The organism is Cytobacillus sp. GQ23, assembly GCF_059758675.1.
The window spans coordinates 1-54,040 of the sequence record NZ_JCAXER010000035.1 but is presented as its reverse complement, the minus strand read 5'-3'; the positions used below and the strand labels follow the sequence as shown (position 1 = coordinate 54,040).

Below are 54,040 nucleotides of genomic sequence, written 5' to 3'. Positions count from 1 at the left end.
ATAGTTATAAATAGTAAAACGAAACTAGGTTTCGTCTTTTTTTTATGCTTTTTTAACCTAAGTGTATAGGGGTATTAATATTGAAAATAGCTTACTTTGCCCATTGCTGCAAAATAAGGTAAACTACATATAGACTATTCTCCTTAGGATTTATCCTAAGGTTTTTTTGTAATCTCAGAATTCAAATCGAGAATATCTAGGCTTATCCCCAGCTGCTCCTCAGACACAGTGGGTGATAAGGCGTTTGTGCTTTTTCTTTTCAATTGGCTTTTTTCGTAAAGTTTGTTGCTTTTTTATAACTAGTTAATTTGCTGAGTTGATCTTCGCTGTGGGCACTTGACCCTCGAAAATGCTGACGCATTTCCTCTATGTGAGCATACTCGAGGAAGCTTATCAATGTTCTCCCGCGGGAGGAGTGGGAAGTGCGAGACCCCGCAGGCCGAGGAGGCTCGCATTCTCCCCGCGTACCGCTGCGTGCCTTTCGCTGCAATCAACGGACAGAATTCACAAACCAAAACAACAATCTTTTAGAAAAGATCCTTTCAATTTATAGATTAGACCATAAAAGGTGATGAATATATGAGTCAGTTTGAGTTTATCTCAAAGAAGCCAGAGGATACGATGGGGTTTTCCGAAAAGCTTGGCAGTCTGCTTCAGCCGGGCGATGTCCTTGCTCTGGAAGGAGATTTGGGTGCAGGGAAAACGACATTCACCAAGGGGCTTGCCAAAGGGCTTGATATAAAACGGAATGTAAATAGCCCAACCTTTACGATTATTAAGGAATACCACGGAAGATTGCCCCTTTATCACATGGATGTATATAGAGTGGAAGATTCCTTTGAGGATTTGGGGTTTGATGAATATTTTGATGGCAATGGGGTCACAGTTGTAGAATGGGCTCACCTTGTTAAGGAACAGCTGCCGGAAGAGTTATTAACGATATATTTATATCTTGATGATCATGATTCAAGAAGGCTGGTTCTGGATCCAAAGGGAAAAAGATATGAGGAATTGTGTAAGGAGATTATGTCATGAAGGTTTTAGCCATTGATACATCCAATTACCCTCTGGGAGTAGCTCTTCTGGATGGTGATCAGGTTTTAGGCGAGTATATTACAAATGTAAAAAAGAATCATTCTGTCCGCGTTATGCCAGCTATTGATATATTAATGAAAGATTGCGGTGTTAAGCCGGCTGAAGTAGATAAGATTGTTGTTGCGAAAGGGCCTGGTTCTTATACAGGCGTGCGTATTGGAGTAACCATTGCAAAAACACTGGCATGGACTTTAAATAAGCCGCTCGTAGGGGTATCAAGCCTTGAAATATATGCAGCCTCGTCAGGCAGATATTTTAATGGCGTCATATCGCCTTTGTTTGATGCAAGGAGAGGGCAAATATATACCGGCCTGTATCAATATAGGGAAGGACAGTTAGTATCGCTGATCAAAGACCAGCTCCTTCCTTCAAAAGATTGGGCAGACAGGCTTTCAGAGCAGCAGGAAAACGTCCTTTTTATCGGGAATGATTTGCCCCTGCATAAAGAGGTATTTACAGACGTCCTGAAAGAGCGGGCAGTGTTCGCTTCACCTGCGGAACATAATCCAAGGCCGGCCGAACTTGCTTTATTAGGAAGGGACCGGGAGCCTGAGGAGGTCCATTCTTTTATACCAAATTACATTAGGATGGCGGAAGCTGAAGCTAATTGGATAAAAGCAAACCAGGAAAAAAAGTTATAGATGAGGAAGCGAACGTATGAATAAATCCTTAACTTTCCGTTTGATGAGTGAAGAGGATATTGATGATGTATTGGAAATTGAACACAAATCCTTTGCTACACCCTGGAGCAGGGAGGCCTTTTTTAACGAAATAACACATAACCAATTTGCTTTGTATGTTGTTTTAGAAGAAGACAATAAAGTAATAGGCTACTGTGGAGCATGGATTGTCGTGGATGAGGCACATATTACAAATGTTGCCCTGCTCCCTGAATACCGGGGGAGAAAGCTTGGAGAAGCTTTGATGCGGCAGCTGATGGAGCTTGCGTCTGAAAAGGGGGCCATCACAATGACTCTGGAAGTAAGGGTATCCAACTTCACAGCTCAGTCTTTATACCGAAAGCTAGGCTTTCAAAACGGAGCAATCAGGAAGAACTATTACACTGATAATCAAGAAGATGCTTTAGTAATGTGGGTGAATTTATAATGAAAAAAGATCAATGGATCATGGCGATTGAAACCAGCTGTGACGAAACGGCAGTAGCCATCATTAAGAATGGGCGTGAAATTGCAGCCAATATCGTTGCTTCCCAAATCGAAAGCCATAAACGTTTTGGCGGAGTGGTTCCGGAAATAGCTTCCCGCCATCATGTTGAACAGATAACGATCGTGCTTGAAGAAGCATTGAATAAGGCTGGCGTCACATATTCCGAACTTTCAGCAATAGCAGTGACAGAAGGGCCTGGCCTTGTAGGTGCGCTCCTGATAGGGGTTAATGCCGCAAAAGCCATTGCGTTTGCTCACGGTATCCCGCTTGTTGGTGTGCATCATATAGCAGGTCATATTTATGCCAACCGACTGGTGGAAGAAATGGAATTTCCGTTACTTTCACTGGTAGTCTCTGGTGGACATACTGAACTCGTCTATATGAAAGAGCATGGACATTTTGAAGTGATTGGCGAGACAAGGGATGATGCTGCAGGAGAGGCATATGATAAAGTTGCCCGGACCTTAAATTTGCCTTATCCGGGCGGTCCTCACATTGACAGACTCGCCCATGAAGGAAATCCGGCTATTCAGCTGCCGAGAGCCTGGCTGGAAGAAGGTTCATATGATTTTAGCTTCAGCGGATTAAAATCTGCCGTTATCAACACTGTTCACAATGCTGAACAAAGGGGCGAGACGATCGTTCCTGAAGATCTTGCGGCGAGCTTCCAGGATAGTGTCATTGATGTCCTGGTTACAAAAACAGAAAGAGCAGTGGAAGAATATAAGGTAAAGCAGCTGCTTCTTGCAGGCGGAGTGGCAGCGAATAAAGGACTTAGGGCTTCTTTAGAAAAGAAATTTGGAAACAGATCCGACATAAAGCTAATTATTCCTCCATTAACTTTATGCACAGATAATGCAGCGATGATTGCTGCTGCAGGAAGTGTTTTGTTTGAAAAAGGACAATTTGCCGGTCTTGATTTAAATGCCAATCCCGGTTTGGACATTACTATCCACAATGATAAATAATTAGGAAAAAGTCCCCGACAGCATTGGGGGCTTTTTTTGTGGATAAAGTCAATTATTTCAGAATTTTATGTTGATAATGTGGGTAAAATCAGCTTTAACTGTGGATAATGTGGAAAAGTCTGTGGAGAGTACATATAACTGCATTTTTCTTGTGATTATCTCTGTGGATAATAAAAAAGACTGGCAGTGACTATTCTACCAGTCTAAAAGTTATGAATATTCCTTTAATCCTCTTCAGCTAAAAGCGTCCATTCTTCCATCAATTCTTCCAGCTTTGCTTTTGCTTCATCCGTTTCATTCGTTATTTCCATTACTTTTTCATGGTCCTGATAAACAGCCGGATCACAGAGCAGCTGATCATTAGTATCTATTGCTGTCTCTAATGCTTCAATTTCCACTTCAATTTCTTCCATTCTTCTTTTTCGCTGGCGTTCTAGCTTTTTGGCTTCTTTATCCAGCTGGTAGTTCTTTTTTTCCTGCTTTACAGGCTGTGAAACAGTGGATATATCCTGCTCATTGAGTGCAAGCAATTCCTTTTGTTCCTGCTTTTTTTCTACATAATAATCATAATCACCAAGATATTCTGCTGCACCGTTTCCAGAAAGCTCAACTACCTTAGTTGTAATTCTGTTGATAAAATATCGGTCATGAGATACAAAGAGAATAGTTCCTGGATAATCGATCAATGCATTTTCAAGGATTTCCTTGCTGTCCAGATCCAAATGGTTTGTAGGCTCGTCAAGAATCAGGAAATTGGCTTTCTGCATCATAAGCTTTGCAAGTGCAAGCCGGGCCTTTTCCCCGCCGCTCAGTGTTGAAACTGTTTTAAGAACATCATCGCCGGAGAAGAGAAAGTTCCCAAGTATGGTCCGGATTTCTTTTTCCGGTTTAAGAGGGTATTCATCCCATAATTCGTTCAGTACTCGTTTATTGCTTGTGAGCTCTGCCTGTTCCTGGTCATAGTAGCCAATGGTCACATTAGAGCCATATTGAATCTCCCCAGTAAAAGAAGGGATTTTCTTAATAATGGTTTTAAGCAATGTGGATTTGCCAATTCCATTTGGTCCTACAAGTGCAATACTATCGCCTCTTGCCAGCCGCATAGAAATATTCTCGCTCACTATTTCTTTGTACCCTATTGCTAAAGAATATATATTCAATACTTCATTGCCTGACTGCCGTTCGATATCAAACCCAAAGGAAGCTGATTTCTCGTCTCCCTGCGGCCTGTCCATCACGTCCATTCTGGCCAGCTGCTTTCTGCGGCTTTGTGCCCTTTTAGTAGTGGAGGCACGGGCAAGGTTTCGCTGAATAAAGTCTTGAAGCTTAGCGATTTCTTCCTGCTGTTTTTCGAATTGCTTCATTTCTTTTTCAAAATTAGCTGCTTTTTGATCCAAATAGGAACTGTAGTTTCCAGGGTACTTTCTTATTTGGTGGCGCGATATCTCGTAAACCTGGGAAACGACCTTATCAAGAAAGTAGCGGTCATGTGATACGATCAGAATGGCACCGCTGTAGCCCTGCAGGTATTGTTCGAGCCACGATAGTGTTTCTATATCAAGGTGGTTGGTAGGCTCATCCAGGATTAGTATATCAGGCTTTGTGAGCAGAAGTTTACCAAGGGCCAGCCTTGTTCGCTGACCGCCGCTCAAGGACGAAATTTTTGTATCATAGCCCATTGAGCTGAAGTTGAGTCCATGGAGAATGGAACGTATATCAGCTTCATATTGATAACCGCCATTTTCTTTGAAATCAACCTGGAGTTTGTCGTAATCTTTTAAAACTCGTTCATAGGCATCAGAATTACCAAGGACATCAGGATCCGCCATTTGCTCTTCAAGGCTGCGAAGCTGTTTTTCCTGCTTTTGCAGATGACTGAAAACAGTCAGCATTTCCTCCCATATGGATAAATCTGATTCCAGGCCGGTATTTTGGGCAAGATAGCCAATGGTTACTTCCTTTGGCTTTATGATCTCTCCGGAATCATACGTCATTTGTCCGGCAATTATTTTTAAAAGGGTAGATTTTCCTGCACCATTGCGTCCTACAAGGGCAATACGGTCCCTGGTTTGTACTTCAAGCTTTATATTCGTTAAAATGGGATCAGCTCCAAAACTTTTTGCCAGCTGATTGACTTGTAATAGTATCATGTTCTTTCACCTCTGGTATAGAGTAAGTGTAACTCATTCATATATTGTTCGGCAATAAAGGAGACAGGACTATAAGCCCGGATGAAGGTCATTAAAACAGAAGAAAAGGTAAATAAATATGTGAAGAACCTTACAATGCACATACAAAGAATCCGAAAAATAGTGTATGATTTTGAAGAGAGGTGTTTTTTTAATGGCGGATTTTACTCATTTTAATCAAGAAGGCAGGGCAAAAATGGTGGATGTCAGCGATAAGCCTGAGACCGCAAGGACAGCCATTGCTCAGTCAAGTATTTCGGTGAATCAGGAGATTTACGAAAAGATCACATCAAACTCCATGAAAAAAGGGGATGTTCTTGCTGTTGCACAAACGGCAGGCATTATGGCAAGCAAGAAAACATGGGACATTATTCCGATGTGCCATCCGCTGCCTCTTAAGGGTGTCGATATTTCATTTTCATGGAAAGCAGAAGAGGATGAGTATGTCCTTATCATTACGGCTTCTGTTAAAACAAAAGGAAATACGGGTGTGGAAATGGAAGCGTTAACAGCTGCTTCAGTCTGTGCGCTGACCGTTTATGATATGTGTAAGGCTGTAGATAAAGGAATGGTAATTGGACCAACCTTTTTAATAGAGAAAACAGGCGGGAAAAACGGAGATTTTAAACGAAATTAATACATCATAAGAAATGGGGATGGACGAATGGCCAATGAACCAATTAAGATACCACAGGCAACAGCTAAACGGCTGCCATTATATTACCGCTTCCTAAAGAACCTTCATTCCTCCGGCAAACAGAGAGTCTCATCAGCAGAATTGAGTGAGGCGGTAAAAGTGGATTCTGCAACAATCCGCCGTGATTTTTCGTACTTCGGTGCGTTAGGGAAAAAAGGATATGGATATAATGTGAACTACCTCTTAGGCTTCTTTCGGAAGACTCTTGACCAGGACGAGCTGACTAAAGTCGCTTTGATCGGGGTAGGGAATTTAGGGACCGCTTTTCTAAACTACAATTTTCTTAAAAATAATAATACGAAAATAGAAGTAGCCTTTGATGTGGATGAGAGTAAGGTTGGCACGAAAATCGGTGATGTTCCGGTCCATCATATGGATGACCTTGAAGAAGTGATTGTGAAAAATAATATTCAGGTGGCAATTTTAACGGTGCCTGCACCGCCTGCCCAGACTATCACCGATCGGATGGTGAATGCGAAAATAAAAGGAATCCTTAACTTTACACCTGCGAGGCTCACTGTGCCGTCCTCGATTCGGATTCACCATATCGATCTGGCAGTGGAATTGCAGTCACTGGTTTATTTTCTTAAAAATTATCCTGAAGAAGTGTAAAAAAAATGAGCCTTATGCGGCTCATTTTTTCATTTTAAAATGCAGGCCAAGCATCCGCAGGCCGGTGCCAAAATCAAATGTAGCAATTAGGATTAAAAAATAAGTAAAGAATCCCCAGGTTTCTTCCCGCTGGGTATTCTGGATGGCTATAAAAGTGAAAAGGCATCCGAGAAGGATGTAAATAAAGCCTGAAAACAAAGGTGTGCTTCTCATGATAATCCCCCAGTAAGTTTAAAACTCCACAGCATTCTTTCTAGAAAAAGCTGATAAAGCTCTGCAAATTTTCCATTTCTTTTAACCACTTTTGTAAATTATCCTGATTCAGCTGAACAACCGCAACAAAGGTATTCATCGCCACATGGGCAAAAATCGGCACGATAATCCTCTTGGTCTTTACATATAAGAAGGCAAAGGTGAATCCCATTGCCGAGTATAGCAATACATGTTCAGGCTCAAAATGAGCAAGTGCAAAAATAACCGAGCTGATCAGGGCAGACAGGAAGAAGTTAAAGCGCTTATGGAGGGAACCGAAAATAATTTTCCTAAAGACGATCTCCTCAAGGATTGGCCCGATGACCGAGCTGATTAAAATGACAATTGGCGATGCTTCAATAATCCGGATAATCTGCTGCGTATTTTCAGAGCCCATTTCAATGCCAATCAGGTTTTCAATACTTGCAGCAGTAGCTTGAGCAATCAGGGCCAAAAATATGCCTCCTATTGCCCAGCCCGCTGAGCCTGCCACAGAAGAGGCATCCCGATCGAGTCCCCTTTTCATTTCTTTCCTTAGTAATAGAAGCGTAATGGTCAGCGTAATCGTGAAACTGATTACGAGCCAGTAGGCTACAGCAAGAATCTGCATATTCTCGGGGTTATGTCCCAGGGCATCGGCAGTTATTAATACGAGCGGAACACCAAACAAGCTTGAAAGCTGCATGGCAATATAGGCGATTAATATAATCCAATATTCCTTCTTCAAAGTGTTTTACTCCTTAATCTGAGTGTTGGTTGCAAGTCCTAAAGCCATTGTACTCTTTATAGGGAGGGTGTTTCAAATATCAGCATCAAAGGAGGAGAAGTACATGATTAAAATGAGGGCTGGTGAAGCATACTTAAGAGGTTGTCTATGAGGAAATTTTTTATAAAAAATTTAAGCTTCACCCTTGCAAATAGATATGAGATTCATTAATATAATAATTGTGTTAGCACTCATAAAGAGAGAGTGCTAATAAATAAAAATATTTACATATTATTTGAGGAGGTTGTTTCACTTGTTAAAGCCACTAGGTGATCGAATCATTATCGAGCTTGTTGAAACTGAAGAAAAAACTGCAAGCGGCATTGTACTGCCGGACACTGCTAAAGAAAAGCCTCAAGAAGGCAAAGTTGTAGCTGTGGGAACTGGCCGCGTTCTTGAAAACGGTGAGCGTGTTGCCCTTGAAGTTGCTGACGGCGACCGTATCATCTTCTCAAAATATGCCGGTACTGAAGTGAAGTACGAAGGCAAAGAATACTTAATTTTACGTGAAAATGACATTCTTGCTGTAATTGGCTAATCGCCGATTAGTTGCAGATTAAAAGATAAAGTGAAAATTTTTGAGGAGGTTTTTATCAATGGCTAAAGAGATTAAATTTAGTGAAGAAGCCCGCCGCGCGATGCTTCGCGGTGTAGATTCCCTTGCAAATGCGGTAAAAGTAACTCTTGGACCTAAAGGACGCAACGTGGTTCTTGAGAAGAAATTCGGTTCACCATTAATCACGAATGATGGGGTGACAATCGCAAAAGAAATCGAACTTGAAGATGCATTCGAAAACATGGGTGCGAAGCTTGTTGCTGAAGTAGCAAGCAAAACAAACGATGTTGCCGGTGACGGTACAACTACTGCAACTGTTCTTGCTCAGGCAATGATCCGTGAAGGCCTTAAGAACGTAACTGCAGGTGCTAACCCAATGGGCATCCGCAAAGGAATTGAAAAAGCGGTTTCTACTGCTGTTGAAGAATTAAAAGCTATTTCAAAACCGATCGAAAACAAAGAATCCATCGCACAGGTTGCTGCGATTTCCGCTGCTGACAATGAAGTTGGCCAGCTGATTGCTGAAGCTATGGAGCGTGTTGGCAACGACGGTGTTATCACTATCGAAGAATCTAAAGGATTCACAACTGAGCTTGATGTGGTAGAAGGTATGCAGTTCGACCGCGGATATGCTTCTCCATACATGGTTACAGATTCTGATAAGATGGAAGCGGTTCTTGAAAACCCTTATATCTTAATCACTGATAAGAAGATTACAAGCATCCAGGAAATCCTTCCTGTACTTGAGCAGGTTGTACAGCAAGGCAAGCCATTATTGCTAGTAGCTGAAGATGTTGAAGGTGAAGCACTTGCTACATTAGTAGTGAATAAGCTTCGCGGAACTTTCAACGCTGTAGCGGTTAAAGCTCCTGGCTTCGGTGACCGCCGTAAAGCTATGCTTGAAGATATCGCGATCCTGACTGGCGGTGAAGTAATCACTGAAGAGTTAGGCCGTGACCTTAAATCTGCTACAATCGACTCTTTAGGACGCGCTTCTAAAGTGGTTGTTACGAAAGAAAACACTACGATTGTTGAAGGTGCTGGTGACAGCGCGCAAATCGCTGGCCGTGTGAACCAGATCCGCACTCAAATGGAAGAAACAACTTCTGAATTTGACCGCGAAAAATTACAAGAGCGCCTTGCTAAGCTAGCTGGCGGTGTGGCAGTAGTTAAAGTTGGTGCTGCTACTGAAACTGAATTGAAAGAGCGTAAGCTTCGCATTGAAGACGCCCTTAACTCTACACGTGCAGCTGTAGAAGAAGGAATCGTTTCCGGTGGTGGTGTTGCCCTTCTAAACGTATACAACAAAGTGGCTTCTATCCAGGCTGAAGGCGATGAAGCTACGGGTATCAACATTGTACTTCGTGCGATGGAAGAGCCTGTACGCACAATTGCACACAATGCAGGCCTTGAAGGTTCTATAATCGTTGATCGCTTAAAGCGCGAGGAAGTTGGAACAGGCTTCAACGCTGCTACTGGCGAGTGGGTAAACATGATCGAAGCTGGTATCGTTGATCCAACTAAAGTAACTCGTTCAGCACTTCAAAACGCTGGATCTGTTGCAGCTATGTTCTTAACCACTGAAGCAGTAGTTGCTGACAAGCCAGAAGAAAATCCTGCTCCTGCAATGCCTGACATGGGCGGCATGGGTGGAATGGGCGGCATGATGTAATCCAGCCTTAAAAACTCCTATTTTTTTCAGGGGTTTTAAGGTGAAACCATCATGTTAGGTGCCAAATAGGGGCCTGAGCCTACCTAAACGTAGTCTATAAAGTAAAAGAAGAATCCATTTTGATACAATATCAAAATGGATTCTTTTTTATAAATAAAGTTTGTTAATTTTCCACCTCTAAAGCTTCTGTCATAAGATACGCACATTGGCAAAGAATATATATATTCAAGTGAAATACCTTTTAAGTACGGAGGAACTCATTCATGAAATTAGCAAGTCCATCTGCCATAACATAAGTGTTTTCTACTTTTTCATCGTTTGCTTTCGATGCTCCTTGTTCGACATTCCCTACTATTCTCATTCCGTTAATGACTGGTTCTTTTCCTTTGCTTGATATCGCTGATACGGTATTGAAAATAGTGATTTCTGTATTTTCACCTAATACCTTAGCTGTATCATTAATCTTTTTTACAAATGCAACGGAGGGAATTTTATCTTGTGCAGGCAAAATAGATAACATGATTTTTGCAGAATGCCCTCTAGCCACAATAATTGGAATATTGGTCCTTACTCGAGCATCCCTTTCGAATGCATCCAAAATAAAATTAATTCCTTTTTCTCTTGCCAGTTCTTCCGATATGACAACCGCGGAGAGGTGGGAAAATATATTTGTTCGCGATATTTTCTTTGAAGAATTTCTTGTAGCTTCTGATATCGTATTTCCTTTTCCCTCTATTTGATGGACAGGAATGCCACCGCTGCCTTGTGAACTGCCAGCAACTCCGCTTGGGTTGATCATCTGTAATGTAACTTCATACAAGTCTGATTCTTTATCATAATCAATGCCCATTCCCGTAATCAGCCCAATGTTATTGGACTCTGTATAATTGGAACATCCGGTTAATACCATTCCTATATAAATGACAATGATCATATATTTTTTCATTCTTCCACCCCCTTGTTGCTATGCTCGAATCCGATTCCTTTTATTTGCAGGATAGGGTCTTTTTTTTAATGAACGAAGGGAAGGCCGGAAAACAGCATCTTTTAAGTCGTTTTTTCGAACTGGCGCAAACGGTGATAAATAAGGCATTCCAAAGGAACGAAGATCGCACATATGTAAAAGGATGATGATAAATGCAATGACAATCCCGTAAATGCCTATAAATGAAGAGCAAATGATAAACACGAATCTTAGCAATCGGGTTACAATCGACATCGAGTAATAGGGGATAGAAAAACTTGATATCGCAGTAATAGATACCACAATAACGGTAGACGCAGCCACGAACCCTGCTTCTACTGCGGCTTGACCAATGATAAGGGCTCCAACAATTGATAAAGCAGACCCTACAGTCCTGGGCATTCGGATTCCAGCTTCCCTTAAAACCTCGAAAATAATTTCCATAACTAACGCTTCAATAACGATCGGAAATGGAACACCATCCCTTTGAGCCAGGATGCTAATGAGAAGTGTAGTAGGAATAAGACCTTCATGGTGCGCCAAAATAGCAATATAAAGGGCAGGGGCTAAAAGAGAAACAAAGAAAGATCCAATCCTTAGAATTCTTAAAAAGGAAGAAATGTAAGGATTTTGATAATAATCCTCTGCAGATTGAAAAAATTGAATAAACACACCAGGGGCAATAAGTACAAATGGTGTTCCGTCCACAATGATCGCTACCTTGCCTTCCAATAATTCAGCGGCTACAGAATCAGGGCGTTCAGAATCCTTAATTAAAGGAAATAACGTTCGATCATCATCTTTAATATACGTCTCAATATAACTGGAATCTAAGATGGCATCTACTTTAATAGATGATATACGTTCGATGACTTCCTTTAAAACTTTTTCATTAACGATGTTTTCAATATAGGCAACCCCGACATTTGTTTGTGTTACTTCTCCCACCGTCATGGTTTTTAGACGTAATTGAGGAGATTGAATACGCGACCTGAGCAAACCCATGTTTTTTTCAAAGCTTTCTGTAAAACTTTCCTTTGGGCCACGGATGACTGCCTGGGCACTGGACTCTTCGATCCCCCGGGTTTCAATTTGTTTCGTTTCTGCGACAATAGCAATTGGTGAACTTTCTAAAAAAATCACCGTTTTGCCTTTTACAAGGGCATCTATAATTTTTTCACGAACCTTTTCCTCAAAAACATTATTGACTGTAATAATTTGCTTTATGTCTTCTATCTGCTGGATTGAACCTTCGTTTAACCGCTCAATGATATGCTCATTAATCGTATCAGTATTTGTAATTCCGCTTATATGGAAAATAGCTATTTTTCTTTCACTGCTAAACGTTCGAAAATTAAGGTCTGATGTTTTTCCTAAAGCCTGCTGTACATAAGAAATATTTTCTTCAAGATCATCTGATAATTGATTTATTTGCGGAGCATTTGTTTGATCGCGTTGAATTGAACGTATCCGATTCTTTTTTTTCCATCTAACCACTTGTCTCATCACCTACGTAAAAGTCCGTAAGGTTAGTATGAGGGTTTAGTATGAATCTATTCATAAATTATGAATAAAATGGAAGTTGGAATTAGTATCGATTTTTATTATTAAAAGGGTGCCAGCGAAAAATAAAGAGATATAGGGGAGGTCCAAGCACAATGTTGTCTTAGACGCAAAAAAAAGGAATTCCAATTTGGGAATTCCTTTTTTAATGTAAGGGAGGTTGAAATTTTCGTAAGGCAGCCCATCTGCTTTATTCTTTATTCTGACCCCCGCCAAAAGCTTCCGGAATCATTGTAAATCCTTCAATCACAGTATCTTCTTCTACCTCAATCATCAGATAACGCTTGCCGTCAAAATGGATTTGTTTTACATATCTCAGATCCTGCGGGCAGATGGAGATGTTGGCTGCTTTTGTGCTGATCTTGATTGATTTTGAATTGTATTTAGGCAGGACGCTGCTAGCCTTTATTTCATATTTGTCATCATCAATAATCTTTTGATAAGCAGATTGGACCTTTTCAGAATCAATATCTTCGATGCCGCTCACCTTTAAAACACGCTCTACGTCTTTAGAATCGAGCTTCGGCGGTTCATCCTCTTCGTTTTCCACAATGATCCGGTTAATCTCTTCATATACGTTGGAAAGTGTTGATGTGTTAATCTGATCTCCTGTTACGTCTTTGATAATTTCCTCAAAAACAATTTTATCATCCTGCGCCGTCATCGTTTCTTCCCCGTTTAAAACGTCCTCAATGAACAAATGGTCGGGCTCATGGACCTTGCCTGCAGAATACAGAACGTGATTGACATCAGCTGCATTTTCGGTGAAGCAAGGGAATAGGAACCCTGAAATGGGAGACTTTAGGTTGATAATCGGATCAACGGTAAAATGATATTTAAATTCCCTTTCCACATAGTCAAAAAGCAGTTCTTTTTTCGGTTCCTGTGTGTTATTGATGCTGCAGAGAATAAAGGGATGAGAATAAACAGCATCCCGTTCACTTTCTTCAGCTTCTGGATTGCGGCGTTTCATTGGCTTAAGATATTCCCCGCGAATGAATGTGACGACAATATCCTTATCATATTGCCGGATTCCCAGCATCTTGCCGACAATTTGAAGCATTTGTTCCGTCCAGGCCTCAGCTTCATTGGTCAGCAGCCCTTGATGAAGAATGAGCTGACTGCTGTTTTCCGCATCTCTCCGGAACTTTAATTCAAAGAGCTTTTCATCCAATTGGCCGCCCAGCAGCTTTTTGAAATTGTCCATAAACAGCTCCTGCTGATCCTGATCCAGCATTTCAAAAGGCTGGCTCTCATAATGATAAATCTCGCTTGATTCCTTCATAATATAGACGTTAAAAATATCTGAGATTTTCAGTAGGTCATTATTTAATTTAAATTGTTTCCGAATCTGTGCAATGTCTTTTTTGTTCACAGTTAAAATCCACTCCTAAGCTGGCCAGTATGCATATTTACTAGAATAACAAAATACAGCAGCTCTATAAATTATTATCTATTTTCGCTTTTTTGATAAGGTGTGTATTAAGGGGAGGTGACTGCGGAAATCTGGTTCCAAAATAAAAGATGCTTCACACAAGTTTTGATCAACTTATGGGAAGCATCTTTTTGGACCCTCAATGCTAATTCTTTTCCGCACTGCTATAAATCCCCCTGGAAAGCAGCCGATCTGATTCATCTAAGAATTGTGCAGAATGTCGCGTTGTTTCTTCGTTTTGGAGCAGTACAGACTTATACGCCTCTGTCACCTGCTGAAGCTGCCTATTTAGTGCATTCAATTTATTGATAAAATCAAGAACATTATTCTCTCCAATAGTGGATGGAAGGGATGGCTGGAGCCCGTTTGCGGAGGATTGAAGTTTAGATAGTGCCCGTTCTATTTCGTTTATTCTTAGCTTAATCTCAGTATCCATTCTCATGCCTCCTCATTATTGCTTCGACCTCTCTGCAGCAAGCTGTGCTTCCAGGGAAGCGATTGTTTGTTTAATAGAATCGATTTCCTGCTGGATCTGCTGCTGCTTTCGACTAATGGCTGAAAATACCTCAAGAAACTGATCTGACTCAATGTCAATGTAACTTTTAAGCATTTGTTCAAACCGGATATCCTCAAATTCATCTGCCAGCTTTCCCTGCCAGGTAAAAGGGGAAAGATCCGGCTTTGTGACGGTTTGCCGATAGTGGTTAAACTCCTGATGTTTTCCTTGGAGTTCTCTCTCACAGGCCAGCAGTCTCTGCAGATCATTTTGTTTCTTCGTCAATAAACTGTAGTAATATCCTAAAGACATGAGTATACACCTCTAAATACTGCCATTTTCATATTATTAAACTGGAAAAATAGAATCTATCTTACTATATCACAGGGAAATTTTGTAATGATGGTATATTTTACTTATTTTCGTCATTTTGTCGATGGGTAATTATTGCTGTTTTATATAAAGGTGTAAAAATAATACAAATCATTATAAAATTACTCTAAATTTTAGTGTAAAGTATAGATTATGGAAAATTCTGGTGATGGGCTCCGTCTACATCACGTGCAATGTTTCTTATCTGCTCCTCTAAGGAGTGCAGACTGAATTGAAGCTCCTTCAATCCGTCATGCAGTTCCTTTGCATCTAATACCTTCAGAAGGTCTCTATTCAGTTGTCGAATGGCAGGAGGAGATTTATACTGAACATCACCTCGCTTGAGGAGTCCTTTCAGGGAGAGGGAGCGGCGGCTATTCGGGCTTTTTTCGAAGAATGTCATTCTCCGTTTCTCCTATTTTTTGAAGGTTTTCTTGCAGACTATCAAAATACTTTAAAGAGAATGGCTTCTTCCCTTCAGATGCTCGAGCCGGCAGGCAATGGATTCATCCGTCAGAGCTTTTTGGATGGAGAAGCGGCACAGGGTCTGGTAAAAACAGAATCTATAACCACTAGCTTAACAGAAGAGACTAATACGGTGATGCAGAAAGTTTCTGATATTGTCAGTCTCCCTCACCTGCGGGATGGGGAGTTTTCGGCACATGTAAGGAGAGCGGAACTTCACCGGAGAAATACGGTTGATGAACTTATAACCTTTGAGAGCCAGCAAACACAGGCACTTGATCCAATTGAGCAGGATCTATATCTGATGCAGACATACATCAATGAATTTTCCAGCCTCTTTCAGAGTCGGCAGTGAGAATCAGGGCGGAAAGTTTCATCTATACGAAGACGGCCGGATTATCAGGGAATTCTATGGAGAAAAAGGAACAGGCTATGAATTCGTCGATTCCGTTCCAGAAGACCGAGTGGGAGGAATTCGAGAACTGGACTCCATAGCTGACGGAACCCCGCTTGAGATACTCGAATACCTGTCGCTCGTGGCAGTTGTCCGAAAGCAAGGAACCAAGGTCATACGGAAAAGCATCAAGAAGGGTGACTTTGATGCACTTGTAAGGATATTGAAAGAGGAAAAGGGCCATGTGGTCTTGCCGGGGAAGAAGGCTGGTAAGGGTACGGATGAAATAGATAGGGTATTAACAAAAAATGGAGGATTTAGGGATGCAAAGAGAAGGGCGGGAATACCTAACTCTATTCAGCACAAGAAACCTGTCGATGTTTATGATGGAACAACTGAAAATAGAAGAGTATATGAATTTGAAGTAGATGGTAAGAAAAAATATATCATAGAGCACCGAGAGGATAAATTCGGGAGAGGTCCTCACTTTCATGGTGCTGACGATTTGAAAGGAAGCCCATTGGAAAAAGGAAGATATAATCAGTACCCTGTATATTCCCCGGAAGATTTTGTTGGTTATAAAAAGAAAGGTCGACCATGGAAAGGTGATTAATTTGGGTGACGAAAGAAAAACAAAAATGAAGCTGTTAAAAAGACAAAGTAGAAGAAGGAATTTGGTAAAAGAAATAAACTTCATGAATCTTACAGAGGAACCTTTTTTAGATATTGAAGATAATGATTTATTTTGTAAGAATGTGTTTTCGCTACTTAACACAAAGGAAAATAAGATTCAATTGCAAGGAGAAAACTATAAAGAACATATTCAAAAATCAATACAATTGTTAAATGATACTGTTGATAATATCGAAGTAATACCCAAACAAGGAAGACTATTAGTTTTTAGAGAAAATGAAATAGAAGCATTGTTGGTTAATGTTACTGAAGTATTTAGTCACTTAAATGAAATTATTGAGTTAACAAATTTTTCAGTTGGATATGGAGATTTTATTCTAGTGGCGGAAGATTTTAATTTTGGTTTGTGCATTGAACGAACGGAATATTTTTATGAGTTAAGTGTTTGGGGACTATCATAAGGAAAAACATGAGAACCTTGAATGGCTTAATGCCTTTCAAGGTTTTTCATTTAACATATCCCTAACATTCCCCCGCCAAATGTAGTGCATTTGCCCAAGCCAAACCCATTTCCACGCATATACAATAATGTAGGCATATACAGAGGAAATGGAGGTATGAATGAATGTACCCTTACAGAGGCCCTTATCAGCCGCAGAATCAGCGGTTTATTGGATTCTTTGGCCTGCCTTTTTTAGGCGGGTTAGCAGGAGGTTTATTGGGCACTGCTTTATTCTATCCGCGTCCATATTATGGGTATCCTCCACCGCCGCCGCCTTTTTACCCGCGTCCTTGTTGTGGACCTGGATTTGGATATCCTTATTAATAGCTGTCTGGGGGGCTTTAGAAAAAGCTTCCCTTTTTTGATGCCAATAAGCGCTTGAGGCATATCGCAGAGAAACAGCAAAAATCTACCCAGCTTAAATAAAAGCAGGAAATTTTTCATTGCACAAAAGTCCTTTTGGGTTTGAGTAGAGAAGATAAAGGTTAAATATGAATATTATGGAATTATAGTGGGATAACTAATTTATCTGTTTTTGCATGACCAGACTGCTTATGTTATCCTGAAACACGTATCTGTGGACAGGGTATTCCATAATTTAACATTTATGTATAGGAGGTGCTGGAAAAGTTGATCGAATTTAAAGAAGTGAATAAAGTCTTTCAGGATGGGTTTCATGCTCTAAAGGATATTACCTTTAAAGTGGAAGAAGGAGAGCTGCTGGTTTTGATTGGTCCCAGCGGATCTGGAAAGACCACAACCATGAGGATGATCAACCGACTGATTGAGCCGACAAAAGGGACAATTACAATAGAAGGAAAAGATATTTCAAAAGAGGATCCAGTCAAGCTTCGCCGGACGATCGGTTATGTGATTCAGCAAATCGGGCTGCTTCCGCATATGACGATTAAAGAAAATGTATCGCTTGTTCCTAGGCTGATGAAATGGAGGAAGGAAAAATACATAGATAAAGTGGACGAGCTGATGCATATGGTAGGATTGGATCCGGAAGTCTTTGGTGAAAGATACCCCTCAGAGCTGAGCGGCGGGCAGCAGCAGAGGATCGGTGTTATCCGGGCGCTGGCAGCTGAGCCGAAGATCATCTTAATGGATGAACCGTTCAGTGCGCTGGATCCAATCAGCCGGGAGCAGCTGCAGGATGAGTTAGTCCGCCTTCAGCGGGATATTCAGAAAACGATTGTATTTGTAACCCATGACATGGATGAGGCGCTTAAAATCGCTGACCGCATCTGTATTATGAAGGATGGAGAGGTGGTCCAGCTGGATACGCCGGAAAACATTATCCGCAGGCCTGCTAATGAGTTTGTCCGAAGCTTTATTGGTGAAGACCGGCTTCAGGAAAGCGACAATATTTCATTCCCTGAACTGACCAAATTAATGGTTCCTGCTGTAACAGCAGGTGAAAACCGCAGGCTGGCTGAATCCTTGAAGCTGATGCGAAGCAAGCGGGTTAACAGTCTTGTGGTTGTGGATAATGAAGATCTTTTTCAGGGGATTGCAACCGTCTGGGACGTTCAGAAAAATTACAAAGATGAAGGCCTAAGACTTAAGGATATTATGGATTCAAGCGTTGTGACACTTCAGCAAGATGATCCGGCAGAAAAAGCCTTTCAGCTTGTGAACGAATCTGTTTACGGATTTGTTCCGGTCATGGGCGAACACAGAAAACTTATGGGCATTGTGACCCGATCAAGTCTCGTAGAATATATGGTCGACGAGATCGTCGAATAATCAGGATAGGGGGTGTAGACAATTCTTAACTTGATCAGCAGTACGGCTGACGTTTTTGTAAACCGCTGGCCTACAATATGGAACTTAATTTTAGAGCATATGTATCTTTCGCTTATTTCGATTGCCATTGCAATTTTAATATCTGTTCCTTTGGGCATTTATTTAACCAGGCATCGGAAAATTGCCGATTCTATTATTGGGATTGCAGGTGTATTTCAGACGATTCCGAGTCTCGCACTTCTGGTATTTTTAGTCCCATTCATCGGAACAGGACAAGCTCCTGCCATTATTGCATTAACCGTATATGGCTTATTGCCCATTCTTCGAAATACCTATTTAGGCATTACTGGTGTTGAAAAGTCTGCCATTAACGCCGGGGTCGGAATGGGAATGACAAATCGCCAGGTGCTTTGGATGGTGGAGCTGCCATTGTCTCTTAGCGTCATCATGGGCGGGATTCGAACGGCGACCGTTTTAATTATTGGCGTTGCTACGATAGCAGGCCTCATTGGTGCTGGCGGCCTGGGAGATTTAATTTTCCGCGGACTGCAGACTTATAATACGGGCCTCATTTTGGCAGGTGCGATTCCATCTGCGCTGTTAGCGATTATTTTTGACTATTTGCTGAAGCTTTTGGAGACAGATGTGACTCCTCAAGGACTTAAGCAAGGGCAGAAAACCAATCCGGCTGTGAGCCGCTGGAGAAAATGGGTGGTGACCGCATTAATATTAATCCTTCCTATCTCAGCTTTTGCTGCGCAGCTGGGAGAGTCATCCGGCGGAAAGGATACCATCACCATTACCGGCAAAAACTTCACAGAGCAGGAAATCATGGTTTATATAATGGGCCATCTGATAGAAGAGCATACAGATTTAAATGTGAAATATGAATCCTTCCTGGGTGGTACCGCACCTGCATTTGAAGGGGTTAATAACGGAAATTATGATTTGTATATGGAATATACGGGGACAGCCTTGCTGAGTATTTTAAAAGAAGAAATGATCAGTGATCCTGATAAGGTGTATGAGCTTGTAAAAGAGCGCTTTAAGGAAGAATATGATATGGTCTGGCTTGAACCTTTTGGATTTAATAACACCTATACTCTTACTATTCGAAAAGAAGATGCTGAAAACTGGGGTGTTAAAACAATATCAGATTTAGGCAAGAAATCATCAGAGCTGGCATTTGGTTCTGAGCCTGAATTTCTGGAGCGTCCCGATGGCTATCCGGGCCTTGTGGATACTTACGGATTTGAATTTAGTGAAACACAGGCCATGGACTCTGGCATTATGTACAGTGCCATCAAGAATGGAGAAGTGGATGCCATTGACGCTTTTTCCACTGATGGCCGCATCCCGGCATTCAATCTGCAGGTTCTTGAAGATGATAAAAATTTCTTCCCGCCGTATTACGCGACCCCTGTTATCAGGGCTGATACGCTGAAGGAGCATCCCGAAATTGAAAAGGCTTTGAGCATGCTTGCAGGTAAAATTGATAATGAAAAAATGCAGGAACTTAATGCAAGAGTTGATATTGATAAAGAGCAATATGAAGATGTGGCGGTTGATTTCCTGAAAGAAGAGGGATTAATTGACTGATGCCGTTAGGACTGCGATCTTTCGCAGTCCTTTTTGATGTGAAGAAAGTCTTAACAACTAAGGAAAATGTAGGATAAAATTATTCAGAATATTAATTCTTTTAGCAGATTTACATCCCTCTGTTGAAAAGGCATGATTAAAATAGTTCGTATAACGAATTAATAGATTAGGTGGAGGCTAAAAAATGAAGAAAAAGTCATTATGGAAAGTTCTTAGTTCAGCAGCACTGGCAGCATCGATTCTCGCGCCTCAAGTTAGCTTTGCGGAAGGAGCAAAGCCTGTGACAGAAGAAAATGTATCAATTAAAGGATTTGTAGATTATGAAGAATTAAAGAAAAAGCTGAGCCAGCTTGAAAAGTCATCCAATGGCCAGGTCCAGGTTGAGTCAGCGGGAAAAACAAATCAGGGGAGAGATATCTTTACAGCACGAGTAGGCCATGGAGATAAAGTAGTTCTTGTACAGAGTGAAATTCATGGCAATGAGAAGACTGGTACTGTCGCATTGTTAAATATTCTTCAGCAGCTAGGTTCAAGTCAATCAGCAGAAGCGAAAAAAATCAGGGAAGAACTAACGATTGTAGCGATTCCAATGATGAATGCCGATGGTTCTGAATTGGACAGGCGCGGCAATGTTATGAACTGGGAAGAGGTTCAGGAACAGTTTCCTCAATTACATAATGCACAGCCAACCTGGAATTATTACACACGCAGCCTTCAGGGGGACGACTATTCTCAAACACCAGGCTTCGATGTAAACCGTGACTTTAACCCTGACTTAAACTATGTTCCAAGGGCGGAAGACTTCCCGGGCAATTCAAGCACTCCAGGCTGGTATATCACACCTGAATCGCAAACAGTCAGGGATGTATATAAAGGCCTGCAGGAGGAGTTTGGGAAGGTAGAAGTCTTTTTAGATCTGCATCACCAGGGCTTTTATAAAATTGAAGGAACGGATGAAGATGTAACCATGTCGATTTCAGCAGACTTTGTTCCGGATCCAAGCTCTCCTGAAGGGTCGAAGTATAGCCAATATGCAGAGAATTACCGCTTTGACTTCTCACGCCAGCTAAACGTAGCCCTTTATGATGCCCTTCAGCAAAAGGGAAATTCAGTGTTTACCAATATTTCGTTATATGATCAGGACTTAGACTTGCCTGGAACTGCCTTGGGCTCCTTTGCTCTGAACGGGAGCGGGGTTGTCCTATTTGAAGTGAAAGGGCAGACACAGAACTATGGCCAAAAGATGAAAGGGCAGCTCGTTAAGACAGTAGAAACAGGTGTTATGGGAATCATTCATGGTGTTGCAGATGGCAGTGTTTATGATTTGAATCCGGAAGAATATAATGAAATCCCTAATAGGGTGCCAATTCGTTAATAGAAAAGCAGAGGCTGGTTCCAATTGGAACCAGCCTTGTTTTTGTTACGGATGACAAATTATCTGACAAAAGGTGGATTAGCTATTGTTACAAATGTATTAACCGTGTTAATATCAAAATATTAAAAAAATTATAAAATTGATATCTTGGGGGTATTTCTATGAAAAAGATGTTGGCCATCCTGGCAAGCAGTGCATTGCTCATGCTTGCTGCCTGCGGTTCAGGAAATGAGGAAACCAGCGGGGAAGCGTCAGAAAAGAAGACCGTTAAAATCGGCATCACGCAAATTGTGGAGCATCCTTCATTGGATTCAGCGAGAGAAGGGTTTATAGCTGCACTGAAAGATGCTGGATATGAAGAAGGTAAAAATCTTAAAATAGACTTTCAAAATGCTCAGGGAGATATGAACAATAATATGTCCATCGCCCAGAATCTTGTCTCGGACAAGAATGATTTAATCCTGGCGATTGCTACAGCAAGTGCCCAATCAGTTGTGCAATCTACGAAGGATATACCAATCCTTTTTACAGCAATCACTGATCCTGTTGGAGCTGAGCTTGTGGAAAGCATGGAAAAGCCGGGCGGGAATGCAACAGGTACCTCTGATACACATCCTGACGCCATCAAAAACACAATTGACTCTATCAAAACATTTGTACCTGATGCCAAGAAGGTTGGCATCATCTACAATGACGGAGAACCAAACTCAGTAGTAAATGTTAAGCATGCAAAAGAAGCCATCGAGGCAGCGGGCCTGGAAGCAGTTGAAACAACGATTTCAACAAGCTCCGAGGTAAAACAGGCTGCTGAATCTTTAGTGGGCCGTGCTGATGTATTTTACATCCCTAAGGACAATACTGTAGTATCTGCCCTTGAATCGGTGCTGAACGTAGCCAATGAAAAAGACATTCCGGCTTTTGTTGGAGAAAGTGATTCGGTTAAGCGGGGCGGATTTGCTTCCTATGGTTTTGAGTATCATGATCTTGGATACTCCACAGGCCAAATGGCTGTAGACATTCTTGAAGGCAAAGAGCCGAGTGAGATTCCTGTCGGCTATCCGGAAAGTCTGGAACTTGTGATTAACAAGAAAGCAGCTGAGGAACAGGGAATCACTCTGACAGAGGACATGCTGAAGGATGTTAAGGTAGTTGGGGAATAAATAGGTTGGGAAAGATACAGCGATTCAGCTGTATCTTTTTTTTGCTTTATGAAACGGAAAATTTTCAAGGAAAATGATTCAAAAGAACTATTAAAGGTATAAGAATAATACCAGGAAAAAAAAGGGCTCAACAAAGTGAAAATTAAATAAGAACAATAGGGTAATTTTACCCATAAAATACAATTGGGGGTTTATAGATTAATAGGAATAAAACCACAGACATAATTCGACATGACCCTATGAGTGATTTGACGAGTTTTAACTGCCATGATAGTAATAAAAAGGTAGAAAATTTGAATTTAGAGATCAGGCAAATAACAATAAATAGAAAAAGCATATGAAGAAAATACCAACTTATGTTTAAACATAATAAAAGTGGGTATTAGTGGGTATAAATAACTGTTTTGTTATTTTTTACAAGCAAGTAATTGACCTTTTTATTGTGTATTTTTACAATAATAGTAACCTATAGAAAAGGAGAGATTTGAATGTCAGGAGTTATTCGCGTTACACCAGCAGAATTAGTAGGCATGTCTAACCGTTATAATGGAGAAAGCAGCCAGGTTGGGGATCAGATTGTCCGTTTGGATAATATGATTCGTGAACTGGAAGGTGCATGGGAAGGGGAAGCAAGCAGAGCGTTTGCTGAACAATACCAATCTTTAAGACCTTCATTTGTTCAAATGCAGCAATTATTAGAGGATATTTCTGTTCAGCTTAATAATACTGCAAGAGCTCTTGAAGATGCTGATAACCAGATCGCTGGCCAAATCCGCGGTTAATTTTATCTGAATCAATAAGTGGAGAAGGAGCGCTGCATTCACAAGATGGAAGGCGCTCTTTTTTTGGTATTAAACAGCCCATTTTCACGTTGGCAATTTGTCTGGCTCCAGCGCCTGCCCTCGAGGTTTAGGGGGGGTTCGAGGCGCTTGAGCTTTTCCAGTGAGGTGTTAAAAATGTACATAGAATTAACAATTGATTTAAAAAACTATGAAGTTGAACCTTTTGATCTCCGTCTATCTAACTATCACTCTGTTAAAAAAGTAGTTGATATTGTTTGGCAAGCTAAGTCTATTCCTCAGCCTCCCCGTGAAGGATATTGGGTCAGAATTCCCAACAAGCAAATGATTTTGTCAGGAAACGATAAGCTGGCAGAAAAGGGGATTACCACTGGGGACCGTTTCGAAATTTTATAAAGGGAGTATTTAAAAATGTCAGTAAAGAGTCAAACCTACCTTGAAGAGCAGCTTGAAGCGGTTGTCGAAACAGATCACCAATCCCTTACTATTCTTTTTCAAAGAGAAAAAATTAAAGCTGATGCTGCCGAGGAATTGGAATTGCTTCAGGCAATGGAATCAGCTATAAAAAGGGATATTCATTTAACAGAGGATGAACTGCGCCTCGTCCTGCAAATTCCCTCAAATTATCTAACCTTCTCCAAATTAAAAAAGAAAGACTTGAGAAGCAGATGGATTTTTTCTTCGCAGCTTCTAAAGCTTGTGAAAAGCCATCCGTACTCCAGGCTGCATCCTGTCGTTTGCCCTGAAAATATTGTAGCGGATGAAAGTCTGTCACCGCATTTACTTCATTATGGTGTAAGTGAAAGCCTGCCGCCTTATGAAACCAATCAGGAAAAACTCTGGATGGAATTGAAAGCGACCATCGCAGCTGCAGTTGATGGAAATCGCAGCTTCCGGGATTACCTTAGCCTTTATGAAACCATTGAATTATCACCTGCAGCGCGTGATGTCATCAAGGCCAAGGATGAAAGTGAATTATCAGAAGTCATCCGGACTAATATTGAAATGCTTGAAAAGAAAGATAAGGAATATGTTAAGGTTCCGCAGAAAAAATGGAAAGCAACCAGATTTTCTGCTTGGGGACTTCTGATTGCCTTATTGCCTTTTCTTGCTTTCAGTTTATATTCCCTTATCTTTACCCAGCCTAAACAGGCAGCATTTATTAACAGCCAGGAACACTTCTTAAAAAGCCAATATAGTGAAGTCGTATCTGAATTATCCAATTATGATATTGACCAGATGCCGCGAGTTGTCCAATACGAACTTGCACAGTCTTACATAATAAATGAAGCATTAACAGAAGACCAGAAAGAGAATGTTCAAAATACCATCACGCTGCAGACAGATCCTCTTTATTATCATTATTGGATCCATATTGGAAGGGGAGATGCCAAGGAAGCTCTCGATATCTCCCGGGATCTTGAAGATAGAGACTTAATTCTATTCGCTTTGCTGAAATACCGTGAAGTTGTCAAAGCAGATGATAAGCTTGAATCCGAAGAAAAACAGCAGAAAATCGATGAAATTCAAGCCGAGATTGACGAGTACTTAGAGGAACAGAAAGCTCAGGAGGAAGAAGAGCGGAGTAATAGCGGAGATAATGAGCAGGCTGTAGAACAAGAGCCTGAAAAAGAGGCTGAAAAAGAGACAAAACCTGCTGATGAAAAGGCAGCTGAGACCTCTGCTGAAAAGCCTGACGAGAAGAAGGAAGAGGCCGAAAAGAAAAAACCTAACTAAGATAGACAGGAGGTGGGAGAGATGGAACAGTTATGGTTGTTTTACAGCGATTACTGCCAGCAGCTGTCTATGCCTATTGAAGAAAAAGGCAGGATCACTATTGGTGCTGAGCTTGAACAGCTGGTAACAATAAGGGATTTTCCTTTCACTAAAGGAATTATTTCAATAGAAAAGCACGACAGCTTCTATGAAGTCAGGCAGAATGAGCTGGTTCTCGGAAGGCTGAACGATGGAGAGCCTTTTCAGATAAATGATGAGGGAAAAATCCTTACGATAATAGGAACCTCTGAAGCTCTTAAAAGCCAGACCTACTATACCGGCTATCAAAGAGAAATAGAGATCTCCTCTGATAACCCGGATGCAGCCATTTATAAAAAGCATGGCATTTTAATGGCTGCCAGCCATTCTTTTGATCTGATAAAAACAAAAAAAGGATGGATGGCAGAGCCGCATTCAGGACAGCTTTATATAAATGGAAAACGAGTTGAAGAGAGGGTATTCCTTGAAATGGGGGATGTGCTGTTCTTTCCCTTTATGTCCATTCGAATTAAAGAAGAGGATCTTTTCCAGATTGATAGCTTTGAACGATATGAATCAAAGCTTCCAATTACCATTAGGCCGCAATCAGAGATGGCAAAGAAATATCCTCTCTATCGAAGAACACCAAGAATGATTTATGAAATGCCTGATGAGAATGTCTCCCTTTCCTTTCCATCACAGGAGCCGGATGATTCAGGCAGGGGATTGTGGCTGATTATCATGCCGCCGCTGATTATGCTGGTTGTAATGGGTATTGTGGCTTTAATTCAGCCAAGAGGAATTTTTATTATTATTTCTATGGTCATGTTCATGACCACTTTAGTGACCTCAACTGTCCAGTACTTTAAGGATAAAAGCAATCAAAAGAAGCGGAAAGAGCGCAGATATCGGGTATATACAGCCTATCTGGAAGAAAAGCGAAAAGAGCTGCAGGCATTGTCTGACAAGCAGAAGCATGTTCTGGAATTCCACTTTCCCTCTTTTGAGAAAATGAAATATCTTACGGGCCATATATCCGACCGCATTTGGGAGCGGCCCCTGCAGAGCTTTGATTTCCTTCAATTCAGGCTGGGTACAGGAAATGTTCCTGCAAGCTATGAGGTCAAGGTCAGCTCAGGAGATTTGGCAAACCGTGAAATCGATGACCTGCTTGAACAATCACGCCAAATGGAAAAAGTGTATAAAGAAGTTAGAAATGTACCTGTAGTAGCTGATCTGGCCAAGGGGCCAATCGGGCTGATCGGAAAAGAGCAGGTTGTTAAAAATGAGATACACAAGATTATTGGGCAGCTGGCCTTTTTTCATAGCTACCATGATGTGCGGTTCGTATTTATTTTTAACGAAAAAGAATATAAGAAATGGGAATGGCTCAAATGGCTTCCGCATTTTCAGATGCCGCATGCACATGCAAAAGGGATGATTTATAACGAACAAACGAGGGATCAGCTCCTATCCTCCCTTTATGAAATTCTGCGTGAAAGGGATTTAGTTGAAGATAAAGAGAAACAGGTGTATGCTCCTCATCTCGTGTTCATTATAGCCAATCACCAGTTAATTGCTGATCACGTCATTCTGGAATATTTGGAGGGGGACCATTCCAATATAGGAATCTCTGTTATTTTTGCAGCAGACTCAAAGGAAAACCTTCATGATAATATTCAAACCCTAGTCAGATATATTAATCAGGAAGAAGGAGACATTCTGATTCAGGATAAAAAAGCAGTCAGCATCCCATTTAGGCTAGATGCTCATCAGAAGAAGGGGAATGAGGAATTTTCCCGCATGTTAAGAACGCTGGATCACCAGGTTGGCATGACCAATTCCATTCCTAATAGCGTTTCTTTCCTGGAAATGATGAAGGTAAAAGAAGTAGGAAAACTTCCGATTAAAGAGAACTGGCTTACAAAAGAGTCTTCCAAATCACTGGCAGTTCCAATTGGATTAAAAGGAAAGGAAGACCTGTCACTCTTGAATCTCCATGAAAAGGCGCATGGACCGCACGGATTGCTGGCTGGTACCACGGGATCAGGTAAGAGTGAATTTCTGCAGACGTATATTCTTTCGCTTGCTGTTCACTTCCACCCCCATGAGGTCGCGTTCCTGCTGATTGACTACAAAGGCGGGGGAATGGCCCAGCCGTTTAAAAACATGCCGCATCTTTTAGGCACCATTACGAATATTGAAGGCAGCAAGAACTTCAGTTCAAGGGCGCTTGCCTCCATCAAAAGTGAACTGAAAAGGCGGCAAAGGCTCTTTGATCAATATCAGGTAAATCATATCAATGATTACACCGACCTTTATAAAAGCAGTATGGCAAAGGAGCCGCTTCCGCATCTGTTTTTGATTTCCGATGAGTTTGCGGAGCTTAAGAGTGAAGAGCCGGAATTCATCAGAGAGCTGGTCAGTGCCGCGCGCATCGGGCGAAGCCTGGGAGTCCATTTAATTCTGGCAACCCAAAAGCCGGGCGGTGTCATTGACGAACAGATCTGGAGTAATGCCCGTTTCCGGGTAGCCCTAAAAGTTCAGGATACAGATGACAGCCGGGAGATCATTAAAAACGGCGATGCAGCTGCAATTACCGTAACCGGACGCGGCTATCTGCAGGTCGGCAATAATGAAGTCTATGAGCTGTTCCAGTCTGCCTGGAGCGGGGCGCCTTATTTGGATGACTCCTCTGAGACAGAGGATGAGATTGCAATTGTAACCGATTTGGGGCTTGTGCCATTATCGGATGTGAATTCACGCCAAGGGAAGAAAAAAGGCGGAAAAACAGAAATCGAAGCTGTTGTGGAAGAAATTGAAGCAGCACAATCCGCTATGGGCATTAAGAAACTTAGAAGTCCGTGGCTGCCTCCTCTTGAAGAGCGCTTAAGCAGGAAGCTTTATCGCGCTGAGGAGAATAATGAAATTCATTTGGCAATGGTGGATGAGCCTGAGAAGCAGAGTCAGTATCCATTAAGCTATCAGATCGTTGAGGATGGAAATGTAGGGGTATTCGGCTCATCCGGCTATGGAAAATCGCATACGATTATGTCCATGCTTCTCAGTATTGCTGAAAAGCTGTCTCCTGAAGAAGCACATTATTATATCTTTGATTTTGGCAATGGGTCCCTGCTTCCGCTAAGGCAGCTGCCGCATACGGCCGATTTCTTCCTGATGGATGAAGAGCGCAAAATTGAAAAGTTCATGAATCTGATCAAGGATGAAATTGCCCGAAGAAAGCTATTATTCCAGCAGCAGGAAGTCAGCGGAATTAAGATGTACAATTCGATGAGCAGTGAAAAGCTGCCGCTCGTCTATATCACCTTTGATAACTTCGATTTAGTTAAAGAAGAAATGCAGGAGCTTGAAACGCAAATTAATCAGATTGCCAGGGATGGACAGTCACTTGGCATCTATATGATTTTCGCAGCGACACGGATTAATTCGATCAGACAGTCACTTATGAACAACCTCAAAACGAAGATTGTCCATTATTTGATGGACAGCAGCGAGGCATACTCTGTACTGGGAAGAGTTCCGTTCGCACCTGAACCTGTACCGGGAAGAGCCATTATTAAGATGGAAGAGGCATATTTTTCACAGGTATTCCTGCCGGCGGATGGTAAAGACGATTTCGAAATCATGGAATCCATCCGGTGCGATATTCAGGAATTAAATGAGAAATACAAAGGCTGCATTCAGCCTGAAGAGGTGCCGATGCTTCCGGCAGAGCTTAGTACGATTAACTTTACCCGTTACATTTCTGGAGAGACTCAGCCGGGGCTTGTCCCAGTTGGCCTTGATGAAGAATCGGTCAAACCTGTCTATGCAAACTTTAATAAAACGAGGCATTGTATTATCCTTGGTCAGGCTCAAAAAGGAAAAACTAATGTTCTTAAGCTCATGATCAATCAAATGCTGGCTCAGGGTGCTGAATCTATTGGTATTTTCGATTCCTTTGACAGAGCATTATCATCTTATGCAAGTGAAGAAAACTCAGTTTATATCGAGACAAAGGAACAGATAAGCGATTGGGCAGCAAAGGCGGAAGAACTGTTATCTCTAAGGGAAAAGGAATATCTTAATGCAATCCAGCATGGCAAGACAGATATAGCGTTTTCGCCAATCGTGCTGGCTGTGGATGGATACTCCCGTTTTGCACAGACCTTGGATAACAGCCTGCAGGAAAGATTCGCGAGACTGATGAAGAATGGAAGTCATCTTGGCTTTAGTGTCATCGTCACAGGCAGCAATAATGAACTGACGAAAGGGTACGATTCCTTAACGGCAGAAATCAAACAGATCCGCCAGGCGGTCGTTCTGATGAAAAAATCAGAGCAAACGCTCTTTACCCTTCCATACGACCGGAAAGAGGCAGAGATTCAGCCGGGGTATGGTTATTACGTAATAAACGGAAAGGAATTAAAAATTCAGATTCCTTTATGCGCCACCGAAAGGAAGGTCTTAGCATGACAGCCAAAACAAAATACATCTTGAAAATGGTTTTGGTGATGCTTCTGATTATCGCCGCGCCAGCCATCTTTTTTGGCTCCATCGGCGATAATCCTCTGCTAGTCAGGGAGAATGCCACAAGAACCATAGCTGTTGTAAATGAAGATACAGGGACTGACAAGGAAGATAAATCTCTTGATTTTGGTAAGGAAATTACTTCGATCCTCTCCAGCAGTTCACAATATGAGTGGACTGTCATTGGCAGGAGTGCTGCAGAAAATGGCTTGAGAAATACCAAATACGATGCAGTTGTTTATATACCTTCCAATTTTTCAAAGAATATCATGTCCTATGAAAGCAAGCAGCCTGAAAAAGCAAATTTTGAATATACCGTCCAGAATCAGCTGAACTCACTCAACCGGGAAAAGGTTCTGCGCGAAATCCAGACAGCCACCAACCGAGTGAATGGGAAGATTTCAACCTTGTACTGGACCTATGTTTCACAGGACCTTGAAAATGTAAAATCCCAATTTGATACTATTTTACAAAAAGAAATAGACTTCCAGAATGCGATGCTTGCTTTCTATAAGCCAAGCTCCAAGAACCTGGCAGCGGAAATTGAACAGCAGCGCAATATGCTGGAGAGCATTCAATCTACAGTGAAGACTACTGCAGAAAGCACTGAGGAGGGAGAAAACAACCTCCGCCAATTTGAAGAGAACCTTGGCTCATTCATACAATTTGTAGATCAGTATAAAGAATACCAGGATAACCAGCAGAATATCCTTCAAAAAATGCAGGATGAAAATGTAGTCGATCTTCAAGCTGTTGCTGGACAAAAAATGCCGGCTCGTATGGATGCTCTTAGTGGAGATTTGACTGAGGGAAAACAGGAATTGGATAGTGGAATTGCGAGTGTGGAAAAGCAGCTTGAAAAGAATAATGAAGAGTTTAATATTCTATCGGATATCCGTAGCGAACAAGTTGGACGGCAAATAAATGCCTTGAAAACGTATTTCCAAGATCAAGAACTAGCTTCCTTCGAAAAAACAGCTAAAAAAATAGGCTCGTTGAAAAGTGAATTAATCGATGGACAACAACCAGGAAATCCTGGTGCAGGTACAGGGGTGGCATCTAACAAGAAAAACGGCGGAGCCCAACTTAATTCCATTATAGAAGCCAGTTTAGAATCACCAGCTTTACCTGGTATGGAAGAGGAAAGAAATGAGATTTTAAGTGTTGAACAAGAGCTTGCTAATTTGAAATCATCTTTAGAGACAATTGAAGGTACCAAGCCCGAACAGGTTGTTTCTGCCTTGACTGCCTTACCTGCTTTATCCCAGCGCTTAATGGCTGTTGAGCAAAAACTGGCAGCGAAGGAGTCTGGAGAAAACCCGCTGCAGGAATTGGTTGAGAAGCTTGAAGCAGAAAACGCCAAATTATTTGAGGAGCTTAACAGCCTTGATGCAGCATACAAAAGTTTAGAGGAAGAAAAGAATAGCCTCTTAGATCAACTTGGAGCTTCAATGAGCTTCTCTTCAATGATTAACCTTATAGAGGAGAAAGAACAGCAAATCATAGAGCTCGGGTTTAACTTAGATGCTTTTAATAATGAAATTACGAATACTAAACCTGTAAAAATGATGGAATATTACGCTTCACTAATACAGTATGAAGATTTAATAAAAAATTCATACAGTCAAAATCCAGATAAGCTGGAAGAGCTTGTACAGAAGTTAAACTCTATAGTAGCTGTAGATAAGAAAGAGGAAAAAGCTAAGGAAGACCTGAATACAGCATTGCTATCATCTCAGCAAAAGCTGACAGACCTCGAAGGTCAGTATACGGTATTCTTCACAGAATACAATAAGAAAATTAAGGAACAGCAAGAAGCTATAGACACAGATTTGTCCGCTTTGCAGGAAAATGCAAATGAAGTTAGGGAGCAAATTCAAACATCCTCAACGAATACACCAGTTCCTGTTGATAGCATTGATGGAACTTCTGTCATGGCCAAACAGGAAGGAATCAGCCAAAGAATGCTGATGATTAATGATCTTATTGGGTCCATCGGAGAAAACCAGAGCAACATTGTGTCCTACACAAACGAGCTTGAGCAAAAGGTGCAAGGCGTCCAGCAGGATGCGGATACACTGAATTCCAAGTGGGGCTCAAACGTGGAGACGACCCAGATGTTCCGGGATGATATTTACAATCTGCTTGGCAACACTTATGTAAATGGCCAAAAGAATGGCCCGGTATACGAGCAATTATCCAGTCCGCTTCAAATCAGCGGAGAAACAGCAGCAAAGAAAGAGGAAAGCAAGCTGCCGCCGGTTGTCATATTGGCCATTGTCCTGCTCAGCAGCTTAATGATCGGATACTTCAGCCATTATTTCAAAAATGCGCCGATGCTTGTCCATGCTTCCATGTTTGTGCTGCTGAATCTGATTGTTGGTCTTATTATCAGCATATTCGGTCTCAATATTTACTCGATGGAACAGGATCGGGCGATTGAATGGACGATTTTCACCATATTGCTGCTGACGGCAGCCTCAGCCATTGTGCTGGCTGGGTTCAAGATCGGTAACCTGGCAGGATGGATATTGAGCGTAGGGCTTATCGCCTTCTTCATAAGTCCATTCCTTGCTCTTACAGCACCGAATATTAACTATGAAGATCCAATGTCCAAGGTATATATGTCCATTCAGTATGACTCACAAACCCTGTTTATTCCGGCTATCCTCGTACTGCTTGGCATTATCGCCTTGCTTGCCATCATTCCATTTGCAGTCCGGTCTATAAAGGACCTGCGTACAAAGAGGGATGAGGACCAGGCTTATGAAGCTTAAAAAACACCTTAAAGTACTGGTGCTGATCCCGGCGCTTTGGCTGATAGCTGGCCAAAACGCCGGGGCGACCCCTGACTTTAATAACGTAACTCCGAATACCTATGAAAAAAAGGAATTCAAAGAGAACACTGATTACCTGCATGAAAAATCACTTTATGAAAACAAGAAGCAGATCCCTGAAGAACAAAAGGATCTTACTTTTACCAAAAAGAACCTTGATCCTTTGAAGGAAGTGAAGGAGAAGCTTTTCGACGGCGGTGAAACTACTAATAACACGATCACTGCAAAAGCAGACCAGCTTCAGCTTTTTTCCGATTCGAAACAGGAAAGCTTTTTCAAGGCGGAGGATCAGGCTCCCGCTGAAAAAGATAACAAATTAATGATTCTTTATATTATTTTGCTTCTCATTGCCATTGGTGTAATTATGGGATTACTCATACCGAGGATGGCGAAGCAGCCTGATAATTAAATAAAACCTGTACATGTCTCCTATTTGGAGACATGTACAAAAATACTGCAACCAAATTCTCCAGCAAATTCCCCTCAAATACATGGCCACTAAAAATAGAATAAAGAATTAGGTTTGAATAGAAATTATTATCTATAAAAAACTTTTAAAAATGAGGTGTCAAAATGAACTCATCAAATGTTAGAGCTCTGGCAAGGGTATTTCAGACAGCTTCAGATGATATCAAAACAGAAGAATTCAAACTAAAGCAAAGTGTTCAAAACCATGCGGATGAATGGAAGGGAAAGGCACGGGACAAATTTGATTCTGCACTGGAAGAAGCCGGTGTCCTCTTCCAAAGGCACTCGGATAACCTTTATAACATCAGCCGGGAACTCGAAAGCGCAGCGAATGAAGTTGACAGAGTCAGAGAGGAAATTGAAAGACAAAGAGAATTAGAGAGATTGGCCCGACTTAAGGCGGATTGAAGAATTTAAGATAGGGTGGGTTTATATGTCTAATAATGAAGAGAAGAAAAAAGGTTCTTATGACAAGAATAAAAGATATGATGGGGAAGCGGTGCCTGGATGTGCAGACATTTTTATATTGCCAATTCAAGTTTTAATAGTTGGGTACCAAATAATTAATTTATTTTGAAGAACTAATCCGAAAAGAAAAGAGGTATTGAAAATGGGAAATGAAATATCTGTAAATCCAGATCGTCTGGAAGACCTGGCAAATGACCTGGTTACTCGTTTATCCAGAATTGAAGACGAATACAGGAATCTTCATATGGAGCTTGCAGAGTTAATCAATAGTGCTCCTGCGGAATACAGACATTGCTTCTATAATGTAGGAGACCCCTGGGGGACAGGTAATCAGCTGGTAGGACAGCTCAGTGAAATGGAAATTGACCTGCGGATGGTCGCAAATAAATTTGCTGATGCGGATAATCTTGTAGGTAAATTGTATAAGTTGTATGACAAATATGGTGCTATTACAGCTCTTGGAACCCTTATGACAAAACAGCTTGCATTTTATGGGTTAGGATTTACTCAATTTATTAAGGGTGCTGACGGTGTATTTACCTATAAACATATGGCAGCCCTCCAAAAAGTAACAGACAAAATTGATGAATCTAAAAAGTTAGGAACATTGGCAAGAGCGTTCGTGGGTCCATTATATTTGAGAAGCAAATATAAAAATGTACCACTTGCTGATTTGGTTCATAAAAAGATTGCTAAATACTTGCCAGAAGATGTTATTAATTATACAAACAGCTCAAAAGCAATGTATAAAGGCATACGAAAAAATACATTAAGTACTGCAAAGTTTAAAACTTTTGCTCAAACGGGAGCGAAATTTGCTAAAACTAATGTTATTAGCACTGTTGCACTAACTGGAATAATGGAAGCCGGTGGAATGGGACTTAAAATCTCCGAAAATTACGCTAAATATGGAAATAATCCAGATGTTCTAAAGAGAGAAAATGCTAAGGCTGTTGGAAATGCGGTTAATAATACTGTAGCCATTTCTGGTGGAGCAATTGCAGGCGCAGTAGTTGGCGGTGCTTTAGGTAGTATTGTTGGACCAGTCGGTACAGTGGTGGGAGCTGCTGCAGGTTCTTTCGTAGGTGGACTTGTAGGAGAGCAGGCAGCTAAGTTAACAGCTGGCATTGCTGAAAAAGGGGCTATCCTGCTGAAAGAGCCTATTCACCATGGTGTTGAGCTATTTAAGAGTGGTTTTGAGAAAGCTGGCGAGGCGTTAGAAGTAGCTAACAAAGGAATTGACATGGTCAATAAACAGATTAAAGAAACAATCGCTGATCCAATTGGAAAGGTAAAGGAAATTGGAAAAGGGCTTTCGAAGGCAAAGGATACAGCTGATTCTCTAATAGAGGGTGCAAAAGGGTTCCTTGGCAAAAAATTATCATTTTTTTAAGGAGGCAATATGAAAACGATTAAGCTAAGCATAGAAGAATTAATATTTTCTTTTTATAGTGAAGGGTTGTATGAGCAGGGGATTTCTTTAAAGGAGACTTATTTTCCGGCTTTGGAGGATTCTGAATTAAAATTGATGCTGGAGTTTGCCTCTCGTTCTTTGCTTGCAAAGGATATGGCAGAGGAAGTAGATAATCAATATAAGTTAAAGAAAGAATACACTTCCTTCATCCATATATTAAATTCTGCAGAAAAGACAGTGAAGGCCTCTAGGTTTAATCAAGACCTAGAGGGGGAAGAAAGTATTTCTTTTCATTTTAAAGAAGGGGCAGTATTTCATCATCGGTTACTGCATGATCATCAGGTTCATTTAATCTCTAAGTATCCTAAAAAAGAGGTTATATCAAGCCTGTTAGAATTTTTTAATTTTACTTCGTCTTGTAAACAAAGTGAAGTGATATTTAAATTAACAAATGAAGAATTTGAGGAACTTTTGGGAGATATGAGCCAGTTAGACTCAATCACTGAAAGTACTATTCATAAGTGGCAGATTAAAATTCAACATTCTCTTGCATCGATATTTTTAAAGGACATCACTATAAGGAAGGGTAAAATGGATAGTCTTCTTAGTTTAGAATACGACACTAGTAATAACCCGGAATTAATTGATATTTACTTTGTTATTCCTGGTCAGGCCGAATCCTGGCTGATTAAAAGAGACCAGAATCTGGATTTGAATATTTTGAGGTTAAATGAGACAACGATTAATGATCTATTGTTAAACAGCAGAGTTTTTGCAAGTTAAAGGGGGAGATTTAGTTGCCAATGGTTCAAGATAAAGGTGACTCTATAGTCATCAAAGGGTCAAAGTTTTATTATGCTCTAATGTTTTTTGCAACAGTGGGCTTTTTAATAGCCTGCATCTTTCTTATTATACACGGCTTGAAATTCAATTCTAAATATTCCTTGTTCTATCTTGGCGGAGGGATTATTTTCACCCCATTCTATTTATATATTTCTCTCTGGAGTTTGCCTGGATTCAAACCAGGTAAGGTGCTGCTGAAAATTGTTCCAGGAGATAACGGAAAGGTAGTGGGAAAAAGATCTACAGTTTCAATAAAAAATATCCGTAATATTGACTTGATAAGAAATCCATTGAATCTAATAAATGATATTGTTATTGAAACTTTCGATGACAAGAAAGTTAAATTTCGTACTTATAATCTGATTGATGATGGAGATTTTCAGGTAATTGTTGATAAGTATATTTTCCCCTTTATGAATGACAATGCCAAGAAGGTATGGGATCGGAAGATTGATTTAGATAAGTTAAAAGAGGAAGACAACTATGTAAGACAGGAGCATAAAATCGAGTAGTTTTATCCATAAACAAGAATGTAATTTAATGTGTTGATATGGACTTTAGAATAAGCGTTAAAAGTTAAGATCTGTAAATAGCTCTTTGACGACTCCATAAAGCAGTTACGGGAGTATACAAAATTTGAATGAGTAAATAAGTTGAACCTGCTTAACAAGTCCTATCGTAGGCGTGGGCTATCTCATGGAGAGAGAAAGAAGTGGCTCATTTAAAAAAAGAGGAGGATGAATATTTTTCGATGTCCCTTGACAAAGAACCTATAATAATAAAAGGTTCAAAAATTATGTATGTTTTGGTGTTTCTGGCTACTGTAGGTTTTTTAATAGCTTGTATCTTGCTAATTGTTCACGGTCTGAAGTTTGACTCTAAATATTCTTTATTTTATCTTGGCGGCGGGATCATATTCACACCTTTTTATCTCTATATTACGCTTTGGAATTTACCAGGCCTAATTCCGGGCAAAACCTTGCTGTCCATTATACCCGGAGAAAATGGTGTGATTAAATCAAAAAAAGGGATTATTCCAATTAAGGATATACGAAGTATTGACCTTGTAAGGAATCCATTAAATTTAATAAATGATATTGTAATTGAAACCTTTAATGATAAAAAATATAAAATTCGCACCTATAACCTGATTGGTGATTTTCGCTATCAGATCATTGTTGATCAATATATATATCCTTATATGACTGAAAATGCCAAAAAAGTTTGGGATCGGAAAATAAACCTGGATAATCTTCGGCAGCAGGCTAATTATGAAAGGCAAGAACCGAAGGTTGAGTAATAGTTATATGTGTGGGGTTTTTTAGCAGCATGTATTTTTTAAATTATACATGGGCTGAAATTTAATTCTAAATATTCGTTACTATATTTAGGCGGAGGAATTGTATTAACTCCTATCTATCTTTACATGACTTTATGGACCCTGCCTGGATAAATGCCAGGGAAGGTTTTGTTTAAAATAATCCCGGGAGAACAGGGGACAAATCATTCGAAAAAAGATACGGTTTCTATAAGTAGTATTCGTGATATCAATTTAGTCAGAAACCCTTTTAACTTAATAATTGATATTGTTATTGAGACCTTCCATGACAAGAAAATAAAAATTAGAACATATAATTTTCTTGGAGATTTACATTATAAATTAATTGTAGATCAATACATCTATCCATATATGACAGAAAACGCAAAAAAGGTTTGGGACAGAAAAGTGAATCTTGAACGTCTTCGAGATGTGGCAAGATACGAAAGAAAAGGAACAAAATTTGTTTAAAAATTAATTAAATCTGATAAGCCCTCTTTTAAGAGGGCTTTCTAAAGGGGCTAGTAAATAACGAGCCCTTTTATTTTTCGTCAACAGGCATTTTGGACGCTGCGAATCAAATGCTTAATAAGGTAATTAAGTAAAGCATATGTGTAAATTGTCTCTCTTTCTGCAGGTTCTCACTATCTGATACAAAGGAGGAGTTATAATGGTCAATGGTTCAGAAAAAAGGGGATGCAGTAATTATAAAGGGTTCGAAGTTTTATTATGTATTAATGTTCCTGGAGAGAACGGTATTATTCATTCCCCAAGAGGAGCCGCTGTAAAAGTAAAAAACATCTGAAATATTGATTTGAACAGAAATCCCTTAAACCTTATTAACGATATTGTTAATCGAAACATTCGATGATAACAAAGTAAGAATTCGCACCTATAACCTCATCGATGATGGAGATTTTCAAGTGATTGTCAATAAATACATTTTTCCGTTTATACAGGAAGATATGGGGTCGGAAAACCGATTTAGATAAGTTAAAAGAGGAAGATGATTATGTGAGACAGGAGTATAAGGTATAAAACACATTTCTGGGCTGGCAGTATGCTGAACCCTCTTTGTCTTGCCAGGGTTATATTTCAAAAGAAATCTGAGAAAGATTACAGCAAGATACATTGGTAACATCACTTATAATGATGCAATATTATCGCTATGGAGGATCTTCGATTAGCATTCAGTTTGTTCTTTGACTAACAAAGTCCTTTTATAAGATTAATACTCTATTTTCTAAATGGGAGAGTTTATCTTGTCAATGATTGAAGAAAAAAATGAAGGAATACTTATTAAAGGTTCAAAGTTTATGCGCATTTGGATGTTTTTGGCCACATCAGGGTTTTTGATTGCATGTGTTTTCTTGATAACACATGGTCTGAAATTTAACTCAAAATACTCTATTCTATATCTTGGTGGAGGAATTGTCTTAACCCCCTTCTACCTATATCTCACTCTCTGGAGCTTGCCTGGTTTTATTCCGGGGAAAGTCCTATTTTCAATTATCCTAGGAGAAGATGGGAAGTTAGTTATGAATAAAAAAGAGATTTTAATCAAAGACATAAAAAACATTAACCTGGTAAGAAACCCCATAAACTTAATAAATGACATTATCATAGAAACGTTTAATAATAAGAAGTTCAGAATTCGCACTTATAATCTTCTTGCTGAAATGGACTATGAAATGATTGTAGATAAGTATCTTTATCCTTATATGACTGAAAATTCCAGGAAGGTTTGGGATCGAAAAGTAAATCTGGAACTACTGCAAGTAGAGTTAAAGTACGATCGGAGGGCACAAAAGATAGATTAATGATACTATCCTTTCAATTTTATAAATAAAAGCTCACATAAGGTCTAACTTAACAAGGAGCTCTTGTTTTAAAATTCAATTTCTGAAACCAGAGGGCATTCCGAACGTAATAAAGTTAAGAACATTAAAAAGGAGGACCCCATGCCAAAGAAAAGCCTCATCAATATATTAATAGTTTTGCTTACCAGCTTCCTCTTCCTCTCTGCATGCAGCAGCTCTGAAAGCAATTCAGAAGCAAAAGCGGAGAAAAAGGAAGAAGACAAATATGAAAAGCTGGCTAAAGAGAAAAATAAGGAACTTGAGCTTGAACCCCTTGAGCTGACTTCTTACAGTGAGGAAGTCGGAGCGGCTCTGAAAAATCCGAAGTATAAGGAGTTTGCTGCTAATGGCAAGGTAGCTGTCCAGGGAGAGGTTGAAAAATACACTGATCTCAAATCAGAATATGCCTGGATCAAGATCCGTTCCACAGAAGATGGACCGGCAGGGAACGATCTGGAATATTACGCACCCATCAAGGAAGGGAAGTTCAAGCAGGATATCCGTTTATTTAATGGGGAAGGCGAGTATAAGGTAACGGTTCAGCTTCCAAGTATAGATAGTGAGAATTATTATTATGATCTTGCTTCATTCACTGTCCATAATGTAAATCCGGATGCGGACCGCGATGTGACGTATACTCCGTTTGGCCAGGAAGCAGATCTCGCCCTAGATATAGAATCGAGCTACGTAAATGGCAATGAAGTCTTCAGTTTACAAGGGGAAGCCGAAAGCCTGTCAGACAGCGATACAATCATGTTACAGCTGAAAAAGGATTCGGAAATGTGGAAGCATGTCATTAAGCTTAAGAATGGCAAGTTTGCTTATGATGTGCCTTTATTCTACGGAAAAGGCCAGCACGAGCTTGAAGTGCTCGTTCCTGACAAGGAAAGGGAAAATTACTATCAGACAGCCACAACCATCTTAATAGACAACGAGTCTGATAGGAAGATGAGCCCGATTGAATACTCTAAATCATATGAGGAGCGGGGAGTGGCGCTCGAATACCCGCAATATGGCGGTGAGAAGTCTGACGGTGTCTTTTCTATAAAAGGAAAAATTGATCCGCAGGCAGAATTCGGTCCTGAAACAGATCATATTTACATTACTACAAAAAAAGGTGAAGACGAGGCACTGGATGTGATCCCTGTAAAGGACTTCACATTTGATGATTCATTTTATTTAAGGTTTGGTCCTGGCACATATGAAGTCACACTAAGTGTGCCGGAAATTAAGGAAGAGAATAGCGATTATTTCCGCTACTATGGATTTGCCAAGTTTGAGGTGGAGTCAACAGGCGAGGATAAGCGGGACCTGCTTCCTTCAAGGGGCATTCAGTCAGATGAGCCGCAAATTACTGAACTCGCACAAAAGCTGACAGAAGGTATTAGCGGGGAAAGGGAAAAAGCGAAAGCCATTTATGATTATGTTGCGAAGAACGTTTCATATGATGTAAATAAGCTCGAAACAGATAACTTCAGCTGGGATGATAGTGCACTCAAGACACTTGATTCTAAAACAGGCGTCTGCCAGGATTATTCGTATCTGGCCATTGCTTTGCTTCGGGCAAGCAATATGGAAGCCCGCTTTATTGAAGGAACTGCATTCGGCGGATTCTGGCCGCAGAAGCATGCATGGGTGGAAGTGAAGGTGGATGGAAGCTGGCTCACGATGGATCCTACATGGGGAGCGGGTTACATTAAGGATGATAAATTCGTGGCAGCTTTTAATGAAAAATACTTTGATCCGAATCAGGCAGAGTTTGAAAAAACTCATAACCGTACAGGTGTATCATACTAAACTGCAAAAAGTCATGGGGCCTGTTCCTGTGGCTTTTTTTATTTGCCAAAGGAGTGGAAATTAATTCGAAATACTCTTCAATAATTATTCTGAAAATTATAAAATTAAGTTGACTGGGCTTCCGTCCGGATCTCCGTTAGGAGGTAATAGCTTGATAAAACAATTGGCAGGAGTGATCTTTTGTATGATGCTGATTTTCCCTGGTATGGTGAAGGCTGGCGGCATTGGCGGTGACGACAGTGGCACTCCGGGTTATTGGTATGCCGGAGAAACACCCTCAAGCATTGACCCTTCCAAATCACCTCTTGTGTTTGTGCACGGCTATAATAATTCATCAGCTGTCTGGCATGAAGGAAATGATATGTATGAGGTGGCATTGGCAAATGGGTATGAAACAGCCTTCATTGATCTTCATCATGACCGTGATATGTGGACGAATGGTGCCATTCTGGCTGAAAAGCTCCAGGAAATGTACCATCATTTCGGCGGAAAGAAGCTCGTGGTCATTGGCTATAGCAAAGGCGGTGTGGATATTCAGACAGCGCTTGTTCATTACAATGCCCATCCCTATGTATCAAATGTCATCTCTCTATCCTCTCCTCATCATGGCACCCAGCTTGCAGACCTTGCACACAGCAGTGCCGCCTGGTGGCTTGCTGCCCTTCTCGGAAACAATAATGAGGCAACTGAATCCCTGCAGACAGGCAATATGCAATACTTCCGAAGCCTGACAGACTCCCATCCGAATACTGCAAAAAACCGATATTATACACTTGGCGGAACCAAATGGGGATCATTTGGCAGTGCTTTCTACTGGGGAGGTTTATACCTGAGCCAGTACGGAAAAAGCGATGGTGTTGTGACAGCAGTTAATTCCCGGCTCCCTGGGGCTTCCATTGTCCAGGAAGGCGGCTGGAATCATACAACCATCCGGGAAGGGTCCCGTACATTCCCGGTGTTCAGACCTTACACATCAATTACTCAGCCTGCTGCGAATTATTCCATTGAAGACTCTGAATCCTCAGTCGGAAAGCCACGCATTCACTCCATTGTAAAAGGAGGAACAAGTGTCAATGCAATAAGTGAGCAGTTTCTCGTGGAGGATAAGGTGAAATCCATAACCATTTCTTTTATAAGCGATAAGAATTTATCCTCTTTAAAATTAATCAGTCCGGACGGAAGAGAATATAAAATGGGAAAAGCGCATAAAGAAAAATCCGAGTTTTTCAAAGGGGCATGGGTTCATCAGATTGAAGCAGATAATCCTAAAGATGGAACCTGGGTCTTAAAAGCTCCGGCAAATGCTTCGTATCTATACACCGTTGCACTGGACAGCCCGTTAAATGATAGTATTCAGGGCAAATCTCTGAATAGCCAAGAAACCTTCCATTCAAAGTGGATCCTCTATGAATTTGATTCTTCAGGAAAAAAGCTGCAGCAGAAAGCGAAGGGAGAAAAGCCCGGCATTATGACCGATGGAGATTTTTCTCAGGAAGGTGTATACAATGTGACAACGGAAATAAAAGGTTTTACCGGAAATGGGAAGCCCTATGAAAGGACTCTTATCGAATCTTTTTATATAGATACGAATGGAAAACGATATAACTGACTGCTCTGCGGCTGCTGAAAAGCAGCCTTTATTTATGTCGAATCTGATATGGCCCGTCTCGGAAAATCACAGGAGTTTCCGGGGCGACAGCGAATATATAATAGGTTAGAATAAAATTAAGAAAATTGTAAATTAGTGGAATGATAGATATAGATAAAGGGGAGAGATTTCTAATGGATCGAAATCAGATGCACCCTGCAATTGAAAGGGTATTGGGAAATATTGAAAAAGTTATGATCGGCAAACGGGATGTTGCGGAGTTGAGCTTAGTGGCGCTTTTAGCAGAAGGCCATGTATTGCTCGAGGATGTTCCGGGTGTCGGGAAAACAATGATGGTACGTGCGCTGGCTAAATCAGTTGGTGCTTCATTTAAACGCATCCAGTTCACGCCTGATTTGCTGCCTTCGGATGTAACGGGTGTATCCATCTATAATCCGAAGGAAATGGAGTTTCAGTTCAGGCCTGGTCCCATTATGGGCAATATTATTTTAGCGGATGAAATCAACCGGACCTCTCCCAAGACGCAATCCGCTCTTCTTGAAGGGATGGAAGAAAGCAGTGTGACCATAGACGGAGTGACACATCGTCTTGAAAGACCCTTCTTCGTTATGGCCACACAAAATCCCATTGAGTATGAGGGAACCTATCCGCTTCCGGAAGCGCAGCTGGACAGATTCCTTTTAAAAATGAAAATGGGCTATCCGGAAATAGCAGATGAGATGGAGGTCCTGAACCGCGCGCAGCGCATTCCGCCAATAGAGGGTCTGGAAACTGTAATGGATCTGGCTGAATTGCGCTCACTGCAGACAGAAATTAAAGAGGTACATGTAGACGAGACGATTAAACGCTATATCGTGGAAATCGCAAATGGAACCCGCAATCACAGCAGTGTGTACTTAGGGGCAAGTCCGCGGGGTTCCATTGCTTTAATGAAAGCAGCCCAGGCTTATGCTTTCATGTATGGCCGCGACTTTGTTCTTCCAGATGACATTCAGCATTTGGCGCCTGCGGTTTTTGTCCATAGAATTATTTTGAGATCAGAGGCGAAATTTGAAGGTGTTACGGCTGAAGAAGTGGTGGGGCGGGTTATTGCCAGGGTGCCTATCCCTGTACAAAGGCTAGTGAAGTAAATGAAACAGCTGTTAAATACACTGAAAGGTGTCTGGAAGCTTATTGTACTGTTTCTGCTAATTTTGTTCACCTTTTCGTATGCCATGTTTCAGGGCGGCTTTGTCAGCTGGTTTTTGTTTTACAGCTTTGTGCCATTTGCTTTATATGCCCTTTGTCTGTCGTTATATTCATTAAATGGCGTTAAAGTGGAGCGGATCCTGACGAAAACGGAATATAGTGCAGGTGAAGAGGCATCGATTACTCTAAAGATAGAAAGGGAATCAGCTTTTCCTTTATTGTACCTCGTCGTTGAGGATGAAATGAGCGAGCAGCTCCTGCGTGCCCGGAAGTCAAACGAGGCAAAGCGGTTTTTATTTCCTGGATTTCAAAAGGAAATGTCCATTCAATACAAGATTAACAGCCTGCCCAGGGGAGAGCATTTTTTTGGTTCCGTCCGTTTGAAAACGGGTGATCTCTTGGGCTTAATAGAAAAAGAAAGACAAGCTCCCGCTGAGAGCAGGATGGTTGTCTACCCGGCGTATGAGGAAATCATCTATAAGCCGATGGCACATCATTACGACCAGGGAATGACTGCTTCCAAAGAGCGGGTGCAAAGGGATACTTCCATGGCAATCGGCATCAGGGAGTATCAGCCTGGAGACAGATTTTCCTGGATCAACTGGAAAGCTACTGCAAAGCGAAATGATATTATGACCAAGGAATTTGAACAAAGGCAATCCCATGATGTTTTTATCCTGATGGACTGTGCAGCCGATAGCCGATTTGAGGCCATCGTTTCGTTTACTGCCTCCATTGTAAGGGCAATTCTCCGGAAAGGGGCGCAGTCTGGATTTTTGACCTCTGCAGCTGTTCGGACGGCTTTTCCAATCAGGGGCGGAGAAACGCACCAGCTCCAGATTTTTCATCATTTGGCAAAAATAAAAGATGATTCACAAGCCTCATTGGATCGGGTTCTTGAAGCAGAGCATTTTCTTCTGCAGCAGAACAGTCAGCTGATGATTATGACAGGGAAATTAACAAAAGCACTCATAGAGAAAGCCGGATATTTTGCGTCCAAAAATGGAACCTTGACTATATTTTTGATTAAACATGAGCATGAATCTCCTTCCGGTGATGAGCTGCTGCTAAAAACCTCTGCTAATGCCAGGGGGATACGGGTAGTCCTGGTTCATGACGGACATTTTGATGTGTTTTCGGGGGTGAGCAGGTGATGAATTTTGAAAAGGTCCATAAGGACTTTTCCTCCTTTCTCCTATATGTCCTTGGCTTTTTCTTGTTATGGGAATGGCTGCGGCCTGTTGAAGAGCTGACAGATACATCGAATATTGCCGTTTTCCTTGTGTTCCTTGTGCTGTCACTGCTCCTTGCTTTCTTTGGCGTAAGTCCAGTCATAAGCAGTGTTATTAAGGTGCTGTATATTTTATATGAGCTGCATTATTTGTATTTTGAAGGCTCCTTTTTTCAATTTTCATGGATAGCCGTGTTTGCGTCGGATAGTTTGCACAACTTTGGTTTGCTGGCTGAGAGAGACTGGCCCGCCATGACCAATCTTTTCAGAAGCCTGCTATTTTTCATACTGCTGTGGCTGATGTCTTATTTGATTCAATATTGGCTGATTAACCGCAGGCAGATTTTTATTTTCTTTTTCATGACACTCATTTATATAACTGTTTTGGACACCTTTACGCCTTACATGGCAGACGCTGCGATTGTCAGAACAGTAATTGCGGGCTTTGCGGTAATGGGCATCCTAACATTCAATCGTCTTCTGGAGCAGGAAGGGATGAAAAAAGAAGCCTCCCTCTCGCGCAAATGGATGATTCCGCTGATTGCACTGATCGCGTTAAGTACAGGCTTGGGATATGCTGCCCCTAAAGCAGAACCCATTTGGCCCGATCCAGTGCCTTTTATTAAATCTTATGGGCAAAACAGCGGCGGCAATGGCCGGGGTATCCAGAAGATCGGATATGGGGAAGACGATTCCCGTCTTGGCGGCCCTTTTATAGGTGATAACGCAGTGGTCTTCAGGGCGGAAGTGGAGTCTCGCCATTACTGGAAGGTGGAAACAAAGGATAAGTATACAGGCAAGGGGTGGGTAACCTCCCAGCCTGAAGGGGAGTACCTTCCGTTTGGTTTGGGAGAAGAAATCCCGGTTACATCGTTTATCGATAACGATGCAATTGAAACAACTGAAGAAGCAAGCTCGGTTTATACCTTTATGAATTACCCTCATGTGGTGTATCCATTAGGGTTAAAAAGTATTGAAGCTTCGCCGTTCATTACCTATGAGATGGAGTCGGCTACTGAAAAGATACGGACATTGGATGGAGGACGGCCATTTGCATTGGAAGAGTATAAATTGGGATTTGCGGTCCCCGAATACAGTGTGACTGCCATGAAGGCATCAGGGGCAAAGGCGGAATCACTTCCTGAAGAATTTTTGTCCCGGTATACACAGCTTCCTGAAGAATTGCCTGAAAGAGTCAGGGAACTTGCGCAGGAAATTACTCAGGATAAACCGGATTGGTTTGAAAAAGCAAGGGAGCTTGAGAGATATTTCCGCAGAGCGGAATATAGCTACAGCCAGACAGATGTAGCGGTTCCAGGGGAAAATGAGGACTATGTGGACCAATTTTTATTTGATACCAAGCAGGGGTATTGCGACAACTTCTCTTCCTCAATGGTGGTTCTGGCGAGATCGATCGGATTGCCGGCAAGATGGGTGAAGGGCTATACAGAAGGAGAATTCAAGCAGTCGCTTGGATCTGGTTTTCGCTTATATGAGGTAACAAATAACAATGCCCATTCATGGGTGGAAATTTATTTTCCTGAGATGGGCTGGGTTCCATTTGAACCAACTCAGGGCTTTAGTAATAATGTACAGTTCAACTTTGACAATGCTGGCCAAAATACGAGCCAGCCGGAGGCAGAAAAGCCTAAAGAGGCTGAGACTCCTGTTAAGCCGGACAAGCCTGAAACAGTATCAACAGAAGGATCACAGTTCACATTCAAGAAGCTTTGGGGCAATATAGAGGCTTTCTTTAAAGAACAGTGGAAGGTCATTGTAACAGCCGTATTGGCAGCTGTTTTGCTTGTAATAGTCAGTTTCCGAAAACGGGGTAAATGGCTTCCTCATTATTTCATCTGGAGGTTTAAAAGAAAAAGGAATGATGAGCACTTCTCGAAGGCTTACCTGATTCTTTTAAAAGAATTGGATCGATACGGATTAAAACGGAGAAACGGACAAACCTTAAGAGATTATGCCAAGTATGTTGACAGCTTTTTCTCAACAAGGGAAATGAGCAGTCTGACAGCACATTACGAAGAGCTTGTCTACAGGGGAGTTCTGAAAGAAGGAAGCTGGAAGGATACAAAGGAATTGTGGGAAAATTTAATTAAAAAGACAATAGCTTGACCGGGATTTAGGGCTGTTGTTACAATAGGCAAATAAGACAGCGGCAATATTGTTCGGATTTTGCCGTTTTTCACAATTAAATCATGCAACCTTCATATATCCTCGATAATATGGTTCGAAAGTCTCTACCGGATCGCCGTAAATGATCTGACTATGAAGGCAGAAGAAGTTTTTTGCTGTACGTGAGAACCGGAATTCTGCCTTCACTTTTTTTTGTGGAGAAAGAGTTCCGGTTTTTTTATTGTCAGCTTCCCGCTGGAATATATGAACTTGCTGAGAAATTATATTTTTTCTAGATATTTTATCTGTATGAGAGAAGACTAAAGGCAATACAACAAATTTAATGAGGTGAACAGTGTGACGGGGAAAACAGAACTTCAAAATCAGGAAATGATCGTAGTGCTGGACTTTGGGAGCCAGTACAATCAGTTAATCACACGCAGAATTCGTGAGTTCGGTGTATACAGTGAGCTGCATCCGCATACGATTACAGCTGCAGAAATCAAGGAAATGAATCCGAAGGGGATTATCTTCTCCGGTGGTCCTAACAGTGTCTATGGCGAAAATGCTTTCCGCTGTGATGAGGAAATTTTTGAACTGGGCTTGCCGATTTTTGGAATCTGCTATGGCATGCAGCTGATGACGATGCATTTTGATGGAAAAGTAGAACCTGCCAAGCACCGTGAATACGGAAAGGCGATCATGAAGATTGAAAACGAGTCTAAATTGTTTGCAGACCTTCCTCGAGAACAGACAGTCTGGATGAGCCATGGCGATCTTGTTGTAGAGGCTCCGGCTGGTTTCACAGTGGACGGTACCAATCCATCATGTCCGATTGCGGCGATGAGCAATGAAGAGCGCGGTTTATACGCTGTTCAATTCCACCCTGAGGTTCGCCACTCTGTTCATGGCAATGATATGCTGAAAAACTTTGTGTTTGGCGTTTGCGGCTGTACTGGCGATTGGTCAATGGAGAACTTCATTGAAATTGAAATGGAGAAGATCCGCCAGGAAGTTGGGGATAAAAAGGTTCTTTGCGCATTGAGCGGCGGTGTTGATTCATCGGTTGTTGCCGTCCTAATTCATAAAGCAATCGGAGACCAGCTGACTTGTATTTTCGTTGATCACGGCCTGCTTAGAAAAGATGAAGCAGAAGGCGTTATGAAGACTTTTGCTGATGGATTCAATATGAATGTAATTAAAGTGGATGCGCAGGAGCGCTTTATGAATAAGCTTAAAGGGGTTAGCGATCCTGAACAAAAGCGTAAAATCATCGGCAATGAATTTATCTATGTATTCGATGATGAAGCAGCTAAGCTTGAAGGCATTGATTTCCTTGCACAGGGTACACTTTATACGGATATTATTGAAAGTGGAACAGCAACTGCGCAAACGATTAAATCTCATCATAATGTAGGCGGACTTCCTGAAGATATGCAATTCAAGCTGATCGAGCCACTTAACACTCTGTTTAAAGATGAGGTGCGTGCACTCGGAACAGAGCTTGGCATTCCGGATGAAATCGTGTGGAGACAGCCATTCCCTGGTCCGGGATTAGGAATCCGCGTCCTTGGTGAAATTTCAGAGGATAAGCTGGAAATTGTGCGCGAGTCTGATGCGATTTTGCGCGAGGAAATTAAAAAGGCCGGCCTTGACCGTGATATCTGGCAATACTTCACTGTCCTGCCTGACATCCGCAGTGTCGGGGTAATGGGTGATGCCCGGACGTATGATTATACTATTGGAATCCGTGCTGTTACATCAATCGATGGCATGACTTCTGATTGGGCCCGTATCCCATGGGATGTTCTGGAGATCATTTCAACTAGAATCGTTAATGAAGTATCACATGTCAACAGAGTGGTCTACGATATTACGAGCAAACCGCCTGCAACAATTGAGTGGGAATAAAATACGAACATTATTAAAAAGCGAACATGAAAATGTTCGCTTTTTCTATTGACTAGGACTTTTTGGGGTGCTATGATAAAGAAGAATTAAATATGTCGTTTTACGTCGTATAATCTTGGGGATATGGCCCAAAAGTTTCTACCGAGCTGCCGTAAATAGCTTGACTACGAGGTAAGTGCAAATAGGGATGTTTTTGCCTTTATTCTTCTTTATTTTCCCTATGGCAAGCACGAACCAGTTGTCAATGCTCCGGTGCTCAATACCGGAGTTTTTTTATTGCGAAAATATAGATTGCCAATAGGGGGAAAAGAAATGAAGAAGTACTTCCAGTTTGAAGAGCTTGGTACTAACTATCGCCGTGAATTCATCGGCGGACTCACAACATTTTTAGCAATGGCTTATATTTTAGTCGTTAACCCGATTACTTTATCTTTAATGGATATACCGGATTTACCGGATTCCATGAGGATGGACTATGGGGCTGTGTTTGTTGCCACAGCAGTGGCTGCGGCTATTGGTTCCCTGTTGATGGGGGTGCTGGCCAGATATCCAATTGCGCTTGCTCCTGGTATGGGATTAAATGCATTTTTTGCTTATACTGTTGTTTTAACGATGGGAATTCCTTGGCAGCATGCATTAGGCGGGGTTCTTATCTCGGGAATTATTTTTATCATTCTGTCCTTATCTGGCTTGCGGGAGAAAATCATTAACTCGATTCCTGCAGAATTAAAATATGCAGTCAGTGCCGGAATCGGATTGTTTATTACATTTGTCGGCGCTCAAAGTGCGGGGCTGATCGTTAATAATGATGCAGTACTCGTAGGTTTAGGCGATTTTACTGATGGAAATGTGCTTCTGGCCATTTTCGGAATTATCATCACAGTTATTCTAATGACAAAAGGCATTAATGGCGGAATTTTTATTGGAATGGTGATTACAACAGTTGTTGGTATGATTGCCGGTCTGATCGATGTTCCAGGAAAGGTTGTTGACTCAGTGCCAAGTGTAGCTCCAACGTTTGGTGCGGCATTGGGAGCATACAGCGACCCTTCATTCTTCTCAACAAGCATGCTGGTCGTAGTTTTAACATTCCTGTTCGTAGACTTCTTTGATACTGCAGGGACGCTGGTAGGGGTTGCTAACCAGGCAGGCCTAATGAAGGAAAATAAACTCCCGCGTGCAGGCAGAGCACTTCTGGCTGACTCAACAGCAACAGTCGTTGGTGCAATTTTTGGAACATCGACGACAACTTCTTTCATTGAGTCTTCTTCAGGTGTTGCGGCAGGTGCGAGAACAGGATTTGCATCGGTTGTCACAGCAGGATTTTTCTTGCTTTCATTATTCTTCTTTCCGTTATTAGAAGTTATTACTTCTGCAGTAACGGCTCCGGCGCTGATCATTGTCGGTGTATTGATGGTTGCATCATTAGGCAACATTGACTGGACGAAGTTTGAGATTGCCGTTCCGGCATTCTTGACAATTATTGCAATGCCATTGACTTACAGCATCGCAACAGGAATTGCAATCGGGTTTATCTTCTATCCGATCACCATGATTGTAAAGGGCAGAATCAAAGAAATTCACCCAATTATGTATGGCTTGTTTGTTATATTTGTTCTGTATTTCATTTTCTTGAAGTAAAAGGATGTGAAGGGCCCGCAAATGCGGGTCCTTTTTTTATTCAGATCGATCCCGTTGACTTCCCGGGCAGGCTTTTATACCATGAGAGTACATTTGTTTAATGGGCGGGGAGAAGAGAATGGGTGAATATAAGGTAAAAAAGGTGCTTAATAATAATGTTCTCATTGGCAGTCATGAATCCTTTGGAGAAGTCGTCCTTATCGGCAAAGGGATAGGGTTCAGCAGGAAGCCGGGCCAGCCAATCGACTCTAATTTGGTTGAAAAGCTCTTTATTCTTAAAAATGAAAAAGAGCAGGAGAATTATATTAAACTTATGCCTTATGTGGATAATCAATTGCTTGAAGCGATTATCTCCTCCATCCAATTGATAAAACAAAGGGCGAACTCCATGCTTAATGAACATATCCATGTTGCATTAACGGACCACTTGATGTTTGCGATAACTCGCTTGAAAAATGGGATGGAAATGAGAAACCCCTTCCTAGTCGAAACGAAGACACTTTATCCATTTGAATTTGGAATAGCCCAGGAAGTTGTTAACCTTATCGGGCATCGTACAGGTATTTATTTGCCTGAAGGAGAAGTTGGATTTATTGCCCTGCACGTTCATAGTGCAGTAATGAACAGAGATTTATCCGAAGTGAATCAGTATTCTCAGCTGGTGACCCATCTCGTCAATATGATTGAAGAACAGCTGGGTATTCAAATAGATAAAGACAGCATTGATTATATGAGACTTGTCCGCCATATCCGCTTTACTATTGAAAGGGTTAACAAAGGCGAGGTCGTCGAAGAACCGGAAAAAATAACTTCACTCTTGAAAGAAGAATATCCGGTATGCTACAATCTTTCTTGGAAGCTCATTAAAGTAATGCAGCAAACATTAAAAAAACCAGTTTATAACGCAGAAGCTGTTTATTTGACTATGCATCTGCAAAGGCTTCAAAAGAAAATAAATTAATTACAAGATATCTTGTCCAGCAATGGAAAGTCTTTACGTGTTACTGATTCGATCAGGCATGAGTGAAGAAAGGTAATTGAATTTAAGTGAATAGGGTATGATACCCTGTATACACCTGAATTCTATCCTTTTTTCCTCATGCCTTTTTTATTTTTAATGGTTGCCGCTATTAAATGAAAACGCTTAATGAGTAAAAAAATTAGGGGGTTAACAAATGTTTAAAAAAGTATTTGGCGTCCTGCAAAAAGTCGGAAAAGCCTTAATGCTTCCAGTAGCCTTGCTGCCGGCGGCTGGTATCCTGCTCGCCCTGGGTGCTGCACTGCAGAATCCGGCGCTCTTAGAGCTGGCCCCGTTCCTGGATAACAGCGGGGTTGAAATCGTTGCCCAGGTTATGCAAAAAGCAGGGGATATTGTCTTTGCCAACCTGCCGGTGCTATTTGCGGTTGGTGTAGCAGTTGGTTTGGCAGGCGGCGAAGGTGTAGCTGCGCTTGCTGCCATTATCGGTTATTTAATTATGAACGTGACAATGGGTACGGCTGCGGGAATTACAGCCGAGGATGTAAATGGGCTTAATTATGCGAGTATCCTAGGCATCCCGACTCTGCAGACAGGCGTATTTGGCGGTATCATTGTAGGTATTATCGCTGCAGCATTATATAACAGGTTTTTTGAAATCGAACTTCCATCCTATTTAGGATTCTTTGCCGGAAAGCGTTTTGTTCCGATTATTACGGCTGCAGCATCTGTAGTACTTGGTCTTTTGATGCTCGTTATCTGGCCGCCAATTCAGGAAGGGTTAAATGCTTTCTCTCAAAACATGGTTCATGCGAACTTGACTTTATCAGCGTTTATTTTTGGATTAATTGAACGCTCGTTGATTCCTTTTGGTCTTCATCATATTTTCTACTCTCCATTCTGGTATGAATTTGGACAATATGTAACAAATGCAGGTGAAACTGTTCGTGGTGACCAGCGAATCTTTATGGCGCAAATCAGCGACAATGTACAGAATCTTACTGCAGGTACATTCATGACTGGTAAGTTCCCGTTCATGATGTTCGGTCTTCCTGCAGCTGCATTAGCTATTTATCACGAAGCACGCCCAGAGAAGAAAGTGGTAGTCGGCGGCCTTATGGCATCAGCTGCGTTAACTTCTTTCTTAACAGGTATTACTGAGCCGCTGGAGTTTTCATTCTTATTCGTAGCTCCGGTGCTGTTTGCGGTACACGCGGTGTTTGCAGGTCTTTCATTCATGACCATGCATCTCTTGGATGTAAAAATCGGCATGACTTTCTCAGGAGGTTTGATTGATTACATTCTATTTGGTTTAATCAACCCTCAGACAAATGCATGGATTGTCATTCCGGTTGGCTTAGTGTTTGCTGTGATCTATTACTTTGGTTTCCGATTTGCTATCCGCAAATTTAATTTAATGACTCCGGGCCGTGAAGAAGTAGAAGATGAAGAAACCGCTGCTTCAGGTAAAGGCGGAGATCTGCCTTATGAAGTTCTTGATGCTATGGGCGGACAGGAAAACATCGCTCATCTCGATGCATGTATTACTCGACTCCGTGTATCTGTAAATGATATTAAGAATGTAGATAAAGACCGCTTAAAGAAACTAGGTGCTTCTGGAGTACTGGAAGTTGGAAACAACATTCAGGCTATCTTTGGACCAAGATCTGAAACAATCAAAGGTCAAATGAAAGATATTATGAGCGGCAAAAGACCGCGGGCAGTTGAAAAAGCTCCAGAAGGCGGAGTTGAACAGCAAATTGAAGAAGTAAATCCTGAGGCTCTTCAGACTGAACATAAGGAAGACTCTTTCATTGCTCCGCTAAAAGGTGAAATCAAACCGATCACAGAAGTGCCTGATGCTGTATTCTCAGGCAAAATGATGGGTGATGGTTTTGCGATTGTACCTGCTGAAGGAACTGTAGTTTCACCTGTAGACGGGAAGATCGTTAACATGTTCCCGACCAAGCATGCGATCGGCATTCTTTCAGATTCAGGACGCGAGATCCTGATTCATGTGGGTATTGATACGGTTAACCTGAAGGGGCAGGGCTTTGAAGCATTAGTTGCAGAGAATGATCGTGTAGAAGCGGGACAGCCTCTATTGAAAGTGGATCTTGATTATATTGGGGAAAACGCAACTTCTATTATTACACCGATTGTATTCACAAACCTTCAACAGGGGGAAGCAATTAAAATTAATAAGCCGGGCGCTATTGACCTTAAAGAAAAAGATATCATCGTTATCTCAAAACAATAATATATAATATAGAAGAAACCAGCTGCAGTTCAAACAGCTGGTTTCTTTTGATTTACAGTATAATAAAAATCCTTGTGTTTTTTTTGTATAACTTGTTGACCTTCTGGGCACCAGGTGTTATTATAGTAAAACAGTCGCTTAAGACGTTAACAGCATTTGAATGTTTTTTAAAAAAGTTGTTGACGAAGTGGTTGAGAAATGATATATTAATAAAGTCGCTTCTGAGTGGCAGATTGATCTTTGAAAACTGAACGAACAAAACGTCAACGTTTAATCATTAGTCTTTTTCGAAAAGACAATCGAGCTCTATCAACTCTTATATGG

49 protein-coding genes, 1 pseudogene and 2 riboswitches are annotated in these 54,040 nt (G+C 41.3%); of the genes and pseudogenes, 41 read left to right on the top strand and 9 right to left on the bottom strand.

The genetic code is table 11. From position 1 onward, the window contains the following. Positions 1-579 precede the first annotated feature (579 nt). The 4 genes from tsaE to tsaD are packed head-to-tail and all read left to right on the top strand — an operon-like array spanning position 580 to position 3,230. Positions 580-1,035 (top strand): tRNA (adenosine(37)-N6)-threonylcarbamoyltransferase complex ATPase subunit type 1 TsaE, encoded by a 456-nt coding sequence (gene tsaE / locus AC6CHU_RS22870; RefSeq protein ID WP_251284706.1) that lies wholly within the window; start codon positions 580-582, stop codon positions 1,033-1,035. Beyond that, positions 1,032-1,736, top strand: a complete 705-nt coding sequence (gene tsaB / locus AC6CHU_RS22865; RefSeq protein WP_251284705.1) for a tRNA (adenosine(37)-N6)-threonylcarbamoyltransferase complex dimerization subunit type 1 TsaB — start codon at positions 1,032-1,034, stop codon at positions 1,734-1,736. Before tsaE ends, tsaB begins: the two co-directional genes overlap by 4 nt. Positions 1,737-1,752: 16 nt before the next feature. Beyond that, positions 1,753-2,202, top strand: a complete 450-nt coding sequence (gene rimI / locus AC6CHU_RS22860; RefSeq protein WP_251284704.1) for a ribosomal protein S18-alanine N-acetyltransferase — start codon at positions 1,753-1,755, stop codon at positions 2,200-2,202. After that, positions 2,202-3,230, top strand: a complete 1,029-nt coding sequence (gene tsaD, locus AC6CHU_RS22855) for a tRNA (adenosine(37)-N6)-threonylcarbamoyltransferase complex transferase subunit TsaD (protein WP_159870068.1) — start codon at positions 2,202-2,204, stop codon at positions 3,228-3,230. The genes rimI and tsaD overlap by 1 nt, the downstream gene beginning before the upstream one ends. Positions 3,231-3,454: 224 nt before the next feature. On the opposite strand, the gene abc-f is transcribed toward tsaD, so the two are convergent. Continuing rightward, positions 3,455-5,380 (bottom strand): ribosomal protection-like ABC-F family protein, encoded by a 1,926-nt coding sequence (abc-f, locus tag AC6CHU_RS22850; protein ID WP_251284703.1) that lies wholly within the window; start codon positions 5,378-5,380, stop codon positions 3,455-3,457. Between the two features lie 193 nt (positions 5,381-5,573). Between abc-f and moaC the strand changes: the two genes are divergently transcribed. After that, the gene (gene moaC, locus AC6CHU_RS22845; RefSeq protein ID WP_159870074.1) at positions 5,574-6,056 is read left to right on the top strand and encodes a cyclic pyranopterin monophosphate synthase MoaC; all 483 of its coding nucleotides are present in this window, start codon (positions 5,574-5,576) and stop codon (positions 6,054-6,056) included. Between the two features lie 27 nt (positions 6,057-6,083). After that, on the top strand, positions 6,084-6,728 hold the full coding sequence (locus tag AC6CHU_RS22840; RefSeq protein WP_159870077.1) for a redox-sensing transcriptional repressor Rex: 645 nt from the start codon (positions 6,084-6,086) through the stop codon (positions 6,726-6,728). Between the two features lie 21 nt (positions 6,729-6,749). Here AC6CHU_RS22840 and AC6CHU_RS22835 read toward each other — a convergent pair whose 3' ends face one another. Both AC6CHU_RS22835 and AC6CHU_RS22830 read right to left on the bottom strand, forming a co-directional pair. Then, the gene (locus tag AC6CHU_RS22835; protein WP_159870080.1) at positions 6,750-6,941 is read right to left on the bottom strand and encodes a YdiK family protein; all 192 of its coding nucleotides are present in this window, start codon (positions 6,939-6,941) and stop codon (positions 6,750-6,752) included. Between the two features lie 40 nt (positions 6,942-6,981). After that, on the bottom strand, positions 6,982-7,707 hold the full coding sequence (locus AC6CHU_RS22830) for a CPBP family intramembrane glutamic endopeptidase (RefSeq protein ID WP_159870083.1): 726 nt from the start codon (positions 7,705-7,707) through the stop codon (positions 6,982-6,984). A 292-nt stretch (positions 7,708-7,999) separates the two neighbouring features. On the opposite strand from AC6CHU_RS22830, the gene groES reads away from it, so the two are divergent. Then, a complete protein-coding gene (groES, locus tag AC6CHU_RS22825) occupies positions 8,000-8,284 on the top strand; it encodes a co-chaperone GroES (protein ID WP_009336289.1) in 285 nt (94 codons plus the stop codon). Between the two features lie 58 nt (positions 8,285-8,342). Then, positions 8,343-9,974: a chaperonin GroEL gene (groL, locus tag AC6CHU_RS22820; RefSeq protein WP_159870086.1), complete on the top strand. Its 1,632-nt coding sequence runs from the start codon at positions 8,343-8,345 to the stop codon at positions 9,972-9,974. A 241-nt stretch (positions 9,975-10,215) separates the two neighbouring features. Here the strand turns inward: groL and AC6CHU_RS22815 are convergent, their stop codons facing one another. The 6 genes from AC6CHU_RS22815 to AC6CHU_RS22790 all read right to left on the bottom strand — a co-directional run bounded on the left by AC6CHU_RS22815 (position 10,216) and on the right by AC6CHU_RS22790 (position 15,207). Then, a complete protein-coding gene (locus AC6CHU_RS22815; RefSeq protein WP_498122859.1) occupies positions 10,216-10,920 on the bottom strand; it encodes a Ger(x)C family spore germination protein in 705 nt (234 codons plus the stop codon). An 18-nt stretch (positions 10,921-10,938) separates the two neighbouring features. Continuing rightward, positions 10,939-12,435, bottom strand: coding sequence for a spore germination protein (locus AC6CHU_RS22810; RefSeq protein ID WP_498122857.1), 1,497 nt, complete (start codon positions 12,433-12,435; stop codon positions 10,939-10,941). A gap of 256 nt (positions 12,436-12,691) precedes the next feature. Then, complete coding sequence (locus AC6CHU_RS22805) at positions 12,692-13,876, bottom strand: DUF4317 domain-containing protein (RefSeq protein WP_159870098.1); 1,185 nt, start codon at positions 13,874-13,876, stop codon at positions 12,692-12,694. A gap of 205 nt (positions 13,877-14,081) precedes the next feature. Next, the gene (locus AC6CHU_RS22800) at positions 14,082-14,372 is read right to left on the bottom strand and encodes a YwqI/YxiC family protein (RefSeq protein ID WP_498122856.1); all 291 of its coding nucleotides are present in this window, start codon (positions 14,370-14,372) and stop codon (positions 14,082-14,084) included. A 15-nt stretch (positions 14,373-14,387) separates the two neighbouring features. Then, positions 14,388-14,744: a YwqH-like family protein gene (locus AC6CHU_RS22795; protein ID WP_498122855.1), complete on the bottom strand. Its 357-nt coding sequence runs from the start codon at positions 14,742-14,744 to the stop codon at positions 14,388-14,390. A 211-nt stretch (positions 14,745-14,955) separates the two neighbouring features. Beyond that, entirely contained in the window at positions 14,956-15,207 is a 252-nt protein-coding gene (locus AC6CHU_RS22790) for a hypothetical protein (protein ID WP_201306606.1), read from the bottom strand. Between AC6CHU_RS22790 and AC6CHU_RS22785 the strand changes: the two genes are divergently transcribed. The 33 genes and pseudogenes from AC6CHU_RS22785 (at position 15,103) to ptsG (ending at position 53,716) form a co-directional block, all read left to right on the top strand. Beyond that, a complete protein-coding gene (locus AC6CHU_RS22785; RefSeq protein WP_498122854.1) occupies positions 15,103-15,624 on the top strand; it encodes a T7SS effector LXG polymorphic toxin in 522 nt (173 codons plus the stop codon). The two genes, AC6CHU_RS22790 and AC6CHU_RS22785, sit on opposite strands and share 105 nt — an antisense overlap. After that, positions 15,590-16,276, top strand: coding sequence for an HNH/endonuclease VII fold putative polymorphic toxin (locus AC6CHU_RS22780; RefSeq protein ID WP_498122853.1), 687 nt, complete (start codon positions 15,590-15,592; stop codon positions 16,274-16,276). Before AC6CHU_RS22785 ends, AC6CHU_RS22780 begins: the two co-directional genes overlap by 35 nt. Further along, entirely contained in the window at positions 16,269-16,757 is a 489-nt protein-coding gene (locus tag AC6CHU_RS22775) for a YxiF family protein (RefSeq protein WP_251284707.1), read from the top strand. Before AC6CHU_RS22780 ends, AC6CHU_RS22775 begins: the two co-directional genes overlap by 8 nt. Before the next feature lie 164 nt (positions 16,758-16,921). After that, positions 16,922-17,122 carry a hypothetical protein gene (locus AC6CHU_RS22770; RefSeq protein ID WP_498122851.1) on the top strand — a complete coding sequence of 67 codons (201 nt, stop codon included), beginning with the start codon at positions 16,922-16,924 and terminating at the stop codon, positions 17,120-17,122. A 306-nt stretch (positions 17,123-17,428) separates the two neighbouring features. Beyond that, complete coding sequence (locus tag AC6CHU_RS22765) at positions 17,429-18,550, top strand: ABC transporter ATP-binding protein (RefSeq protein WP_498122850.1); 1,122 nt, start codon at positions 17,429-17,431, stop codon at positions 18,548-18,550. A 30-nt stretch (positions 18,551-18,580) separates the two neighbouring features. Continuing rightward, on the top strand, positions 18,581-20,149 hold the full coding sequence (locus AC6CHU_RS22760) for a glycine betaine ABC transporter substrate-binding protein (RefSeq protein ID WP_498122849.1): 1,569 nt from the start codon (positions 18,581-18,583) through the stop codon (positions 20,147-20,149). A gap of 184 nt (positions 20,150-20,333) precedes the next feature. Then, the gene (locus AC6CHU_RS22755) at positions 20,334-21,524 is read left to right on the top strand and encodes a M14 family zinc carboxypeptidase (protein WP_159870128.1); all 1,191 of its coding nucleotides are present in this window, start codon (positions 20,334-20,336) and stop codon (positions 21,522-21,524) included. Positions 21,525-21,685: 161 nt separating this feature from the next. Next, positions 21,686-22,684 (top strand): ABC transporter substrate-binding protein, encoded by a 999-nt coding sequence (locus AC6CHU_RS22750; protein ID WP_251284693.1) that lies wholly within the window; start codon positions 21,686-21,688, stop codon positions 22,682-22,684. Positions 22,685-23,172: 488 nt separating this feature from the next. Further along, on the top strand, positions 23,173-23,466 hold the full coding sequence (locus tag AC6CHU_RS22745) for a WXG100 family type VII secretion target (protein ID WP_009336200.1): 294 nt from the start codon (positions 23,173-23,175) through the stop codon (positions 23,464-23,466). A gap of 174 nt (positions 23,467-23,640) precedes the next feature. Further along, positions 23,641-23,880: an ESX secretion system protein YukD gene (gene yukD / locus AC6CHU_RS22740; protein WP_019382382.1), complete on the top strand. Its 240-nt coding sequence runs from the start codon at positions 23,641-23,643 to the stop codon at positions 23,878-23,880. A 15-nt stretch (positions 23,881-23,895) separates the two neighbouring features. Continuing rightward, positions 23,896-25,221, top strand: a complete 1,326-nt coding sequence (essB, locus tag AC6CHU_RS22735) for a type VII secretion protein EssB (protein WP_251284692.1) — start codon at positions 23,896-23,898, stop codon at positions 25,219-25,221. Positions 25,222-25,242: 21 nt separating this feature from the next. Next, positions 25,243-29,715, top strand: a complete 4,473-nt coding sequence (gene essC, locus AC6CHU_RS22730) for a type VII secretion protein EssC (protein WP_498122848.1) — start codon at positions 25,243-25,245, stop codon at positions 29,713-29,715. Further along, a complete protein-coding gene (gene esaA, locus AC6CHU_RS22725; RefSeq protein ID WP_498122847.1) occupies positions 29,712-32,546 on the top strand; it encodes a type VII secretion protein EsaA in 2,835 nt (944 codons plus the stop codon). The genes essC and esaA overlap by 4 nt, the downstream gene beginning before the upstream one ends. Beyond that, positions 32,536-33,015, top strand: a complete 480-nt coding sequence (gene essA, locus AC6CHU_RS22720) for a type VII secretion protein EssA (protein ID WP_159870142.1) — start codon at positions 32,536-32,538, stop codon at positions 33,013-33,015. The genes esaA and essA overlap by 11 nt, the downstream gene beginning before the upstream one ends. A 164-nt stretch (positions 33,016-33,179) precedes the next feature. Continuing rightward, positions 33,180-33,482 (top strand): WXG100 family type VII secretion target, encoded by a 303-nt coding sequence (locus AC6CHU_RS22715; RefSeq protein WP_251284689.1) that lies wholly within the window; start codon positions 33,180-33,182, stop codon positions 33,480-33,482. A gap of 25 nt (positions 33,483-33,507) precedes the next feature. Next, the gene (locus AC6CHU_RS22710; protein ID WP_159870148.1) at positions 33,508-33,651 is read left to right on the top strand and encodes a hypothetical protein; all 144 of its coding nucleotides are present in this window, start codon (positions 33,508-33,510) and stop codon (positions 33,649-33,651) included. 33 nt (positions 33,652-33,684) lie between these two features. Continuing rightward, positions 33,685-34,935: a YfjB-related protein gene (locus tag AC6CHU_RS22705; RefSeq protein ID WP_251284688.1), complete on the top strand. Its 1,251-nt coding sequence runs from the start codon at positions 33,685-33,687 to the stop codon at positions 34,933-34,935. Between the two features lie 9 nt (positions 34,936-34,944). Then, positions 34,945-35,739, top strand: coding sequence for a YfjC family protein (locus AC6CHU_RS22700; protein ID WP_498122845.1), 795 nt, complete (start codon positions 34,945-34,947; stop codon positions 35,737-35,739). A gap of 20 nt (positions 35,740-35,759) precedes the next feature. Continuing rightward, entirely contained in the window at positions 35,760-36,311 is a 552-nt protein-coding gene (locus AC6CHU_RS22695; protein ID WP_159870187.1) for a DUF5381 family protein, read from the top strand. A 239-nt stretch (positions 36,312-36,550) separates the two neighbouring features. Beyond that, positions 36,551-37,099, top strand: a complete 549-nt coding sequence (locus AC6CHU_RS22690; protein WP_498122861.1) for a DUF5381 family protein — start codon at positions 36,551-36,553, stop codon at positions 37,097-37,099. 42 nt (positions 37,100-37,141) lie between these two features. Further along, positions 37,142-37,588, top strand: a pseudogene (locus AC6CHU_RS22685) (DUF5381 family protein). Between the two features lie 199 nt (positions 37,589-37,787). Continuing rightward, entirely contained in the window at positions 37,788-37,922 is a 135-nt protein-coding gene (locus tag AC6CHU_RS22680; RefSeq protein ID WP_268891686.1) for a hypothetical protein, read from the top strand. A gap of 43 nt (positions 37,923-37,965) precedes the next feature. Further along, complete coding sequence (locus tag AC6CHU_RS22675) at positions 37,966-38,109, top strand: DUF5381 family protein (RefSeq protein ID WP_236566323.1); 144 nt, start codon at positions 37,966-37,968, stop codon at positions 38,107-38,109. A gap of 276 nt (positions 38,110-38,385) precedes the next feature. After that, the gene (locus AC6CHU_RS22670) at positions 38,386-38,937 is read left to right on the top strand and encodes a DUF5381 family protein (RefSeq protein ID WP_159870190.1); all 552 of its coding nucleotides are present in this window, start codon (positions 38,386-38,388) and stop codon (positions 38,935-38,937) included. A 141-nt stretch (positions 38,938-39,078) separates the two neighbouring features. Next, the gene (locus AC6CHU_RS22665) at positions 39,079-40,773 is read left to right on the top strand and encodes a transglutaminase domain-containing protein (RefSeq protein WP_159870157.1); all 1,695 of its coding nucleotides are present in this window, start codon (positions 39,079-39,081) and stop codon (positions 40,771-40,773) included. Positions 40,774-40,924: 151 nt separating this feature from the next. Beyond that, the gene (locus AC6CHU_RS22660) at positions 40,925-42,382 is read left to right on the top strand and encodes an esterase/lipase family protein (RefSeq protein WP_159870160.1); all 1,458 of its coding nucleotides are present in this window, start codon (positions 40,925-40,927) and stop codon (positions 42,380-42,382) included. Between the two features lie 173 nt (positions 42,383-42,555). Beyond that, entirely contained in the window at positions 42,556-43,512 is a 957-nt protein-coding gene (locus tag AC6CHU_RS22655) for an AAA family ATPase (protein WP_159870163.1), read from the top strand. Continuing rightward, positions 43,513-44,724, top strand: coding sequence for a DUF58 domain-containing protein (locus AC6CHU_RS22650; RefSeq protein ID WP_498122843.1), 1,212 nt, complete (start codon positions 43,513-43,515; stop codon positions 44,722-44,724). Beyond that, positions 44,724-46,928: a transglutaminase TgpA family protein gene (locus AC6CHU_RS22645; RefSeq protein ID WP_159870169.1), complete on the top strand. Its 2,205-nt coding sequence runs from the start codon at positions 44,724-44,726 to the stop codon at positions 46,926-46,928. The genes AC6CHU_RS22650 and AC6CHU_RS22645 overlap by 1 nt, the downstream gene beginning before the upstream one ends. 72 nt (positions 46,929-47,000) lie before the next feature. Next, positions 47,001-47,102, top strand: a riboswitch (purine riboswitch). Positions 47,103-47,318: 216 nt separating this feature from the next. Then, positions 47,319-48,839 carry a glutamine-hydrolyzing GMP synthase gene (guaA, locus tag AC6CHU_RS22640; RefSeq protein ID WP_201306605.1) on the top strand — a complete coding sequence of 507 codons (1,521 nt, stop codon included), beginning with the start codon at positions 47,319-47,321 and terminating at the stop codon, positions 48,837-48,839. An 85-nt stretch (positions 48,840-48,924) separates the two neighbouring features. Then, a riboswitch (purine riboswitch) is annotated at positions 48,925-49,026 on the top strand. A gap of 125 nt (positions 49,027-49,151) precedes the next feature. Continuing rightward, entirely contained in the window at positions 49,152-50,480 is a 1,329-nt protein-coding gene (locus AC6CHU_RS22635; RefSeq protein ID WP_159870175.1) for an NCS2 family permease, read from the top strand. A 118-nt stretch (positions 50,481-50,598) separates the two neighbouring features. Beyond that, entirely contained in the window at positions 50,599-51,441 is an 843-nt protein-coding gene (gene glcT, locus AC6CHU_RS22630; RefSeq protein ID WP_159870178.1) for a glucose PTS transporter transcription antiterminator GlcT, read from the top strand. A 214-nt stretch (positions 51,442-51,655) separates the two neighbouring features. Next, on the top strand, positions 51,656-53,716 hold the full coding sequence (gene ptsG, locus AC6CHU_RS22625; protein ID WP_498122842.1) for a glucose-specific PTS transporter subunit IIBC: 2,061 nt from the start codon (positions 51,656-51,658) through the stop codon (positions 53,714-53,716). The last annotated feature ends 324 nt before the right edge of the window (positions 53,717-54,040 follow it).

Excerpts from the sequence above, each read along its gene's own strand:
- tsaE (WP_251284706.1), top strand. The coding sequence starts at position 580 with ATGAGTCAGTTTGAGTTTATCTCAAAGAAGCCAGAGGATACGATGGGG.
- tsaB (WP_251284705.1), top strand. The coding sequence starts at position 1,032 with ATGAAGGTTTTAGCCATTGATACATCCAATTACCCTCTGGGAGTAGCT.
- rimI (WP_251284704.1), top strand. The coding sequence starts at position 1,753 with ATGAATAAATCCTTAACTTTCCGTTTGATGAGTGAAGAGGATATTGAT.
- tsaD (WP_159870068.1), top strand. The coding sequence starts at position 2,202 with ATGAAAAAAGATCAATGGATCATGGCGATTGAAACCAGCTGTGACGAA.
- abc-f (WP_251284703.1), bottom strand. The coding sequence starts at position 5,380 with ATGATACTATTACAAGTCAATCAGCTGGCAAAAAGTTTTGGAGCTGAT.
- moaC (WP_159870074.1), top strand. The coding sequence starts at position 5,574 with ATGGCGGATTTTACTCATTTTAATCAAGAAGGCAGGGCAAAAATGGTG.
- AC6CHU_RS22840 (WP_159870077.1), top strand. The coding sequence starts at position 6,084 with ATGGCCAATGAACCAATTAAGATACCACAGGCAACAGCTAAACGGCTG.
- AC6CHU_RS22835 (WP_159870080.1), bottom strand. The coding sequence starts at position 6,941 with ATGAGAAGCACACCTTTGTTTTCAGGCTTTATTTACATCCTTCTCGGA.
- groL (WP_159870086.1), top strand. The coding sequence starts at position 8,343 with ATGGCTAAAGAGATTAAATTTAGTGAAGAAGCCCGCCGCGCGATGCTT.
- AC6CHU_RS22815 (WP_498122859.1), bottom strand. The coding sequence starts at position 10,920 with ATGAAAAAATATATGATCATTGTCATTTATATAGGAATGGTATTAACC.
- AC6CHU_RS22800 (WP_498122856.1), bottom strand. The coding sequence starts at position 14,372 with ATGGATACTGAGATTAAGCTAAGAATAAACGAAATAGAACGGGCACTA.
- AC6CHU_RS22795 (WP_498122855.1), bottom strand. The coding sequence starts at position 14,744 with ATGTCTTTAGGATATTACTACAGTTTATTGACGAAGAAACAAAATGAT.
- AC6CHU_RS22790 (WP_201306606.1), bottom strand. The coding sequence starts at position 15,207 with ATGACATTCTTCGAAAAAAGCCCGAATAGCCGCCGCTCCCTCTCCCTG.
- AC6CHU_RS22780 (WP_498122853.1), top strand. The coding sequence starts at position 15,590 with ATGAATTTTCCAGCCTCTTTCAGAGTCGGCAGTGAGAATCAGGGCGGA.
- AC6CHU_RS22770 (WP_498122851.1), top strand. The coding sequence starts at position 16,922 with ATGTACCCTTACAGAGGCCCTTATCAGCCGCAGAATCAGCGGTTTATT.
- AC6CHU_RS22755 (WP_159870128.1), top strand. The coding sequence starts at position 20,334 with ATGAAGAAAAAGTCATTATGGAAAGTTCTTAGTTCAGCAGCACTGGCA.
- AC6CHU_RS22750 (WP_251284693.1), top strand. The coding sequence starts at position 21,686 with ATGAAAAAGATGTTGGCCATCCTGGCAAGCAGTGCATTGCTCATGCTT.
- AC6CHU_RS22745 (WP_009336200.1), top strand. The coding sequence starts at position 23,173 with ATGTCAGGAGTTATTCGCGTTACACCAGCAGAATTAGTAGGCATGTCT.
- yukD (WP_019382382.1), top strand. The coding sequence starts at position 23,641 with ATGTACATAGAATTAACAATTGATTTAAAAAACTATGAAGTTGAACCT.
- essB (WP_251284692.1), top strand. The coding sequence starts at position 23,896 with ATGTCAGTAAAGAGTCAAACCTACCTTGAAGAGCAGCTTGAAGCGGTT.
- essC (WP_498122848.1), top strand. The coding sequence starts at position 25,243 with ATGGAACAGTTATGGTTGTTTTACAGCGATTACTGCCAGCAGCTGTCT.
- esaA (WP_498122847.1), top strand. The coding sequence starts at position 29,712 with ATGACAGCCAAAACAAAATACATCTTGAAAATGGTTTTGGTGATGCTT.
- essA (WP_159870142.1), top strand. The coding sequence starts at position 32,536 with ATGAAGCTTAAAAAACACCTTAAAGTACTGGTGCTGATCCCGGCGCTT.
- AC6CHU_RS22715 (WP_251284689.1), top strand. The coding sequence starts at position 33,180 with ATGAACTCATCAAATGTTAGAGCTCTGGCAAGGGTATTTCAGACAGCT.
- AC6CHU_RS22710 (WP_159870148.1), top strand. The coding sequence starts at position 33,508 with ATGTCTAATAATGAAGAGAAGAAAAAAGGTTCTTATGACAAGAATAAA.
- AC6CHU_RS22705 (WP_251284688.1), top strand. The coding sequence starts at position 33,685 with ATGGGAAATGAAATATCTGTAAATCCAGATCGTCTGGAAGACCTGGCA.
- AC6CHU_RS22700 (WP_498122845.1), top strand. The coding sequence starts at position 34,945 with ATGAAAACGATTAAGCTAAGCATAGAAGAATTAATATTTTCTTTTTAT.
- AC6CHU_RS22695 (WP_159870187.1), top strand. The coding sequence starts at position 35,760 with ATGGTTCAAGATAAAGGTGACTCTATAGTCATCAAAGGGTCAAAGTTT.
- AC6CHU_RS22690 (WP_498122861.1), top strand. The coding sequence starts at position 36,551 with ATGTCCCTTGACAAAGAACCTATAATAATAAAAGGTTCAAAAATTATG.
- AC6CHU_RS22680 (WP_268891686.1), top strand. The coding sequence starts at position 37,788 with ATGGTCAATGGTTCAGAAAAAAGGGGATGCAGTAATTATAAAGGGTTC.
- AC6CHU_RS22670 (WP_159870190.1), top strand. The coding sequence starts at position 38,386 with ATGATTGAAGAAAAAAATGAAGGAATACTTATTAAAGGTTCAAAGTTT.
- AC6CHU_RS22665 (WP_159870157.1), top strand. The coding sequence starts at position 39,079 with ATGCCAAAGAAAAGCCTCATCAATATATTAATAGTTTTGCTTACCAGC.
- AC6CHU_RS22655 (WP_159870163.1), top strand. The coding sequence starts at position 42,556 with ATGGATCGAAATCAGATGCACCCTGCAATTGAAAGGGTATTGGGAAAT.
- AC6CHU_RS22650 (WP_498122843.1), top strand. The coding sequence starts at position 43,513 with ATGAAACAGCTGTTAAATACACTGAAAGGTGTCTGGAAGCTTATTGTA.
- AC6CHU_RS22645 (WP_159870169.1), top strand. The coding sequence starts at position 44,724 with ATGAATTTTGAAAAGGTCCATAAGGACTTTTCCTCCTTTCTCCTATAT.
- guaA (WP_201306605.1), top strand. The coding sequence starts at position 47,319 with ATGATCGTAGTGCTGGACTTTGGGAGCCAGTACAATCAGTTAATCACA.
- AC6CHU_RS22635 (WP_159870175.1), top strand. The coding sequence starts at position 49,152 with ATGAAGAAGTACTTCCAGTTTGAAGAGCTTGGTACTAACTATCGCCGT.
- glcT (WP_159870178.1), top strand. The coding sequence starts at position 50,599 with ATGGGTGAATATAAGGTAAAAAAGGTGCTTAATAATAATGTTCTCATT.
- ptsG (WP_498122842.1), top strand. The coding sequence starts at position 51,656 with ATGTTTAAAAAAGTATTTGGCGTCCTGCAAAAAGTCGGAAAAGCCTTA.